This is a genomic window from Rhizobium sp. 01N48, assembly GCF_056399145.1.
In genome coordinates this window covers 56,241-109,352 of record NZ_JBFTQT010000014.1, presented here as the reverse complement: position 1 = coordinate 109,352, position 53,112 = coordinate 56,241, and the positions used below count along the sequence as shown (strand labels likewise).

The following is a 53,112-nucleotide window of genomic DNA, read 5'->3' as shown; positions in this document are numbered from 1 at the left end:
AGATCCGCTATTTGATTATGCGTCTACTGATGCCGCCGCCGATCAGAGTTCGATATATCCTCGCATGGTCCCTATGGCGACGAACCCACCAGGCTTCCGCAATGAACTCACACTACAAAACACGCCATCAAACGCAACTGTAGTACTAGTCGCCGTTACCGGCATCGCCACCGCCGCTGCGGTCGCGCATATGGCGCCCACCTCCACCCTGCCAGCCACCATTCTGGTCGCCGTTGCGGCTATGCCACCCGCCACGATGCCCGCCCGAGCCGGCCCCATCGCCACCCCCGGCACCATCGCCGGCAGCGGACCCTGCCCCGCCGGACTGCGCCTGGCCATCATTCGCCGGTGAAGCACCGCCCTGCGGCCCGTCGTGACGCCCGCCATGCCCGTTGCGCTCGCCATTGCCGGCCTCGGATCGGCCCCCATGATCCCGGCCGCCATTGTCCCGGCGTCCATGATCTCGATCGGCATGATCGCGGCTTCCATCGCGCGCTGCATGATCCCGATTGCCCCGATCCCGCACAGCGTGATTGTCGCCACCACGATCGCGCGACCCCTCGTGCCGGTTGCCCCATTCGTCGCGCCGGCCATGCCCATTTTGACCGTTGTGATGCCCGCTGCGCTGACCCCAGCCGCCACCGTCATTGTGGCCATGATCCCCGTCGCGATCTCCGCCGCGTCCGCCCCAGTGATCGTGATCCCTGTCGCGATCATGATGGTGACGGCCCGGATGATGGTCATCCCTGTCGTGGTGATGCTTGTCCGGGCGATGATGATGCGGCTTATCCGGCTTATCCGGCTTTTGCGGTTTGTCCGGCTTCTGTGGCCGGTCCGGTGTCTTCGGCGGCGCCTCCTCCTGCGGTGGAAACAGCGTCGGCACCGGCGTGCTCTCGGCCGGCCGGTCCTGGCGCTCGGCGCGCATGCTGCGCAAGCCGCAGGTGGTGCGAATATTGCCGAGCGGGCCCGACAGTTGTTGATTTCCCGAAAGAAACGGCAGCGCCTTGTTGTTCCTCAGCGTCCTGAGCGTCGTCTCGTCCACCTTGCGCGGATCCGACACCCCGCCGCCGCGCGAGGCGATCACGCAGTCGCACTGCTCGCGTAGCTGCTTGCACCCGCCGGCGCCGCAAAATTGCGCCGAGCCGTTGAGAAGAACCATCGCCGTGGTGCCATTGGGCGCGACATAAACGTCGAATGCCGTGCCGCGCACGCCGATCGTTCCCGCCGGTGTCACGATCGAATAGGCCGATGAGGAGGAATTGCCGCTGATCCAGCGAAACGTCCCCTTCGCCGCCTTGATCGTCAGCTTCTTGACCGAATTGGCATCGTCATAGACGTAGCTGTCGATCACCACCGACGACCCGGCGCCGACGGCAAGCTTGGTACCATCCCGGAAGACGAATTGACCAAGCCCGCCGATCGAGGTGCGGATGCGTTCGTCGCGATGAACAGGGTCCTTGACCACCAGAGGCCCGTTTTCCCCAGCCACCTCTGTCTTGATGAGAGTCGCCTCGCCGACCGCAACCTCCGCGTACGCCGGAAACGGGAAACACAACGGAAAACACATGGACAGGCCGAGCATGGCGGCCAATGCATTACGCACACGCAACATCGCCCTTACCCTCAACAATACATTAAGTATATCACAATGTGTTGATGTATGTCGCCTTATCCACTTGTAGTAGCCAACCGCCAAAGCCGGGCACTACCGCGACCACGCGACACCGCCTCAGGCTCTTGACTTCGCGCACCGTTCGTCCGACTTCACTCCTGAGCAATCAAGGAGCATGACCATGACGGAAGCGGCGAAGAGCACCATCGACCAGAGCGAAGTGGACCGCTTCTCGGCCATGGCCGCCGAGTGGTGGAGCCCGACCGGCAAGTTCAAGCCGCTGCACAAGTTCAACCCCGTTCGCCTCGCCTATATCAGGGACAAGGCAGCCGAGAATTTCGGCCGCGATCCGCGCTCGGCCCGCCCGCTGGAAGGCCTGCGGGTGCTCGATATCGGCTGCGGCGGCGGCCTGTTGTCGGAGCCGGTCGCCCGCATGGGCGCGACCGTCATCGGTGCCGACCCGTCCGAGAAGAACATCGGCATCGCCTCGACCCATGCGAAGGCCTCGGGCGTGCCGGTCGATTACCGCGCGGTGACGGCCGAACAGCTGGCCGAGGCCGGCGAGACCTTCGATATCGTCCTCAACATGGAAGTGGTGGAACACGTCGCCGACGTCGATTTCTTCATGACCACCTGCGCGAAAATGGTCCGCCCTGGCGGCCTGATGTTCGTGGCAACGATCAACCGCACGATGAAGGCCGCGGCGCTCGCCATCTTCGCCGCCGAAAACGTCCTGCGATGGCTGCCGCGCGGCACCCACCAGTATGAGAAGCTGGTGCGCCCGGAAGAGATCGAAAAGCCGGTCACGGCAGATGGCTTGACGATCATCGACCGCACCGGCGTGTTCTTCAATCCGCTGTCCAACCAGTGGAACCTGTCGCGGGATATGGACGTGAACTACATGCTGCTCGCCAAGCGCGAGGCATAAGCGCACCCGCCAGCATTTCGCCTAGACTTTCAACATCCTGACATGCGCAAGCAGATCGGCTTGCGTCTCGGCGTTGCGCGCCGCCAGTTCCTTGACGCGGCCGCGGTCGATCTCGACCGCCGCCCCATCAGGCCCAAAGGGTATCTTGAAGGTGAAGGCCCGGGCGCTCGGCCCGTGATCAGCCAGATGTTCGAAGCGCTCGACGGCCTCCGCCCAATCAGGCCGATGATGCGGCCCCACCCACCAGAGAACGAGCGGCGGCCATGTTGGCTTGACGTTCCAGTTGCGCGCGTGCTTCAGCGCTTCGGCATGCACGCCGTCATAGCTGAACGCCATCAGCGATTCGATATCGGCCCAGAGCGAAAGGGACGATGGCGCGGTATCGAAGCCGCTACCCTCGATGAAACGCGGAAAGACCTGCGGCCCCCAGCTTCGCGCGCCCGGCTCGCCGGCATAGCCGGAGCGGCCGATGAAGCCGCGGGCGCGCCGCGCCGCCTCGAAATTGGCGGGCTCGCGCAGCCGAAAACCCTCGACGGCGTCGCTCTCGAAGGGCGCCACGTGCAAACCGAAGTTATACATCGCAAGGCGCGCTTCAGAACTCATACTAGTGCACGTCGTCGGGAAGCACGGGAAGGGCGGCGATCTCGATGCCTTCGTCGAGAAGCGCCTGCGCCTCATCCGGCGTCGTCTGGCCGATGATCCCGCGGGCATCGGCCTCGCCGTAATGGATCTTGCGCGCCTCTTCCGGGAAGCGTTCGCCGACATCTTCGGAGTTGGCCTTGATCGCGGTCACCGCCTCTTTTAGCTTCTGGAACGCCTCGCGGCGCACGGCATCCATGGCAACCGTCTGCATCTGATCCTTCTTGCGCGCGGTCGAGACCGACGGCGCCATCAGCACCTTGGAGACGGCGGCAGAATTGCAGGTGGGACAGGTGAGAAAACCGGACGCGACCTGGCGGTCGAAATCGGCGCTTTCAGAAAACCAGCCTTCGAACTCATGGGCATTGTCACAACGCAGCGAATAACGGATCAAGCGGCCACGCCTCCGGACACATCGCCGCCAACCGTCTCGATCGAGAACTCGCGGGCATTCTTCAAATTCGGGATCTTGTCGCGCGCGGCCTTCACGGCGGCCGGATCGATCTCGGCGATCACGATCGCCTCGCCGGTGCCGCCAGCGGATGCCAGGATCTTGCCCCAGGGATCGATGATCATCGAATGCCCAAAGGTCTCGCGCCCATCCTCATGCACGCCGGCCTGCGCGGCGGCGATCACGAACATGCCGTTCTCGATGGCGCGGGCGCGCAGCAGGATTTCCCAATGCGCCTCGCCCGTCTGGCGGGTGAAGGCGGCAGGCACCGTCATAACCTGCGCTCCGGCGACCGCCTGGGCGCGAAACAGCGCCGGGAAGCGAACGTCGTAGCAGATCGCAAAGCCCATCTCGGCAAATGGCAGCGACACGACACGCGCCTCCTGCCCCGGCCGATAGGCTGCACTCTCGCGCCAGCTCTCGCCATTGTCGAGATCGACATCGAACATATGGATCTTGTCGTAGCGGTTGAGGATCTTGCCATCGGGGCCGAAGAGATAGCCGCGATTGGCAAGCTTACCGTCAWCGAGCGCGATTGCGGTGGAGCCGACATGCACGTAAATCTGCAGTTCGCCGGCGAGTTCGCGCGCGGTGCGCACGATGATATCGTTGGCCTCGTCGCGCAGGTGCACCTTGCCGGCGGCACGGTCGCGCTGCAGCATCCCGGTCATCTCGGGCGTCTGCACATAGGTGGCGCCCGAGGCCGCGGCCTCGCGCACCAGCCGCGCCATGGCGGCCGCGTTGCGCTGCGGATCGGTACCCGAACACATCTGAATGGCGGCGGCCTTGAAGGTCATCGTCTTGTCCTAAGCGGCCAGCAGCGGGTCGAGCTTGCCCGCACGCTCCAGCGCATAGAGATCATCGCACCCGCCGACATGCTTGTCGCCAATGAAAATCTGCGGGAAAGTCGAGCCGCCATTGGCGCGCGCGATCATCTCGGCGCGGAAGGCCGGGGTAGACGTCGCATTGTGTTCGACGAAATCGACACCCTTCTCGGAAAGAAGAGACTTGGCGCGAACGCAAAAACCGCAGCCATCGCGCGTATAGATCGTAACCGGTACCATCGTAACTCCAGACAAGGCAGTAATCTCCCTGTCATATAGTTTCTGATAGTGCCCTTGCAAAGGTCAAAACCGTGATATCGGCCGCACCCGCGCGGCGCAGCACCCTGGCAGCTGCCGCCACCGTCGCGCCGGTCGTATAGACGTCGTCGACCAGCACCAGCCTCTTTCCGAACACATCGCCCTCGCGTCCCTTCGCGATCGCAAAGGCGCCGCGCACATTCTCCTGCCGCGCCTTGGCGCCGAGCCCGACCTGCTGGCGCGTGCGACGAACGCGCAGCAGCGTCGCCGACAGCAGCGGGCGTTCGGCCTGCTTCGCCATGTGGCGTGCCAACTCCGCCGCCTGATTGAATCGGCGCGACAGGATGCGGGTGCGATGCAGCGGCACCGGCACGATCGCATCGCAGCGCTCGACGGCGCCATCGGATGCCCTGAGCATCCACGCCGCCATCATCGGCGCCAGATCAGTGCGGTCGCGATATTTCAGCCCGTGTACGAGATTGCGCACCGCCTCGTCGTGAAAGGCCGCCGTGCGCAGCCGGTTGAACGGCGGCGGGTCGGCGATGGCGGCGGCGCTCAAAATGCCCGGGCCGAGATCATGCGAGAAGGGAATGCCGAGAACCTCGCAATAAGGCCGCTCGATGAAGCGCAGCGCCGACCAGCATTTTGGGCAGACGGCCCGATGCTGTCCCGTCGATACGCCGCAGACGGCGCAGGCGGGCGGATAGATGAGGTCAACCACAGCCGAGAGCGGACGCCTAAGCGCCCGGTCGATCCCCGCCAAACCTTGCCATCCGCTCAACCCCATGGCGAAACGATAGCGCATTTCGCGCAACAGGAAAATCGCCTTGCCGCCCCGGCCTCGCAGGATTATTGACGTCGGCATGGACATCATCTTCGATACATCAAGGATCGCGGCGAACCGGCACCGCGCGCTTCGCAACAGCGATCCGAAGGCAAGCTTTCTGCTCGATATCGCTGCCGACGAACTGGGCGAACGCCTCGCTGTCGTCGAGCGCACCTTCGAGCATGCCGTGGAACTGCATGGCGCGACCGGTTCGGCCGCCCGCGCCGCCAAGGCCACTGGCAAGATCGGCAGCCTCACCCGCGTCGAAAGCGAACAAGCCTACGCCACCTCCGACGATGCCTTCATCGAGGCGCCGCTGGAGATGGTTCCGCTGGAGCCGCAATCGGCCAATCTGGTGATCGCGCCCTTTAGCCTGCACCTGACCAACGACACGCCCGGCGTGTTCATCCAGATCCGCCGCGCGCTGCGTCCCGACGGTCTGTTCCTCGCCGCCATTCCAGGCTCCGGCACATTGCAGGAATTGCGCGAGGTCCTGCTCGCCACCGAGATCGAGATGACCGGTGGCGCCAGCCCGCGCGTCATTCCCTTCGCCGATGTCCGCGATGTCGGCGGCCTGATGCAGCGCGCCGGTTTCGCGCTGCCCGTCATCGATGCCGAGACCTATACGGTCCGCTACGATTCCATCTTTCCGCTGATGCGCGACCTGCGCGCCATGGGCATGACCAACCCGCTTGCCGAGCGCAGCAGCAAGCCTCTGACGCGCGCTTTCTTCATGCGCGCCGCCGAATTATACGCGGAGCGCTATTCCGATCCTGATGGCCGCATCCGCGCCACCTTCTCGATCATCTATGTGTCGGGATGGGCGCCGCATGAGAGCCAGCAGAAACCGCTGCGACCGGGATCGGCAAAGGTAAGGCTCGCCGACGCATTGAAGGTCGAGGAGCACAAGCTCAAGCAGTAGGGCTTTTTGCGAGCGCTAGCGCCGCTCAGGTCAGCGACGGTATCTTGCTTGCGATGTAGGTGAAGACGTTGTTCAGCGATCCGCTGAGCGCGCCGACGCCTGTGATGATCGCGGTAGCGATCAGGGCGGCGATCAGGCCGTATTCGATGGCGGTGGCGCCATTGCGGTCAGTGACAAATGCTTTCAGAAGTCTCGTCATTCGTCCCTCGTCGCTCGACATCACAGTCGATTTCTTTGCTTCGCCTCGGGCCCAAGGCCCTCAGCAGCCAACACCGCTTCCATAGCCCTGCACCACGCAGACGGAGCCCGGCGTATCCTGCAGCACGCTGCGACGGATCGTGTAGCGCTTGCCGTTTTCGCTCTTCGCGCCGTTCTCGCTCTTCGGGATCGAACCCGTCGTGATGGAATCGAATTCAGACGGCGCGCTGGCGAAAACGCTCGACTTCGACTTGTCGGCGAGCATCGGTGTCAGGATCAGCGTCAGGGCCACGACGGCCGTGCCGAACAGCAAGGCGATGTTCAGCGCCCCCGTCTTGCGCGAGGAAACCGAAGCCTGCTCTTTCTCCCGAACTGCTTTCCAGAAATCGTCGTCCATGCGTCAAGCCTTCTACACACACGCCAGTTGCTTGATTGAGGCCGATCTTTGCCAGAATCTGTTAAACGATCGATTAATATCCACAGCCAGATTGGCACAGAAAAAGTTATAAAATAGAAATTTCTAAAGTAGGTCCTGCAGGATGGGGATCAGCGGCTCATCGGCCGGGGGCATGGGATAATCGCGCAGCGCCTGCGGCTTCACCCACTTGATCGCCTGCCCTTCGCGGCCGACGGGAATGCCTTCGAAACGACGGCAGACGTAAAGCGGCATCAACAGGTGGAATTTCTCATACGTGTGGCTGGCGAAGGTGAGCGGCGCCAGGCACGCGACCTTGGTGGTGATCCCGAGCTCTTCGTGAAGCTCGCGCACCAGCGTCTCTTCCGGCGTCTCGCCCGGCTCCATCTTGCCGCCGGGAAATTCCCAGAGGCCGGCGAGCGATTTCCCTTCAGGCCGCTGCGCCAACAGGATGCGGCCATCCGCGTCTATCAACGCGCAGGCAACGACGAGAAGGATGCTGTGCCCGGTACCGCTCACGCTTGTCTCGCTCATCGGCAAAGATCCCGCCGCCAGTAGGAATAGCGATAGGCCTCGACGAAGCCGAGCCGTTCGTAGAGCGTGATGGCAGGCACGTTGCCGGTCTTGACCTGCAGCCAGGCCGAGCGGGCGCTGCGCATCCGCGCCCAGCGCAGAGCGGACGTCAGAATCTCGAGCCCGAGCCCCTCGCGCCGACGCGAGGGCGTGACTGAGAGCGACATGATGCCAGCGAGGTCATTGTCCTGCACGCAGAGCACGGTCGCCAGCGGCCCCGTTTCCGGATCTTCCACCATGAACAGGCCGGACGGTGGCTTGATCGCGTTGATGACTTCGGCGAGCGCCGGCTTCAGCTTCGTCGATACCTGGTCGGTCGCCAGATTGGCGTCCACGAAGCGGCTGATGTCATGCGTCGGCAAATGATCGAGCGTATCCGGCAGATCGGCATTGGCGAGATCGCAGGTCATGACGATGGTTTCGTCGAACGGCACCCAGCCCTCGGCCTTCACCAGATCGATCAGCACGGGCGAGGCCAGCGGCGTCTGCCGGAGCACGGCCGGGCGGCCATAGGCCTCGAACTTGCGGCTCGCCTTGGCAAGCCTGATCTCGACATCGCGATGATCGGACGGATCGAGCGGCACGATCGAGTTCAGCCGGTTGGACGGATGCCCCGCCGTCAGCCGCACCTGCCAGCTGCCGTCGTAAACAACCGACGAGGCAGGCCAGGCCCGGAAACCGACGGCTTCCAGCCTGCGCACGAGCGGCAGATTTGCCTTCTTGGGGAATGCTTCAGTCAATGAAAAATCAGCTCCGGTAGTCACCGTTGATGGCGACATACTCCTTTGTGAGGTCGCACGTCCAGACCGTTGCCGTGCCGTTTCCGAGGCCGATTTCGACCTTCACCGGAATGTCCTGCTTTTTCATGACGTTGGAGGCGGCCTCTTCCGAGTAGCCGGCATCACGTTCGCCGTTGACCGCAACGCGCACGTCGCCGAACCAGATGGCGAGGCGGTCGCGGTCGGCCATTTCGCCTGATTTGCCGACGGCCATGACGATGCGGCCCCAGTTGGCGTCTTCGCCGGCGGCCGCGGTCTTGACCAGCGGCGAATTGGCAATCGACAGCGCGATCGTCTTGGCGGCGGCATCGCTTTCGGCGCCCGTCACGGTGATCTCGAGCATCTTGGTGGCGCCTTCGCCGTCACGCACGACCTGCAGCGCCAGATCCTTGAGGACATCGTTGAGCGCGGCGCGGAACGACGAGAGGCGCGGATCGTCAGCCGTCTCGACGCGAACCTGGCCGTCTTCGGCGGCGGCACCCGTTGCAAACAGCATCAGCGTGTCCGAGGTCGAAGTGTCGCTGTCGACGGTCATCGAGTTGAAGGTCGGATCGACGCCGGCGGACAGCATCGCCTGCAGCGCTGCCGGCGCGATGTCGGCGTCGGTGACGACGAAGGAGAGCATCGTCGCCATATCGGGCGCGATCATGCCGGCGCCCTTGGCGATACCGTTGATCGAGACCGCAACGCCGCCGATCTCGGCCGTGCGGGTCGCGACCTTCGGATAGGTGTCGGTAGTCATGATCGCCTTGGCGGCCTCGAACCAGAAATCGCCAGTGGCATCCGAATAGAGCGCGTCGAGCACGCCGGAAAACTTGGTGGCGTCGAGCGGCTCGCCGATGACGCCGGTGGAGGCGAGGAAGATCTCGCTCTCGCTGCAGCCGACGGCGGCGGCAGCGGACTTGGCGGTGAGCGCAGTCGCTTCACGACCCTTCACGCCGGTAAAGGCGTTCGCATTGCCGGAATTGACGACCACGGCGCGCGCGATGCCGCCGGGCAGGTTGGCGCGGCAGAAATCGACAGGCGCCGACGGGCACTTGGAACGGGTGAAGACACCGGCAACGGCCGCCGGCTTGTCGAACACCATCATCAGGACGTCGGTGCGGTTCTTGTACTTGATCCCCGCCGAGGCGGTTGCCATGCGGACACCGCGCAGTGCTGGCATGGACACGAAGGTTTTGGGAGCGAGCGGGGAAACGGAACCGGACATGATCATCGACCTGGCATGAAAGGGGATACGGAAGGGCCCGGAAAAACCGGGCCCTCGATGGATAGTGTTACTGCTGAGCCGGCGCTGCTGCGGGCGCGTCACCCGGCTGCGGCTGCTTGTTGGCGTCGTCATAACCCTTGCGGAGCGCCTCGTCCGTGATGTCGATCTTGGACTTTTCCTTGGCGGTGGCGAGAAGCGCAAGATACTTGTCGCGCATGACGAGCTGACGAACCTGATCCTTGACCTGGTCGTAAGCCGGAGGAGCGGCGTCGCGCTTATCCTCGACGAGGATGACGTGGTAGCCGAAATCGGTCTTCACAGGGGTCTTGGTGTAGGCACCCTTGTCGAGCGCGAAAGCCGCGTCTTCGAATTCCTTGACCATGCGGCCCTTGGTGAAATAGCCGAGATCGCCGCCGTCAGCCTTGTTCGGGTCGGTGGACTTTTCCTTGGCGAGGTCGGCGAAGTTCTTGCCGGCGTCGAGCTGCTTGATGACGTCCTTGGCTTCGTCTTCCGTCTTCACCAGGATGTGGCGGGCGTGAACTTCTTCCTGCTTCGGAAGGGCTGCGACTTCCTTGTCGTAGCGTGCCTTGACTTCAGCGTCGGTCACGGTGTCGACGACGTGCTTCTTGAAGTAGGCATTGTGCAGTTCGCGATCGGCGAGGTACTGCATGCGCTTCTTGAACTCAGCCGACTGGTCGAGCTTTTCAGCGGCCGCGTCCTTGGCGAGCAGCTTCACGTCGATAGCGGCGGAGAGAGCTGCGACCTTCTTCTGGTCGTCAGGCAGCTGCGCCAGCTGCGGATCGAGGTTGGCGATCGCCAGGTCGAGTTCCGACTGGTGGATCTCGACATCGCCGACCTTGGCAACGACGGCGTCAGCGCCGTCCTGTGCCCGCACCGGCGCCTGGAAGGCGACGAACGTGGCGAGTGCCATCACGGCGATTCTGTTGTAGTTCAACATCAAACATTCCTTCACAGTTAACCCACCGGCTTCAACTTCTTGAATCCTGCCCTGAACAGGCATCAACACTGGAATGTGGCCTTTCTATATCAGCCAAATCCGTTGACATCATTCGACCCCCCTCTTATCTGTCACGCAACCTCGCGTCCAGAAAAGTTTCCTGGCGTTTCGATACGTGCGCCCGAAATTCGGCCGGGCCGCCCTTACGAGAAGCCCGGGATGAATATTCAGAAAGGACCAGTCGTATGGTCAGCTTTGGCGGCATCGCCCGCAAACTATTTGGCTCCGCCAATGATCGCCGCGTGCGGTCCTTCCAGCCGAACGTCGCCGCAATCAATGCGATTGAGGAAAAGACCAAGGCGCTGTCCGACGAACAGCTCGCCGCACAGACGGTGGAGTTCCGCAAGCTGCTCGCCGAAGGCAAGACGCTCGACGACATTCTCGTCCCGGCCTTTGCCGTCGTGCGCGAAGCATCGCGCCGCGTGCTCGGCATGCGCCCCTTCGACGTCCAGCTGATCGGCGGCATGATCCTTCATTCCAACGCGATCGCGGAAATGAAGACGGGTGAAGGCAAGACGCTGGTCGGAACGCTTCCCGTCTATCTGAACGCGCTGTCGGGCAAGGGCGTCCACGTCGTTACCGTCAACGACTACCTCGCCCAGCGCGACGCGGCCACCATGTCGCGCCTTTACAGCTTCCTCGGCCTGACCACCGGTGTCATCGTCCACGGCCTGTCGGACGAGGAACGCGCGGCGGCCTATGGCTGCGACATCACCTACGCGACCAACAACGAACTCGGCTTCGATTATCTGCGCGATAACATGAAGTACGAGAAGGGCCAGATGGTTCAGCGCGGCCACAACTACGCCATCGTCGACGAAGTGGACTCGATCCTCGTCGACGAAGCGCGCACGCCGCTGATCATCTCCGGTCCGCTCGACGACCGCTCCGATCTCTACAACACGATCGACACCTTCATTCCGCTGCTCGTCGAAAGCGATTACGAGATCGACGAAAAGCAGCGTTCGGCCAACTTCTCCGAAGAAGGCACTGAGAAGCTCGAAAATCTTCTGCGTGAAGCCGGCCTGCTCAAGGGCGCCGGTCTCTACGACATCGAGAACGTCGCGATCGTCCATCACGTCAACAACGCGCTGAAGGCCCACAAGCTCTTCACCCGTGACAAGGACTACATCGTCCGCAACGACGAGATCGTCATCATCGACGAATTCACCGGCCGCATGATGCCGGGCCGCCGTTATTCGGAAGGCCAGCACCAGGCGCTGGAAGCCAAGGAACATGTGAAGATCCAGCCTGAGAACCAGACGCTGGCGCAGATCACCTTCCAGAACTACTTCCGCATGTACGACAAGCTCGGCGGCATGACCGGTACCGCGCAGACGGAAGCGGAAGAATTCGGCAACATCTACGGTCTCGACGTCGTCGAAGTACCGACCAACCTGCCGATCCAGCGTATCGACGAAGACGACGAAGTCTACCGGACCTTCGAAGAGAAGTACAAGGCGATCATCGCCGAGATCGCGGATGCGCAGAAGCGCGGCCAGCCGGTTCTCGTTGGTACGACCTCGATCGAAAAATCCGAACTGCTCGCCGAACTGATGCGCAAGCAGGGCTTCAACAACTTCCAGGTTCTGAACGCCCGCTACCACGAGCAGGAAGCCTATATCGTCGCCCAGGCCGGCGTGCCCGGCGCGGTCACCATCGCCACCAACATGGCGGGTCGCGGTACCGACATCCAGCTCGGCGGCAACCTCGACATGCGTGTCGAGCGTGAGCTCGGCGAAGTCGAGGAAGGTCCGGAGCGCGACGCCAAGATCGAGGCGATCCGCGAAGAGATCAAGCAGCTCAAGGAAAAGGCGCTGGCCGCCGGCGGTCTCTACGTCATCGCCACCGAACGCCACGAAAGCCGCCGTATCGACAACCAGCTCCGCGGCCGTTCCGGCCGTCAGGGCGACCCCGGCCGCTCGAAGTTCTACCTCTCGCTTCAGGACGACCTGATGCGCATCTTCGGCTCGGACCGCATGGATTCGATGCTGACCAAGCTCGGTCTCAAGGAAGGCGAAGCGATTGTCCATCCCTGGATCAACAAGGCTCTGGAACGCGCGCAGAAGAAGGTCGAAGCCCGCAACTTCGACATTCGTAAGAATCTGCTCAAGTACGACGACGTTCTGAACGACCAGCGCAAGGTGGTCTTCGAACAGCGTCTCGAGCTGATGGAAGCAACCAACATTTCCGAGACCGTTTCCGACATGCGTCGCGAAGTGATCGAGGATCTGGTTCAAAAGCACATTCCCGAGCGCGCCTATGCCGAACAGTGGGATGCCGTCGGCCTCAAGGAGCAGGCCAACGCGCTCCTCAATCTCGACCTGCCGATCGAGGACTGGGTCAAGGAAGAGGGCATCGGCGAAGACGACATCCGCGAACGCCTGACGGAAGCGGCCAACGCCGTCTTCACCGAAAAGGCCGAGCGCTTCGGCGACGACATCATGCATTACGTCGAGCGTTCGATCGTCATGCAGACGCTGGACGCGCTGTGGCGCGAGCACATCGTCAATCTCGACCACCTGCGTTCCGTCGTCGGTTTCCGTGGCTACGCCCAGCGTGACCCGCTGCAGGAATACAAGTCGGAAGCCTTCGAGCTCTTCAACACGCTGCTCAACAGCCTCCGCCAGGCCGTCACCGCCCAGCTGATGCGTGTCGAACTGGTGCAGCAGGAGCAGCCGGAACCGCCGGCCATGCAGGCGCACCACATCGACCCCAATACCGGCGAAGACGAGTTCGGCTCGGTCTACCAGGCATCGGAAGTCATCGTTGCGCCTGAAAACCGCAACCCCGACGACCCCGCCACCTGGGGCAAGGTCGGCCGCAACGAGGTCTGCCCCTGCGGTTCGGGCAAGAAATACAAGCACTGCCACGGTGCCTTCGAGCAGGCCTGAGACCTGATCGAGACCTGAGATCGAAGCCCTCGCGACCTGGACGTCGCGAGGGCTTTTTCATGTGTGCGACCTGCAAATGAGCGGAACCCGCTCACAACTTCCAATTTCATGATCCGCTCGAAATTCAGCCGCAAAACAGTCGCTTTGTTCGCCGAGCTTGCGCCGATATCAGAATTGATTTCAGGGACACGCGATGAACCGCACCGCCAATAAGGCCCCCTATTTCAGCCAATGGGAAACGGCGTCGATGACGCTCTCCGTGCTGGAGCGCGGCGCTTCCGCCTTGCTGGATGATCCGCTCTGGCAGCGATCCGGCGCCGACAGCGTCGAGGAATATGCGCGCTGGGCCGTCAACATCTGCGGCATGGCCTGCCTGAAGATGATCCTTGCCGCCAGGGGTGAAGACCACCGCATCATTGATCTCGCGCGCGGCTGCACCCGCTTCGGCGGTTATGTCGTCAACGAGGAAGACCAGTCGATCAAGGGGCTGATCTACGCGCCCTTCGTCACCTATGTCGGCGAGACCTTCGGCCTCGACGCAAAAACCATCACCAGCCTGCCGACACCTGGTATCGCCGACATCCTGAAGGACAACACCTTCTTCATCGCCTCGGTCAACAGCCAAATCCGCTGGCCGGACCGCCAGCCGCCCACAAAAGGCGGCCACCTCGTGCTGGTGACGGCGGCAAGCGCTGATACCATCCGCTTCCACAACCCATCCGGCCATGACGAAGCCAGCCAGGCCGATGTCGAGCTGCCGATCGAGATCTTCGACCGCTTCTTCGCCAATCGCGGCGTCGCCATCAGGCTCGACCGATAACAACGATCCAAGGGGACCCATCCGCCATGCCGACACAGCCCGCCCACCCGACATCTCCCCGCCCGCGCATCGCCATCCTCTTCGGCGGCCGCTCGCCGGAGCACGACGTCTCCATCCTCTCGGCGACCAATGTCGTCGCAGCACTCGACGCTGAGCGCTACGACGTCCTGCCGATCTTCGTGACGAGGGAAGGACAATGGCGGCTCCTGCCCAAGGGTACCACGCTTTCGTCCGCCACCAAGGTCGAGGAAGCCGGCGAGGTCAGCCTTCTGCCCGGCGGCCAGGGCCGCATGCTCGCCATCCCGCAAGGCGCGCAGCCCTATGAAGTCCCCGCGATCGACGTCCTCTTCCCTGTACTGCATGGAATGCATGGCGAGGACGGCTCGATCCAGGGTCTGGCATCCGTTGCCCGCGTGCCGCTCGCCGGCTGCGGCCTGCTCGGATCGGTGACCGCCATCGACAAGGACATCGCCAAACGCCTGCTCCGGGAAGCTGAGCTGCCCGTGGCGAAAGCGCTCTGCATCGAGGAAGACAGCGTTCCCTCCTTCGACACAGCTGCGCGCGAACTCGGCCTCCCCCTCTTCATCAAGCCCGCCCGCCAGGGCTCCTCGGTCGGCGTCAGCAAGGTCAGGCGCCAAGAGGATTTCGCCGCCGCGCTTGCCGAGGGCTTCAAACACGACAGCAAGCTGCTCGCCGAGGAATTCATCGCCGGCCGCGAGATCGAGTTCAGCGTGCTCGAACATGCGAATGGCGAAATCACCGTCTCTCTGCCGGGCGAAATCGCGCCGGCCGAAAGCCACGGTTTTTACAGCTACGAAGCGAAATATATCGATGAAGCAGGTGCAGCACTCCGCGTGCCCGCGCAACTGCCGAAGGAGACCGAGGACGAGCTGCGCAAGACCGCCCGCCGGGCCTTCAAGGCGCTCGGCTGCGACGGCATGGCCCGCGTCGATTTCTTCCTGATGCAGGACATGTCCTTCGTGGTCAACGAGCTCAACACCATCCCCGGCTTCACCAACATCAGCATGTACGCCAAGGCGATGGCCGCATCGGGCGTCAGCTACGCTGAGGTGCTGGATGTCCTGATAGACAGGGCGTTGACGCGCGGTGGCGGCTGAGGCTTTAAGTTGGGGACAGGTTAAGCCTGAGGGCCCGTTCACAACCGTTTCTTAACCGTGTCATGCCACAACTCTAGGCACGATTTGCCAGAGAGTTTTGCGTGTCCATTATGGCGGTCATCGAGACGGCGGAGAAGATGCTACCGGCGAGCCTGCGTCCTGCGGGCGGTCGCCTTCTTCGCATGCTCGGCGACATCATGACGAAGCGCGGCGAAAAGGCCGCCGCCCAGCGCATGGCGCTGACTGCCTTCGCCATCCGCGTCATCAGCGCCGCCCTCGCCTTTCTTTCCCAGATCATCCTGGCGCGCCTGATGGGCGAGTACGAATACGGCATCTTCGTCTTCGTCTGGGTGCTGATCGTTCTCTTCGGCGATCTCTCCTGCCTCGGCTTCCACACCGCCATCGTCCGCTTCCTGCCGCAGTACAAGGCATCGGGCGCCTTCGAGGAAATTCGCGGCCTGACCGGCACCGCCCGGATCTTCGGCCTGCTGTCCGGCACCGCGGTGCTCGCCATCGGCATGATCGGCCTGCATCTCTTCGGCGATCGCATCCAGAGCTATTATGTCGTGCCGATCTTCCTCGGCCTGCTCGCCATGCCGATGATCGCGCTGGGCGACATATTGGAAGGCACCTCGCGCGCCAACCACTGGCCCGTCATGGCGCTGAGCCCCGTCTATATCATCCGCCCGATCCTGATCATCACCTGCATGCTGGTCGCGATCGGCCTCGGCGCGCCGCACACGGCGGTCACCGCCATGCAGGCGGCGCTGGTCGCAACCTATCTCACCGCGCTCGGCCAGTATGTCGCGACCCTCATCCGCCTGCGCCGGCATTATCACCAAGGTCCGAGCAAGGTCGATTTCTTGAGCTGGCTAAGCGTCGCCTTCCCGATCTTCCTGATCGAGGGCGTCAGCTTCCTGCTCACCAATTCCGATGTCGTCGTCGTCGGCATTTTCCTCGAGCCGCACGAAGTCGCCATCTACTTCGCAGCCGCCAAAACCATGGCGCTGGTCCACTTCATCAACTTCTCGGTCAAGGCCGCCTCCGGCCCGCGCTTTTCCAGCATCATCGCGGAGGGCACCCGCGCCGAGCTCGCCGCCGCCGCCTTCGATGCCGCCAGATGGACCTTCTGGCCGGCGCTGGCGGTCGGCCTCGTCGTGCTCGCGGCCGGGCACCTGCTGCTCTCGCTCTTCGGCGGCGCCTTTACGGCAGGCTATGTGCTGATGGCGATCCTGCTTGCCGGCATTCTCGCCAAGGCGCTGGTGGGCCCCGCCGAGACGCTGCTCATGATGGCAGGAAAGCAAAATATCTGCGTCGCGCTCTATGCCGGCGCGCTGACGGCAAACGTTACCCTCAACATTCTCCTCATCCCCCATTTCGGCATCGAGGGCGCGGCGATCGCCACGGCCTCCGCCATGGGCGTCGAGGCGGTGCTCTTGCATCTCGCAGTCCGCCGCACGCTCGGCATCGCCCTCTTCGCCTTCGCCAGACCGGCCAGCGCCGGCAACGATATGGAAGCCTGACAGTATGGTGCGCAATCCTCCCGGAACCCAGACCACAGACTCGACCGCCAACCGCATGGTCCACGAGCTGGCATCGCTGGAATTCGATGCACCGCAGGCCGAAGCCCGCGTCGAGATCGGCCGCCCCGGCCGCGAGCTCTGCGTCTACTCCGGCAAGCTCGGCTACGACCTGCAGGACGAACTGGACTTTCTCTCCAACCGCGCGCTGGAGCCGAACGTCTTCTTCACCGGCCGTTTCCTGGCGCCCGCCATGCCGCGTCTCGATGACCGCGAGGTCAACTTCGCGCTGCTGCGCGACCAGAACGAGACCCGCAGCCGCCTGCGCGTGCTGATGCCGTTCTCGGTCGAAAAGCCGGGCTTTGCCGTCGGCCCCTCGATCATCCGCGTCTGGGCGAACAGCTTCGCGCCCCTGGGCACGCCGCTGCTCGACGGCGAGGATGCCGCCGAAACGCTCGACAATTTCCTCGAAGGCCTGACCGCCCGCGACCTGCGCATGCCCGGCATCCTGGTGCTGCCGGATCTGCGCCTGAACGGCATCTTCGCCCGCATGATCCGCGCCGTCGCCATCGGCCGCAACCTGCCGATCACGACCACCAACCCCTATCTGCGCCCGATGCTGCAGAGCGACGAGGACGCCGTCGCCTACCTGCGCCAGTCGGTCTCCTCCTCGCACATGCGCGAGATGCGCCGGCAATGGCGCCTGCTGGAAGAGAAGGGAACGGTCGTCTACAACGTCGCCCGTCAGCCGCGCGATATCCACATGCGCTTCGAGGAATTCCTGGCGCTCGAAGCCGGCGGCTGGAAGGGCAAGAAGCGCAGCGCGCTCGTCACCGACCGCCTGCACATGGCCTTTGCCCGCGAGGCGATCTCCAACCTGGCCGCCGTCGACGCCGTTCGTATCCACTCGATCGACTTCAACGGCAAATCGATCGCCTCCACCGTCGTCCTGATGATGGGCGGCGAGGCCTATACGTGGAAGACCGCCTATGACGAGACCTACGCCCGCTACTCGCCGGGCAAGCTGCTCATGGGCGAACTCACCGAATGGCACCTCGACGACGCCAACATCGTCCGCTCGGACAGCTGCGCCGTCCCCGACCATCCGATCATGAGCCGCTTCTGGCAGGAACGCGAAGAGATGGGCACCGTCGTCATCGGCCTCAACCAAAACGCCGACCGCGACGTCCGCCAGGTCGCCACCCAGCTCCACCTCTACAGCAGTACCCGCAACGTCGCGAAGATGCTGCGGCAGAAGATCATGTCGCTTGCTGGGCGGGGGTGAGGTGTGGGGGCCTCGAGAGCGGCCATATCCGGCTGTGGTGCTCGTGATACCCCCCTCTGCCCTGCCGGGCATCTCCCCCACAGGTGGGGAGATCGGCTAGACGCGCCCGCTCGCTCCTGCCGCAACGTTTGGCGACGAGCTCTCCACGAGTCGATCTCCCCACCTGTGGGGGAGATGCCCGGCAGGGCAGAGGGGGGTGCCACACGGCACAACGGAAACCAGACGATGAATGGTGCCGCCCCCTCAGAAATCACAGGACGTCTTGCAACTGCGCCTCGCCGTCATGCAGGAAGCACGCCTTGTTGAACAGGCCGAGATCGACGAAGTTCGGAAGGCGTATGTCGACAATGTCGGGAAGGCGTTTTTCCTTGGCTTCGAATGACCGGTCTACCTGCGAAATGAACCCCAGGATCACACCGGTCTCGCGTGCGAAATCCCCGAGGGACCGCAACTGCTCTGAGAGAGCAGGCTTGCTTCGCTGTTGGTCGAGCAGTTGAAGGTAATCGATAACCGCGATTGTTCCCGGTTTTGATCCCGCCATGTATGTCGTGATGTAGTCGGCGCTGATCTCATCGGACGTGGAGATCTCAATTCGATCGGCAACAACGCCACTCGCCTCATCAAGCGTCCTCAAGCGCCTGCGCGCCTGCTCCTCCGTGAATTCAAGCGTAAACAACACGGCCCGGCGGCCACTGCGAGCCACATCCATCAGAAGTTTGAGGCCAAGCATGGTCTTGCCGTGCCCGGGGCGCCCCGCAAGCAGCAGGAGATCGCCGTGTTCCAATCGGGACAATATCGTTTCGGAAAGCGGTCCCGAAGACATGCTGGCTGAGAGCAGGCTCCACCTCGCAAAGCCCTCGTCTCGGGCGATCTGGTCCAATGCTTCGTTAAGCGCAATGCCATCGTTGCGCGCCATCAATTTGGCCCGCCGTTTAAGCTGAAATATCGGTGCCGAAAGCTTCATTACAAACCTCCATCACGAGCAGAACCGCAACCCCTCCTTATGCGATGCTCGAACAGATGGTTCGATGAATGGCCTCACCCTGCATGTGAGATGCTTTCCCGAAAGGAGGGAGGAGGCTTGGGTCCAGCCTGTGGCCAGAAGCTAGCGAGTTGCGTGATTCGCGGCAAGCGCCACTCAGCGCATTGCCGCCACACTACCCCTCACCCACCGCCGGCTCGCGCAGCATCCTCCGGATCACCTTCCCCGATGTCGTCAGCGGCAGCGCGTCGACAAACGCCACCTCGCGCGGATATTCATGCATCGACAGCCGCATCTTGACCCAGTCGCGGATCTCCGCCGCCAGCGCGTCGCTTGCCGCAAACCCCGGCGCCAGCACTACGTAAGCCTTGACGATCTCGGTGCGCAGCGCGTCGGGCTTGCCCACCGCCGCCGCCATCTGCACGGCCGGATGGCCGGTCAGGCAGTCCTCGATCTCGGCCGGGCCAATGCGGTAGCCGGATGAGGTGATGACGTCGTCGTCGCGGCCGAGGAAGGTGACGTAGCCGTCTTCGTCCTCTCGCCCGAGATCGCCGGTCAGCAGCCAGTCGCCGGCGAATTTGCGCGCGGTCGCCTCCTCGTCGTTCCAATAGCCGAGAAACATCACCGGGTCAGGCCGCGCGATGGCGATCTGGCCGACCGCGCCCGGCGCCAGCACCGCGCCGGCCTCATCGACGATGGCCACCTCATGCCCCGGCACCGCCTTGCCGATCGCCCCCGGCCTGCTGACGCCGAGGGCCGCGTTCGACGACAGCACGAAATTGCACTCCGTCTGCCCGTAGAATTCGTTGACGCCGATGCCGAGCGTGCGGCTTGCCCAATCATGCGTCTCCGCCCCCAGCGCCTCGCCGGCGGCACCGATGGTGCGCAGCTTGAGATCGTATCGCTGGCGCGGATCGGGCACCGATTTCATCAGCCGCAAGGCCGTCGGCGGAATGAAGCCGTTGCGCACCTTCATCTCGGCCATGATCCTGTAGGCCGTATCAGCATCGAATTTCTGCGCCGGCGACGAGACCACGGGCACGCCGAGCATCAGGCTGGGCAGCAGCGCGTTGAGAAGGCCGCCCGCCCATGCCCAATCCGACGGCGTCCACATCCGGTCGCCCGGTTGCGGAAAGTTCTCGTGCGCGAACTGGATGCCCGGAATATGCCCGGCGAGCACCCTGTGCCCATGCAACGCCCCCTTCGGCGCGCCTGTTGTGCCCGAAGTGAAGATCATCAGCGCCGGCTCGTCCGGCCCGGTCGGCGGCACGTCGAAGCTTGGCGCGTGGCCGTCCACCAGACCGCGGAAGGAGACGACGTCGGCGCCGTCATCAGCGGCGTCAACGCTGATCACCGTCTTCAGGTCCGGCAGCCGGTCGCGGATTTCATGGATACGCTCGAGGCCGAAACCATTGGTCACGACCGCGGCCGCACCCGATGTCTTCAGCCGGTATTCCAGCGCCTCGACGCCGAAGAGCAGCGCCAGCGGCACCGCGATCGCGCCCATCTTGTAGATCGCCATATGGGCAATGACAGTCTCGAAGGACTGCGGCAGAAGCAGCGCCACCCGGTCGCCCCTCGTGAGACCGAGCGCAACGAGCCCATTGGCAAGCGAGGCCGAGCGCGCCGCAAGCACGCCATAGCTCAGCGAAAGATGATCGCCATCCGGGCTGAAGTGCTGAAGACAGATCCGCTCCGGCTCGCGCGCCGCCCAATCGTCCGAACACACCCGGCCGATGTTGAAATCCTCGGGGATCGTCCAGGCGAAATCGCGGTAGAGATCGTCATAGCGAGCGCGCGGCGGCAGCTTCATGGGCGCAGGATCATCGATGGGGTCTCGGGGCAAGAGTCCGTTTATGCTGCAGCAGCTAACACCCTGGGCGCGGCTCACGCAAGCGTGAAGCCCGGATCGCCCTTCCCACCCCGGTGAACGCATGGTTGTTTGCCGCAACCGCTGCCAATCTGGCGGGTCGTGCCCTAGATACGGGTAGCGCTAGGGTTTCTTTTCTCATCACGGAGCGATTTCATGGAATACGTCAAATTCGGCGGCACCGGCCTCGAAGTCTCGAAGATCTGCCTGGGCTGCATGACCTTCGGCGAACCCGGCCGCGGCAATCACAGCTGGACACAGGCCGAAGAGCCGAGCCGCGCGCTGATCAGACAGGCGCTCGAAGCCGGCATCAATTTCCTCGACACCGCCAACACCTATTCCGACGGCTCGTCCGAGGAAATCGTCGGCCGCGCGATCAGGGATTTTTCGCGCCGCGAGGAGATCGTGCTCGCCACCAAGGTGTTCAATCGCATGCGTCCGGGCGCCAACGGCGCCGGCCTGTCGCGCAAGGCGATCTTCGACGAGATCGACAACAGCCTGAAACGCCTCGGCACCGATTATGTCGACCTCTACCAGATCCACCGCTTCGACCCGACGACGCCGATCGAGGAGACGCTGGAAGCGCTGCATGACGTCGTGAAGGCGGGCAAGGCGCGCTATATCGGCGCTTCATCCATGCATGCCTGGCAGTTCGCCAAGATGATCTACACCTCAAGGGCCAATGGCTGGACGCCCTTCGTCAGCATGCAGGACCACCTGAACCTGCTCTACCGCGAGGAAGAGCGCGAGATGCTGCCCTTCTGCCAGGACCAGAAGATCGCCGTCATCCCCTGGAGCCCGCTGGCGCGCGGCCGCCTGACCCGCGACTATGACGAAAAGACCGCCCGCAGCGAGACCGACGAATTCGGCAAGACGCTCTACCAGCAGGCCGAGGACGCGGACCGCGCGATCATCGGCGTTGTCGGCGATCTCGCCAGGAAACACGGCGTCTCTCGCGCCCAGGTCGCCACCGCCTGGATCCTGCAGAAAAGCGCCGTCACCGCCCCGATCATCGGCGCCTCGAAATCCGGTCATATCGAAGACGCCGTCGGCGCTCTCTCGGTCAAGCTCTCGGCCGAGGATATCGCGGCGCTGGAAGAGCCCTACGTGCCGCACCGCGTCGAGGGCTTCAAGTAAGGCTGCTGGACACCGGCCTGCCTCGCTCAGGCAGGCCGACCACCCTTCCCAAGATATCGCCCCCGAGGATATCCCCATGACCGTCATCCCCTTCGAGGCCCGCCGCTTCCGCTCGACGGCCGCCTATTACACCCGCTACCGGGTCCCCTACCCGGACAAACTGATCGCCCGCGTCGCCGAGCGCGCCGGCCTGCAGACAGGCGAGCGCCTGCTCGACCTCGGCTGCGGCCCCGGCCAACTCGGCATCGCCTTCGCCCGCATCACAGGTGCAAGCGTCACCGGCATCGATCCCGAACCGGAGATGCTGGAGACCGCACGCGCCGATGCCGACACGGCCGGTATTGCCGTCGATTTCATCCAGGGCTCGTCCTACGATCTCGGCGCGTCGCTCGCGCCGCTGAAGATGACGGTCATGGGCCGCTCCTTCCACTGGATGGACCGTCCGGCGACGCTCGAAGCACTCGATGCCATCACCGTCGAAGACGGTTGCGTCGTGCTCTTCGGCGATCGCCATATCGTCTCGACGCCGGATTGGCGCACAGCCGTCAACGCGCTGGCGGAAACCTTCGCGCCAGACCGCAGCGCCGACCGCGAACGCCGCAAGAGCCCGGATTGGATCGCCCATGAAACGGTCCTGCTGCACTCGCCCTTCAACCATCTCGAGCGGATCGGCATCGTGAGCGAGCGCCAGCTGACCGCGGACGACATCATCGGCCGCGCCTTCTCGACCTCGGTGACGTCACCGGAAACGCTGGGAGACAAGGCGGAAGCCTTCGAAAGCGAGCTCCGCGCCGCCCTCTCAAGGCTTTCGCCGGATGGCCGCTTTGCCGAGACGGTCGAGATCAGTGGCCTTATCGCTCGTCGCGGTTAGCCCTTAGCCGGCGAAAGAGCGTCGCGCGTCGTGAACAGGAATTTGTCGGACAGCTCCCGGCTCTCCACCGCGCGCGCCAGGATCACCGCACCCATCATCGCCGACAGCGTCGTGAACCCCTTGGCGCGGCGCTCTTCGGCACTGTCGCCGGGCACGATCTCGGAGAGTATATCGACCAGCGCCGACAGGCCGTCATTGAAGGTCGAGCGTACGGCACCTTGGCTGCGGCTGACCTCTTGCACCAGCGAGGCGAAGACGCAGCTGCCGCCGGGATCGTCGACGCTGCAGCGCGACAGATAATGATTGAGGAGCGCATCGAGCGGCGCATCCGGGGCGCCTGCTATGATCTCGTTCCAGCGGATCTTCACCCGCTCGATCAGCGCCCGGCTGACCTCGAGCGCCAGATCTTCCTTCGACTGGAAATGCCCGTAGAAGCCGCCATGGGTCAGCCCCGCGGCCTTCATGATCTCGGCCACGCCTGTCGATTCGAACCCCTTCTCGCGAAACAGCACGCCCGCGACACCGAGGATCTTCTCCCGGTTTTCCGCGAATTTCTCCCGGCTGACGCGCATAGCAAGGCTCCTAAAAAACACCGCTTGACAATTTATATGACGCGCATCATCAATAATCAACAATGATGATGACCATCATCTAAATATTTGCATTAGCCTTCCGGCAACCCCCGAACGGAATAGCCCCATGGTCTCCACTGCACTTGCCTCCACGCTGGCGCGGCGCAACATCCACTACGGATGGGTCGTCGTCGCCGCAACCTTTCTCACCATGCTGGTCACCGCAGGCGCCATGGGCGCGCCGGGCGTGCTGATCAAGCCGCTGCAGGACGAGTTCGGCTGGGAGACCTCGCAGATCTCGTCGGCGCTCGCCGTCCGCCTGCTGCTCTTCGGCCTGATGGGCCCCTTCTCGGCCGCCTTCATGAATTATTTCGGCGTCCGCAAGGTCATCGTCTTCGCCATGATCCTGATCTCAAGCGGCTTCGTCGGCTCGCTGTTCATGACCGAGATCTGGCAGTTGCTGCTGCTCTGGGGCATCGTGGTCGGCCTCGGCACCGGGCTGACCGCCATGGTGCTCGCCGCCACCGTCTCCGCCCGCTGGTTCACCAAGCATCGCGGCCTCGTCGTCGGCATGCTGTCGGCGAGTTCCGCCACCGGCCAGCTGGTCTTCCTGCCCCTGATGGCGCAGCTGACGGAAAGCTACGGCTGGCGCGCCACCGTCTTCTTCGTCTGCGGCATGATCCTTTTCGCAGCGCTGGTCGTGCTCGCCTTCATGCGCGACCGCCCCTCCGATCTCAACCTCCCCTCCTTCGGCGAGGACCGCATCACCCCTCCGCCCGTACAGACAGGCGGCCTGCTCACCATGCTCGCAGCCCCAATCGTCGTCCTCAAGGACGTCTCGAAGACCTCGACCTTCTGGATCCTGTTTGCCACCTTCTTCATTTGCGGCTTGAGCACGAATGGCCTGATCCAGACGCATTTCGTCACGCTCTGCGGTGATTTCGGCATCCTGCCGGTGGCCGCCGCCAGCGTGCTTGCCGTCATGGGCATCTTCGATTTCTTCGGCACGATCGGCTCCGGCTGGCTGTCGGATCGTTTCGACAATCGCTGGCTGCTCTTCTGGTATTACGGCCTGCGCGGCCTCTCCCTGCTCTTCCTGCCGTTCAGCGATTTCTCCTTCTACGGCCTGTCGATCTTCGCGGTCTTCTATGGCCTCGACTGGATCGCCACCGTGCCGCCGACGGTCAAGCTTGCCGCCGAGCGCTTCGGCAAGGAGAAGGTCGGCATCGTCTTCGGCTGGGTCTTCACCGGCCACCAGCTGGGTGCCGCCACGGCCGCCTACGGCGCCGGCCTGTCGCGCACCGAGCTGCAGAGCTATCTCCCCGCCTTCTTCATCGCCGGCGCCTTCTGCCTGCTCGCCTCCATACTGGCGATCACGATCAGGAAATCCGGCCTCCCCACCCCGGCCGTCTCCGTCGCTCACTGAAGACATGCTTCCGGCCGAAGCCATTCGGCCGGAAGCCCCACGAAATCAGCCCGATACCCGCATCCCCGTCTTGCGCCATCAGTCAAACGCATGCTAGACACCCGCCTCGTCGGTATCCGTTGCCCCATTGGCGGAATTGGTAGACGCGCTCGACTCAAAATCGAGTTTCGAAAGAAGTGCTGGTTCGACTCCGGCATGGGGCACCACTGGACTTCCCGTTACCGCGCGGCCTTTGCGTTTTAATATGACCTAAAGTTGAGAACGGTTGTCGCCCTGTTACGCGGGCGCTCCCGAAAGCCACGCCGCCGACTCATGCCCCGACTATCGAAAAGCAGGCGCAAAACGGTTCTTTCCGGCTTTCCGCCCGCCCATACATAGCTCAATTTAAATCAGCAGTTTAATTTCCCCCGCACATCGGTCAAAGTGCCGGCTCCCAAAAGGAGAACACATAAGCGTGCATCACGACGTCCCCCTCATTGCCACCATTGCCGTCAGTTTCGGGTTCGCGGCGATCCTTGGCTATCTTGCCGATCGCCTGCAGCTGCCGCCGCTGGTGGGCTATCTGCTGGCCGGGATCTTGATGGGGCCGATCACGCCGGGTTTCGTGGCCGATACCGGGCTTGCGAGCCAGTTGGCCGAGATCGGGGTGATCTTGCTGATGTTCGGCGTGGGGCTGCATTTCTCGGCGCGTGACCTGCTTGCCGTGCGCGGCGTCGCCATTCCGGGCGCGATCGCGCAGATCCTGGTCGCGACGCTGCTCGGCGTCGGGCTGGCGGAATGGTGGGGCTGGAGCCTCGGCGCCGGCATCGTCTTCGGGCTCAGCCTCTCGGTCGCAAGCACCGTGGTGCTCCTGAAGGCGCTGGAGGAGCGAAATCTGGTGAATGCCGCCAGCGGCCGCGTCGCCGTCGGCTGGCTGATCGTCGAGGATTTGGCCATGGTGCTGGCGCTGGTGCTTTTGCCTGCTTTGGCCGAGCTGCTCGGCGGCCACGCGCCATCGGGCGCGCATGGCGCCGCCATGCCGCTGCCGCTGACCATCGCGCTGACGCTTCTGCAGGTCGGCGCCTTCGCCGCGATGGCGATCTTCCTCGGCCCCAAGGTCGTGCCGTGGCTGTTGATCCGCGTCGCTCGCACCGGCTCGCGCGAACTCTTCACGCTCACGGTTCTGGCACTGGCGCTCGGCATCGCCTTCGGCTCGGCGCAGATCTTCGGCGTGTCCTTCGCGCTCGGCGCCTTCTTTGCCGGCGTGGTCATGAGCGAATCCAGCCTCAGCCACCGCGCCGCCGCCGATTCCCTGCCGCTGCAGAACGCGTTTTCGGTGCTGTTCTTTGTGTCCGTCGGCATGCTGTTCGATCCGTCGATCATCGTGCGGCAGCCGCTCGGCGTGCTCTCCGCTCTACTTCTGATCATCGTCGGCAAGGGGGTCATCTCCTTCGTCGTCGTCACGCTGCTGCGCTATCCCATCGGCATGGGCCTGACGGTGGCGGGCGGCCTGGCTCAGATCGGCGAATTCTCGTTCATCCTAGCCGGCCTCGGCGTCACGCTCGGCCTATTGCCGACAGACGGGCAGGACATCATTCTTGCCAGCGCCATCATCTCGATCACGCTCAACCCCATCGTCTGCGCCGGCGCCGAGGCGCTGCATGGCTATATCCAGCGCCGCTGGCCGCAAAGCGCCCGCCATGGCCACGCCAATTTCGACCTGCTGAACGACGAGCTCGACAAGATCCGCGCCATCACCGAAGCGCGCGAACACCAGCACCAGCTGGAAATGCGCGAGCTCAGCGAGACCTTCCCGCTCTTTGCCAATGTCGACGAGAACTCGCAGGAAGAGCTACTCCTGCTGTTCCGCCCGAAATCGGCGCTTCCCGGCGAGCGCGTCATGCGCAAGGGCGATCGCGGCGGCGGCATGTATTTCCTGTCGGCGGGCGCCGTCGAAGTGCAGCTGCCTGATGATGCGATAAGGCTGGAGCCCGGCGCCTTCTTCGGCGAGATGGCGCTGCTCAGCGGTGGACGCCGCAACGCAGATGTGGTCGCCGTCGATTTCTGCCATTTCTTCGTGCTCGAACGGCGTGATTTCAACATGTTCACCGCGAAACATCCGGCGCTGCGCCAGATGGTGAGCGAGATGGCGCGCGAGCGCACCGAGATGAATGTCATGCGCCAGAAGCGCGTCCCTTCATCAGGTATCGCGTCCTGATCCCGCGCCATCACGGCACAATCCCCTCGCACGATCACGAAGAGTTTTTTACCGCACTGCCGCATGACTGACACAGCAGCCATTTACAGGCCGATATCAGGCCCATAAAGCTCATGCACGCAACCTGAAAGGACCGGAATGCTTCGCAGATTGTACGACTGGACCATGTCGCTGGCATCTCGCAAATCGGCCGAAGTCTGGCTTGCCGTTATCGCCTTCGTCGAAAGCTCCGTCTTTCTCGTTCCGGCCGATGTCCTTTATCTCCCGATGGCGCTTGCCAAGCCCGAGCGCGCCTATCGCTACGCGCTGGTGGCAACCGTCGCCTCGGTTCTCGGCGGCATCGCCGGCTGGGCGCTCGGCTATTATGCCTATGACACGATCGCCCGCCCGGTTCTGGAGTTCTACGGCAAGCTCGATGCCTTCGAGCAGATGCGAACCTACATCCACGACGAATGGGAAATCCTGCTGCTGTTGCTGGTGACGTCAGGTCTCGCGCACCTGCCGCCGATCAAGATCGTCACCATTCTCGCCGGCGTCATCCACATGAACCTCGGCTTCTTCATCATCTCGGCGATCATCGCCCGTGGCGCGCGCTTCCTGTTTCTCGCCTGGCTGCTGCGCCGCTATGGCGAACCGATCCGCCACTTCATCGAAAAGCGCCTCGGCCAGATCACCGCGATCGTTGCCGGCGTGCTGATCGTGGCAGGTGTCGGCTACAAGCTGCTTGCCCACTGATTATCCGCTAACACCATAATTCCCATGCGCCATTTGCCCGGAGCCCCCGCATGACTTTCTCTGTCCGCCGTCCCACCTTCATCTATTCCATCGTGCTGGCGATCGGCATGGCCGTGGTCATCGGCTCCGCGCTCGGCTTCCAGTATATCGGCGGCTATATTCCCTGCGAGCTCTGCCTGATGCAGCGCCAGCCCTATTATTACGGCATCCCGCTGGTCATCATCGGCGCCATCACCTCGGCGCTCGGCCTGCCCAACTGGATCGGCCGCACCTTCCTGCTCGCCGGTGGCCTGCTGATGATCGTCGGCGCCGGCATGGGCGTCTATCACGCCGGTGTCGAATGGCACTTCTGGGCCGGCCCCACCGCCTGCTCGACCAGCGCCAGCAGCATGACGCAGAACGCCGGCGATCTCCTGACGGAACTCAACACCATCAAGGGCCCCTCCTGCACGGAAGCGGCACTGCGCGTCGCTGGTCTGTCCATGGCTGGCTGGAACGTGATCGCAAGCCTGATCCTCGCCGCCTTCGCCTTCGTCGGCGTGCGCAAGTCCGCCTGATCAGGATAGCCTGATCAGTTAGGCGTAAAGCAGTCCTGCCCGGAAACGGGCCGGACTGGGATCAGGGCTGCAGTTCGCTATCCCAGTAGAGATAGTCGAGCCAGCTATCGTGCAGATAGTTCGGCGGGAAGAGCCGGCCATTGTTGTGCAGGTCCTGCACGGTCGGCTGGTAGGGCTTCTGGTGCGGGAACATGCCTGCCTGCTTCGGAAGCTTGCTGCCCTTTCTGAGATTGCAGGGAGAGCAGGCCGCCACGACATTCTGCCACGTCGTTTCGCCGCCATGGGCGCGCGGAATGACGTGATCGAAGGTCAGGTCGTTATGATCGCCGCAATACTGGCACTCGAACTTGTCGCGAAGGAACACGTTGAAGCGCGTGAAAGCCGGATTGCGCGAAGGCTGCACATAGGTTTTCAGGCACACGACGCTCGGAAGCCGCATCGAATAGCTCGGCGAGGAGACCGAATGTTCGTATTCCGCGATGATATTCACACGGTCAAGGAAGACCGCCTTGATCGCGTCCTGCCAGGACCAGAGCGACAAGGGGTAATAACTCAGCGGCCGATAGTCAGCGTTCAGAACGAGCGCTGGCAGGGCCTGAGGTGAAACAGCAATCGTCAAGGCACTCTCCTGATCGATTCGGCATCTGCACTCTTATATTAGGCCGGTTGTGACGGCATTGTGAAGTCCAATAAATTCAAGCCACACAATGGCATTTCTATGTGTTGCCGTTCAGCCGACCGGAACCAGGCCGCGGCCCAGTTTCGCTGCATAATACGCCCAGAAAAGCCGCGCCGCCACCGATCTCCACGGCGCCCAGTCCGCCGCCAGTGTGGCCAGCTGTCGCGCGCCGGGCCGCGCATCCAGGCCGAAGGCCGCCGCCACCGCGTTCTGCAGCGCCACGTCGCCGGACGGAAAGACGTCGGCATGCCCACCGCAAAACATCAGATAGACCTCCGCCGTCCATGGCCCGACGCCCTTCAGCGCCGTCAGCGCCGCCAACGCCTCCTCCGGCGGCAGGCCCGAGAGCGCCTGCAGGTCGAGCCCGCCGGAGGCGACAGCCTCGGCGATCCGTGTCAGCGTCTCCGCCTTGGCGCGCGACAGGCCGACCTCGCGCCATGCCTCGGGGTGCAGGCCGGCATAGGCCTCGGCCGTCAGCACGACATCGCCAGGCCGCATCCGCCGCCAGATCGCCTCGGCGCTCGCCCGCGACACCATCTGCGACACGATGATATGCGCCAGCCCTTCGAAGCCGGGCTCCCGCAATCGCAGCGGCAGCGGACCGGCATCGGCGGCGATCGAGACGAGACGCGGGTCGATGATGATGAGTTCGGCCAATCCCTGGGCCACATCCCCGTCGTTGCGAATGATATGCACGCTTCCTCGCGATATTCAAAAATCCGTGGCAGAAGAAAGCATGATCGCGATTCCCCGTCAAAAGCCCGTCTTCCGTTTTGCCCCGAGCCCCAACGGCCCACTGCATCTCGGCCATGCGCTCTCGGCCTTCCTGAACCGCGACATGGCCGACGCCGCCGATGGGCGCTTCCTGTTGCGCATCGAAGACATAGATCTCACCCGCTGCACACCCGAATTCGAAGCGGATATCTACACCGACCTCAGATGGCTCGGTATCGACTGGGAAGAGCCGGCGCGCCGACAGTCGGAGCATTTCGACGCCTATCAGACGTCCTTGGCCGACCTGATCGACCGCGGCCTCGCCTACCCCGCCTTCCTCACCCGCGGCGAGGTCAAGGCCAAGGTCGCTGCATCGGAGGCATCAGACAGCGCTTGGCCGCGCGATCCCGATGGCTCACCGCTCTACCCCACGGATGATTGCGACCGTCCCTTAGCCGAGCGGCAGGCGATGCTGTCCTCCGGCCTGAAACACGCCTGGCGGCTGGATATGGCGAAGGCGCTTGAGCAGATCGGCGAACCGCTCGCATGGCAGGAGACCGGAGACGGCGACCGGGGCGTGATCGCCGCCGACCCTTCATCCTGGGGCGATGTCGTGCTCTCGCGCTCGGATGCGCCGTCGAGCTATCATCTTTCCGTGGTGGTCGACGACGCGCTGCAAGGCGTCACTCATGTCGTGCGCGGTCTCGATCTCTTCCACGCGACCTCGGTGCATCGCGTCCTGCAGACGCTGCTCGATCTTCCGGCACCGACCTATCACCACCATCGCCTCGTCACCGACACGACCGGCCGAAAGCTCTCGAAAAGCAGCGGCGATACCGGCCTCTCGGAGCTACGAACCCGAGGCGTCCCGGCGCACGATATTCGCCACCTCGTCGGGCTTTGACGGCTTCTGGCCCTGGCCGCTCAGGAAATTGTGCGAGAAGATCGCCCGCACCCGGAATTTCAGGAGTGCCGCGTTAAGCTCGGCGCCGATGATGAAGATCACCCCGATCATGTAGAGAAAGATCAGCACGATCATCACCGATGCGAGGCCCGCATAGGTGGCGGCGTAGTTGGCGAAGGTCGCGAGATAATAGGCGAAGATCAGCGCGCCGATGAACCACAGGATCAGCGTCAGAAGCACGCCCGGCACGACATCGAACACCCTGCGTCGTCCGGCCGGAAGCCACAGATGCACGACCAGAAGACCGACCGTCAGCACGAACAGCGTGCCGTAGATACGCCAGTTGAAGACGATGTCGAGCGTGTCGGCGAATAACGGAAACCACTGCCGGGCATAATCGAGCGCCAGCGGCACCGCCACGAGCAGGATGCTGATCGCCGCGAAGATCGTTACCGCGATCATCACGAAGCCGAGGCTGGCGAGACGGGTGAAATACCAGGGCCGCGTCTCCTGCACGCGGTAGGCGCGGTTGAGCGAGATGCGCAGCGCCTCGACGCCGTTGGAGGCGAAGTAGGCGGCCGCCAGCACCGAGATCGTCAACAACCCGCCGCGCGGCACGGTCAAAACCAGCAGCACCTGGTCGGCGAGCGGCTTGGCGATCGCCTCCGGCCATGTGTCGAAAACGAGGTGAACGGCGGTCATCGAGAACTGGTCTGCGCCGAGGAAATTCGCAAGCGCGGTGCCGAAAATCAGGAATGGGAAGACGGCAAGCAGCGTGGAAAGCGCGACATGGCTTGCCATGGCGAAGCCGTCATCTTCAAGGAAATGCCAGATCGCATCGTAAAGCACATCATACAAGATGCGAAAAAGTTTCAGCATTCCGGCTCCCGGCATTCCTCATTGTGTCGCCCGATCGAATATGGGAAACGAGTCCTAGTTTGTACAGGAATCATTCCATGTCGGATCAACGCACTATCATCATTACCGGATGTTCGTCCGGGATCGGTGCCTATTGTGCTCGTGCGTTGAAGGCCGACGGCTGGCGGGTCTTTGCGACCGTCAGAAAGTTCGACGATCTGGCGCCGCTTGAGGCCGACGGCATCGAAGCCTTCCGCATGGATTACACCAGCACCGATTCGATCGCCGACTTCGTCCACGAGATCACGGCGCTCAGCGGCGGCCGCATCGACGCGCTCTTCAACAACGGCGCCTATGGCCAGCCTGGTGCCGTAGAGGATCTGACGACGGACGTGCTGCGCGAGCAGTTCGAGACCAACTTCTTCGGCTGGCACGAGCTGACGCGGCAGATCATTCCGCTGATGCGCAAGCGCGGTGGCGGCCGTATCGTGCAGTGCTCGTCGATTCTAGGTGTTGTGCCCTACCGCTATCGCGGCGCCTACACCGCCTCGAAATTCGCGCTTGAGGGGCTGAGCATCACCTTGCGCATGGAGCTCGAAGGCAGCGGCATCCATGTCAGCCTGATCGAGCCCGGCCCCATCGCCTCGCGCTTCGTCGCCAATTCGCTCGCGAAGATCAACGAGCACATCGATGTCAGGGGCTCCGCGCATGCGGTGGATTACCGCCGCCAGCTGGCAAGGCTCGATGGCTCCGGCCCGGCCAACCGCCACAAGCTCGGCCCCGAGGCCGTCTATGATGTCCTGAAGCACGCATTGAACGCCCCGCGCCCGCGACCACATTACCCAGTGACGCGGCCGGCCAAGCAGGGCATGTTCTTGAAAAAGCTCTTGCCCGCGGACCTCTTCTACCGGCTGCTGCGCAGGTTCGATTGAGGAGGAGGAAACCCAATGTCTACTGTCGTCTACGTTCTCGCCATCATCGTGATGGGCCTTGTCGCCATCGTTCTGATCCGTGGCCTGTTCAACATGATGAAGGGCGGCGACGCCAACCTGTCCAACAAGCTGATGCAGCTGCGCGTGCTCTTGCAGGCCGTCGCCGTGCTCCTGATCATGCTGACGCTCTGGCTGACCGGCGGCGGTCGCCCCAGCTGATCACCCCACAGAGGAGGAGATAAAGCATGGTCAAGCTCAACAAGATCTACACCAAGACGGGCGACGACGGCACGACCGGCTTGGTCGCCGGCCCGCGCCGGCTGAAGGACGATCTGCGCGTCGAGGCCTTCGGCACCATCGACGAGGCCAATTCGGCGATCGGCATCGCGAGATTGCACATGCAGGGCATGCCGGATCTCGATGCGATGCTGATGTCGATCCAGAACGATCTCTTCGATCTCGGCGCCGATCTCGCCACGCCCGACACCGGCACGCCGCCGGAATACGAGCCGCTGCGCATCGTCGAAAGCCAGGTGACGAGCATCGAAAACGACATCGACAAGCTGAACGCCGATCTGCAGCCGCTCAAATCCTTCGTGCTGCCGGGCGGCCACTCCGCCGCAGCCCACCTGCATCTGGCGCGCACCATCACGCGTAGGGCCGAACGGCTGATGGTGACGCTGTCGCGCAGCGAAGGCGAGATCGTCAGCGCAGCGGCGCTCAAATACGTCAATCGCCTCTCCGATTTCCTCTTCGTCGCCGCCCGCCATGCCAACGATCGCGGCCACGCGGATGTGCTTTGGGTTCCCGGAAAAAACCGCTAGGCTTGAGCTGATCGACATCAAGCAACTGGACCGCCGGCCCATATGTTCATACCGCTGCACGATGCCAACACGCTGAAGCATATCAAGCTGCAATGGGTGACGATGGGGCTGATCGCGGTCAACATCGTCGCTTGGCTGTTTACCGGCGTCATCGCCACGGAATCGGTCGCGCAGGCGGCCTTCGTCGGCCTCGGCTATATCCCGGCCGTCGCCTTTCATTACGCCCACCTGGAACCGGCGCTCGCAATCACGCCCGAGCCGCTGACCTATATCAGCTATTCCTTCGTCCATTCCGGCTTCTGGCACCTTGCCTCCAACATGCTGTTCCTCTGGGTCTTCGGCGACAATGTCGAGGATGCGATGGGCCATCTGCGCTTCCTCGTCTTCTATCTTCTTTGCGCCATATCGGGCGCGCTGGTGCATGGCCTGATCGGCATGACCTCGCAGGCGCCGCTGATCGGCGCGTCCGGCGCCATATCGGGTGTGGTCGCGGCCTATCTGATGCTGCACCCGCGCGTGAAGGTCTGGGTGCTGGTCTTCATGCGCGTGCCGCTGCCGCTTCCAGCCTTCGTTCCGCTGATACTCTGGACCGGCCAGCAATTCGTCATGCTGGCGCTCGAGCCGGACGGTAACGTCTCCTGGGGCGCCCATGTCGGCGGCATTATCGCAGGCGCTCTTCTCGTGCTCGTCATGCGCCGTCGCGGGGTGCCGCTCTTCGACAGCGAGGTGGTGACGCCCAAGGCCGTGCGCGACCGCCCGACCCCCAATCCCGCCATGATCACCATCCCCGGCCAGCCACCGCGCCCGCGCTTGCCCTGGGACAAATGAAGCCGAAAATATTGACGTGAACGTAAAGGTAATATAATCCCCATGGAATTTGCCTGTCTGCGTCATGGAAGCGTTGTCTTTGGAGGAAAAACGCGTATCCATGTCGCCATTCGACAATCGGAGCAGCGCGGAAACGCGCATTTTCTTGGCGAAAGAGTTGAAGGAAGGACCACATGAAGATTCTCGTCCCAGTAAAGCGGGTGGTTGATTACAACGTGAAGATCCGCGTGAAGCCGGATGGCACGGGCGTCGAACTGGCCAACATCAAGATGTCGATGAATCCCTTCGACGAAATCTCGGTGGAAGAGGCGCTTCGCCTGAAGGAAGCCGGCAAGGCCGAGGAAGTGATCGTGGTCTCGATCGGTCCAGCCAAGGCCGAAGAAACGCTGCGCACCGCGCTCGCCATGGGCGCCGACCGCGCCATCCTCGTCGAGACCGACGATGCCGTCGAGCCGCTCGCCGTCGCCAAGATCCTGAAGGGCGTTGCAGACGCCGAACAGCCGGGCCTCATCATCGTCGGCAAGCAGGCGATCGATGACGACTCGAACCAGACCGGCCAGATGCTGGCGGCATTGCTCGGCACAGCACAGGCAACCTTCGCCTCGAAGATCGAGATCGGCGACAACAAGGCAACCGTGACCCGCGAAGTCGACGGCGGCCTGCAGACCATCGAGGTCAAGTTGCCGGCCGTGGTCACCACCGACCTGCGTCTCAACGAGCCGCGCTACGCTTCGCTGCCCAACATCATGAAGGCGAAGAAGAAGCCGCTCGACAAGAAGGCGCCCGCCGATTTCGGCGTTTCCACCGCGCCGAAGCTCAAGGTGCTGAAGACCGAAGAACCCTCCGGCCGCAAGGCAGGCGTCAAGGTCGCATCGGTCGCTGAGCTTGTCGAAAAGCTCAAGTCCGCTGGCGTCCTCTAAGGTTCGAGAAAGGAGATATCATCATGGCCATTCTTCTTCTGGCTGATCACGACAACGCAACCCTTTCCGACCAGACCGCCAAGACGCTTGCGGCAGCCGCCAAGATCGGCGGCGACGTGCATGTGCTGGTCGCCGGCAAGGGCGCCAAGCCCGCAGCCGATGCCGCCGCCAAGCTGTCGGGCGTCTCCAAGGTCCTGCTCGCCGAAAGCGACGAGCTTGCCAACAATCTGGCCGAGCCGCTGGCCGACCTGATCGTTTCGCTGGCAGCAAGCTACGACACCATCATCTCGGCCGCCACTTCGGTCGGCAAGAACGTGCTGCCGCGCGTCGCCGCCCTGCTCGACGTCGCCCAGGTCTCCGAGATCATCGAGGTCGTCTCATCAGACACTTTCAAGCGCCCGATCTATGCTGGCAACGCCATCCAGACGGTGCAGTCGACCGACGCCAAGAAGGTCATCACCGTGCGCACGGCGTCCTTCGCCGCTGCCGCTGAAGGCGGTTCGGCTTCCGTCGAGGCGATCCCCGCCGTCTCCGATCCGGGTCTCTCCACCTTCGTCAAGGATGCGCTGTCGACCTCCGACCGTCCGGAACTGACCTCGGCCAAGATCATCATCTCCGGCGGCCGCGCACTGGGTTCCTCGGAGAAGTTCCAGGAAGTGATCCTGCCGGTTGCCGACAAGCTCGGTGCCGCCGTCGGTGCCTCGCGCGCCGCCGTCGATGCCGGCTACGCGCCGAACGACTGGCAGGTTGGCCAGACCGGCAAGGTGGTCGCGCCCGATCTCTACATCGCCTGCGGCATCTCCGGCGCCATCCAGCATCTGGCCGGCATGAAGGACTCGAAGGTCATCGTCGCGATCAACAAGGACGAGGAAGCACCGATCTTCCAGGTCGCCGATTTCGGCCTCGTCGCCGATCTCTTCGACGCCCTGCCCGAGCTGCAGAAGGCTCTGTAAGTCGGTGGATGCCCGGTTTCGCGTGGCGTGCCGGGCTTCCATGATCGCGTGTCATCTTTCGCACATGCGAGCGACTGGAAAATTATCTTTTTAGGGGCTACTACTGCTGCCGGGCGATCATTCGTCCGGCAGTTTTGTTGAATAGGTACGGCAATCGCGGGGGCGAAGGCCGAGCAGGGGTGTGGAGATGACTGCGGTGTTCAAGACAATCGGAATTATCGGCGCGGGCCAGATGGGTTGCGGCATCGCGCAGGTTTCGGCTAGCGCAGGCTACAAGGTCCACATCTACGATCTCACCCAGGATCGCATCGAGCGCGGCCTTGCCACCATCAACGGCAACCTCGCCCGCCACGTCACCAGCGGCAAGATGACCGACGAGGAGCGCTCGAGCACGCTCTCCTTGATATCGGGCTCCGCCGACATCAACGACCTCGCCTCCTCCGATCTGGTCATCGAGGCCGCGACCGAGGACGAAAGCGTCAAGCGCAAGATCTACGCCACGGTCTGTCCGGTCCTGAAGCCGGAAGCGATCATCGCCACCAACACCTCTTCTCTTTCGATCACCCGCCTGGCATCGGCCACCGACCGCCCCGAGCGCTTCATGGGCATCCACTTCATGAACCCGGTGCCCGTCATGAAGCTGGTCGAACTGGTACGCGGAATCGCCACCGAAGAGACCACCTTCAAGAAGGCCCGCGAATTCGTCGCCTCGCTCGAAAAGACCGTCACCGTCGCCGAAGACTTCCCGGCCTTCATCGTCAATCGCATCCTGCTGCCGATGATCAACGAGGCGATCTACACGCTCTACGAAGGCGTCGGCACCGTCGATGCCATCGACACCGCCATGAAACTCGGCGCCAACCACCCCATGGGCCCACTGCAACTCGCCGACTTCATCGGCCTCGACACCTGCCTGTCGATCATGCAGGTGCTGCATGACGGCCTGGCGGACTCGAAATACCGCCCGTGCCCGCTGCTGGTGAAGTATGTCGAAGCCGGCTGGCTGGGGCGCAAGTCCGGCCGTGGGTTCTATGATTATCGCGGTGAGGTTCCGGTTCCGACGCGGTAGGTTTTTTGCGCGGACGTCTGTGGGAAGCAGGGGCCGCAATTGCCGAGCCCGGAGCCCCCTCATCCGCCTGCCGGCACCTTCTCCCCGTTGGGGAGAAGAGACGTGTGGCACTCGCTCGCCACAAAATTCAGCGAAATCCTTCAGCCTCAGCGCTTAAGTAGGGCAGAGCGCCACCCCCAGCCACTTCTCCCCAACGGGGAGAAGTGCCGGAGCGTCAGCGAGGCGATGAGGGGGCCACCGGCGCAAACGTCGCGACAGCCACCCCCAACTCCCCAAAAACTAAATCCCCACAGCCCCCTTGATCAGCGCCTTGGCATCCGCGCTATCCCAGGCCGCTGGTCCGTTCATCGCCGAGATCAGGCACCCCTTGTCGTCGATCAGCAACGTCACCGGTAGACCGAACGCCAAGCCCTGCTTCTTCAGCCCGTTGAACACCGCAATCGTGTCGTCGCGGTAGAGCTTCAGCGCGTCGACACCCGTCTCCGATAAAAACGTCTTCGGCTTCTCGTCGTCGCCGGTGTCGATATTGACGGGCACGACCTGGAACTTGTCGCTGCCGAGTTCCTTCTCCAGTGTGTTCAAGGCCGGCATTTCCTCGCGGCAGGGCACGCACCATGTTGCCCAGAGATTGAAGAGCACCGTCTTGCCGGCGAAATGGTCGAGCGTCATCGGCTTGCCCTCGGCATCCTTGAAGGCGATCGAGGTCATCCGGACCGGCTGCTCGGGCGCGACCATGGCGGCCACCTCGCCCTTCAGGAAGGGCTTGATGCGGGTTGCGATATCTTTTGTGGCCTTGCATTCGCCCGCCGCCATATCGGCGCCGCCATTGCCAGACCCCGTCTCCTTAATGTAAACCGCTGCCGCACCGGCAATAATGCCTGCGACGACCGCGATCCCGATCAGTTTCAGGGATGGCAGGCGCAAGGGCGTTCTTGTTGTCATTTCATTCTCCCGGACACGCGTTCTTCAAGGCAGGCATCTTTCATGGCCGACAGCACGGACACCAAATCCTCCAACCAGATGTGGGGCGGACGTTTCGCTTCCGGCCCAGATGCGATCATGGAGGAGATAAATGCCTCGATCGGTTTCGACAAGAAGCTGTTTGCGCAGGATATTCGCGGATCGATCGCCCACGCCACCATGCTCGCCCACCAGGCTATCATTTCGGCCGATGATAAGGACAAGATCGTCGAAGGGCTAAACACGATCCTGTCAGAGATCGAGAGCGGCAATTTCGAATTCTCCCGCAAGCTGGAAGACATTCACATGAATGTCGAGGCACGCCTTGCGACGCTGATCGGCCCGGCCGCCGGCCGCCTGCACACCGCCCGCTCGCGCAACGACCAGGTAGCGCTCGATTTCCGCCTCTGGGTGAAGGAAGAGCTGCAGAAGACCGAGCAGCTGCTGACCAGCCTGATCGCGGCCTTCCTCGACCGCGCCGAAGAGCATGCCGATACCGTCATGCCCGGCTTCACGCACCTGCAGACCGCCCAGCCGGTCACCTTCGGCCATCACTGCATGGCCTATGTCGAGATGTTCGGCCGTGACCGCTCGCGCGTGCGCCACGCCATCGAGCATCTGGACGAGAGCCCGATCGGCTCGGCGGCCCTTGCCGGCACCGGCTATCCGATCGACCGCCACATGACGGCCAAGGCGCTCGGCTTCCGCGAACCGACCCGCAATTCGATCGACACCGTTTCCGACCGCGACTTCGCCATCGAGTTCCTGGCGCTGGCCGCGATCTGCGCCATGCACCTGTCGCGTCTGGCTGAAGAGATCGTCATCTGGTCGACGCCGCAGTTCGGCTTCGTGCGCCTGTCAGATGCCTTCTCCACCGGCTCCTCGATCATGCCGCAGAAGAAGAACCCGGATGCCGCCGAACTGGTGCGCGCCAAGACCGGCCGCATCAACGGCTCGCTGATCGCGCTTTTGACGATCATGAAGGGCCTGCCGCTCGCCTATTCCAAGGACATGCAGGAAGACAAGGAACAGGTCTTCGATGCCGCGGAAAGCCTGGAGCTCGCCATCGCCGCGATGACCGGCATGGTCCGCGACCTGACCATCAACACCGAGCGCATGAAGGCTGCCGCCGGCACCGGTTATTCGACCGCGACCGACCTCGCCGACTGGCTGGTGCGCGAGGCGGGCCTGCCCTTCCGCGATGCCCACCATGTGACCGGCCGCGCCGTGGCGCTGGCCGAAAGCAAGGGCTGCGATCTCTCCGACCTGTCGCTCGCCGATCTGCAGGCGATCAACGCCGCCATCACGGACAAGGTTTACGACGTCTTGACCGTCGAGGCCTCGGTCGCCAGCCGCAAGAGCTTCGGCGGCACCGCACCGTCGGAAGTCAGGAAGCAGATCGCCTACTGGCGCGCCCGCAACTGATCCCGAAACGGGCGGAGCGCAACCCGCTTCGCCCCTTCGATTTCGCAAAGCGCGAGACCTCAACAATCAGGGTGCACAAGGCGGATAAACTTCGCTATGAAGGTGTCCATCCGTGCCGCTTCCCAAGAGGAATTCCATGCAGACCAGCTTCCCGCAGATCATCCGCCTGACGGTCGTTTTCGCCGTGATCGGCCTTGCCGTCGCCGGATGCGGGCGCAAGGGCGACCTCGATCCGCCGAGCGTGCAGGCAACGAAGGAGGGCGACTCGTCCAAACCGACGCAGCAGCCCGGTGTCAAGGACCGCCACTTCTTCCTCGATCCTCTTCTGTAACAGGCGACTAAAGTGAACCATTTCGAGTATCGCGACGGCATCCTCTACGCCGAGAACGTTCCCGTTCCCGAGATTGCCAAGGCCGTCGGCACGCCCTTCTACGTCTATTCCACGGCAACGCTCGAGCGCCACTACAAGGTCTTCTCGCAGGCTTTCAGCGATGTCGACTCGATGGTCTGCTACGCCATGAAGGCCAATTCGAACCAGGCCGTGCTGAAGACGCTCGGCAATCTCGGCGCCGGCATCGATGTCGTCTCCGAAGGCGAGCTGCGCCGCGCGCTGGCAGCCGGCATCCCGGCCAACCGCATCATGTTCTCCGGCGTCGGCAAGACCGCGCATGAGATGGACTATGCGCTTGAGGCCGGCATCTACTGCTTCAACGTCGAATCCGAGCCTGAGCTCGAGATCCTCAACCAGCGGGCCGTCAAGGCAGGCAAGAAGGCACCCGTTTCCTTCCGCATCAATCCCGATGTCGATGCCCGCACGCATGCCAAGATCTCGACCGGCAAGAAGGAAAACAAGTTCGGCATTTCCTGGGAACGCGCCCGCGCCGTCTACGCCCGCGCTGCCACCCTACCCGGCATCGAAGCCACCGGCATCGACATGCATATCGGCAGCCAGATCACCGAGCTGCAGCCTTTCGATGACGCCTTCAAGCTGCTGCGCGAACTGGTCAGCACGCTGCGCGCTGACGGCCACGATATCCACCATGTCGATATCGGCGGCGGCCTCGGCATTCCCTACAAGGACGACAACAACCCGCCGCCGCTGCCCGACGCCTATGCCGCGATCGTCAAGAACCAGCTGCGCGAGCTCGGCTGCAAGATCGTCATGGAGCCCGGCCGCCTGATCGTCGGCAATGCCGGCATCCTGGTGACCGAAGTGCTCTACGTGAAGGACGGCGGCGAAAAGACCTTCGTCATCGTCGATGGCGCCATGAACGACCTCATCCGCCCGACGCTCTACGAGGCCTATCACGAGATCCGCCCCGTGGTGATCTCGGCCGCCAACGCGCCGCGCATCAAGGCCGATGTCGTTGGCCCCGTTTGCGAGACCGGCGACTACCTGGCGCTCGACCGCGAAATGGCGATGCCGAAATCGGGCGACCTTTTCGCCGTCAGCTCCGCCGGAGCCTATGGCGCGGTACAGGCCGGCACATACAACAGCCGCCTTCTGGTGCCTGAGGTGCTGGTCAAGGGCAGCGATTTCCACGTCATTCGTCCGCGCCGAACCTATGAAGAGCTGATCGCGCTCGACAGCGTCCCCGCCTGGCTCGACTGATCCCAGCCAATCACTTTTTGGCGAAGACGCGGGAAAAACCGGCATTGACCGGCCCCCGCCCTCGTCTTCGCCACAAAGAGTGTTATCCTTTCCGCATACCGTCTTGCCCGGTCGCCGCCGCGCAAGCCCTCTCTGCCCTTTAACGCCAGGCCCCTAACGCCAGATCGCGGAGACCGGATTGAAGAACAGCACAAAGAGCGAAAAGAAAGGTGCCTTTGCCCTAAAGCCGTCGCTCGCACGGCTGGTGGCGGCAAAGCGCCTGACCGCCCAATGCGTGTTGCTGTTCGAGCAGGTGCTGCCTCTCACCCTGCCCATCCTGTCGGTCGTAGCGCTTTATCTGTCCGCCTCCTGGTTTGGCGTCTTCCGCATCGTTCCCGATTGGCTGCGCATCGTGCTGCTGTTCGGTTTCGGCCTCGGACTGCTGGCAACGCTCTATCCCTTCCGCAAGCTGCACTGGCCGGGCTCGGCCGCCGCCGACCGCCTGCTGGAAGAGCGCAACGGCCTGCCGCACCAGCCGGTCGCCGTGCAGGAGGACGAGCCGGCCTTCGACACCCCCTTCGCCCGCGCGCTGTGGCGCGAGCACCAGACCCGCATGGCCGAGAAGATCGCCTCGCTGGACGCCGGTTTCCCGCAGCCCGATATCGCCTCGCACGACCGCTGGGCGCTGCGCGCCATCCCGGCTCTTCTGATCGTCGTCGCCTTCGGCTATTCGCTGTCGACGAACGGCGGCTCGATCAGCGATGCGCTGCAGCCGCGCCCGCAGGCGCAGGCAACCGACCCGGCAGTCCGCATCGACGCCTGGATCACCCCGCCCGCCTATACCGGCCGCGCCCCCGTCTATCTCACCGCGACCGGCAGCGAGCAGGGCGCGATCAAGATCCCGCAATCGTCGAACCTCACCGTGCGCGTCTCCGGCGGCAAGGCCGACGAGAAGGTGGTCTTTGCCCGCGAGGACGGCCAGCGCATCGAGATCGCCGCAGCCGAAAACCCAGCCGCCACGCCGAACGCCCCCGCTTCGGCGACACCCGCGCCGGCAACGGCCGAGGGCCAGCAGCCGGCAACGGCAACGCCCCAGCAGCAGACCGCCTCCACGCATCTGATGAAGCTCGAGGAAAACGGCACGCTCGAAGTCAACGGCCGCAAATGGGCCTTCGACGTCATCCCCGACAAGGCCCCCGAGATCGCCTTCAACGGCCTGCCGAAACCGACGGTCAACGGCGCCCTGGAGATCGGCTACACGATCAAGGACGACTACGGCGTCCAGGAAGCAACCGCCGAAATCGTGCCTGTCGAAACCGACACGAGCGCCACGCCCCTCTATCCGCTGCCAGAATACAAGCTCGACATTCCGCGCCGCAACGCCCGCGACGCCAAGGGTGTCGCCAGCAAGAACCTCACCGAGCATCCGCTCGCGGGCAAACGCGTCCGCATCACGCTGATCGCCAAGGACGCCGCCGGCCAGACGGGCCGCAGCCCGCCGCACGAGATGACGCTGCCCGCCCGCCCCTTCAGCGAGCCGCTTGCAGCCGCCGTCGCCGAGCAGCGCCAGACCTTCGCGCTCGACACCCGCAAGATGCCGGAAGCCATCGCGCTCAACGAGGCGCTGACGCTGCGTCCGGAAGAGACGATCCCCAATCTCACCAATTATCTGCTGATCGAATCCGCCCGCCAGCGCATGAAGCTCGCCAAGGGCGACGAGGCGCTGAAGGACACCGCCGACTATCTGTGGGACATCGCCATCGGCATGGAGGACGGAAACCTCTCTGAGGCCGAGCGCAACCTGCGCAACGCCCAGCAGAACCTCGCCGACGCCCTGCAGCGCAACGCGCCCGACGCAGAGGTCAAGAAGCTCATGGACGAGCTGCGCAAGGCGATGCAGGACTATATGAAGGAGCTGGCGCAGCGCATGCAGAACGCGCCGATGCAGCCCAATCAGAACGCCCAGAACGTTATTCGCCAGCAGGATCTGGAGCGGATGATGGACCAGATCGAAAATCTGGCCCGCTCCGGCAACCGCGACGCCGCCCAGCAGATGCTGTCGGAGCTGCAGCGGATGATGAACAACATGCAGGCCGGTCGCCCGCAGCGCGGTCAGCAGCAGCAGGGCCAGGACAACAGCCAGATGCGCCAGCAGATGGACAAGCTCGGCCAGATCCTGCGCGACCAGCAGAAGCTGATGGAAGAGACCTTCAAGCTCGACCAGCAGCTGAAGGACCGCATGCAGCGCGGCGATCCCAACAACATGAACCCCGACCTCGGGATGAACGACCCGCTCCTGAACGACATGCCAATGGACAATGACGGCATGCCGCAGGATCAGCAGCAGCAACAGGGCCAGCAAGGCCAGAACCAGCAGGGCCAGCAGCAACAGGGTCAGCAAGGCCAGCAGGGCCAGAACCCATCCGACGAGATGACGGCCGAACAGCTGCGCGAGGCGCTGAAGCAGTTGCGCGAGCGCCAGGACCAGCTCGGCAAGCAGCTCGGCGAAATGCAGAAGAGCCTCGGCGACATGGGCATGAAGCCCGGCCAGGGCTTCGGCCAGGCGCAACGCGAGATGGAAGGCGCCGGCCGCGAGCTCGGCCAGGGCCGCGGCGAGCCGGCCATCCAGGGCCAGGGCCGCGCGCTGGAGGCACTGCGCCAGGGCGCCCGCGACATGATGAACCAGATGATGCAGGCGCAGCAGGGTCAGCAAGGCCAGGGTCAGGGACCGCAGGGCCAGGTCGGCCAGGGCAACCAGAACGGTCGCGATCCGCTCGGCCGTCCGCGCCGCGCCGACGGACCCGACTTCGGCGACCAGGTGAAGGTGCCCGACGAGATCGACGTGCAGCGCGCCCGCGAAATCCTCGATGCCATCAGAGAAAAGCTGGGCAACAACCCTTCACAGGAGATGGAACGGCGCTATCTTGAACGCCTGCTCGATATTCAATAAGACGCAGGATATATTCTTGATTTCAAACCTGCCCCGAACAGCGGCTTTTCACCCGTATGGGGCTATTCCAAAACCGCGGAAGCTTCGTAATGTCGCGGCGGCAGGCGACGAACGATAGCGATTCGATGGCAATTCTCTTCAAGACGGTAATCGACGAAAACACGGCATTCGAGATGATCGGCAATGCCCTGTCCGAGCACGGCAACGACTATGACGGCTATCTGAACGTCGTCGCCGACGAAGGTGAGCAGACGCTGACCTGGGGCCCGAACATGCATGCCGAGCAGTTCCAGGCCGAAATGACGGAGATCTTTCGCGCCACCTGGGACATCTGCCCTTTCTGGGTGGTCTATGAGCGTCGCGACGATCGCAAGGATCCCGACGCCAACGATATCCGCAACGCCGCCTTCAGGCTGACCCGCGCCTATGACGGCGTGCTCGTTGTCACGCTTAGTCTGCTCGACAAGCGCGACCATGCCGAAGATATCGAACTGATCTTCGTCTGCTTCAAGGAAGACCCGCAGCGCCGGAATTTTCGTGTGCGCTTCGAGGGCAAGTTCATTCAGCCGCAAAACTGAAAAAGCCGGCGAGAGCGCCGGCTTTGAATGGTATTACCGAGTTATCTCAGGCCGCCAGAGCCCGGGCAACCGCCTTGCGGATATCGGGAAGCGCGAATGGCTTCGACACGACATCGACGATCTTTTCGGCAAGGTCATCGGCGCGTTCGCGCTGTTCGGCATAGCCGGTCATCAACAGGATCTTCAGCGCCGGAAAGGCCGACTTCGCCTGGTGCGCAAGCTCGATGCCGTCCATCACGGGCATGCGGATATCCGACAGCAGCAGGTCGTAACCGCCGATGTTGAGCTTCTCCAGCCCCTCCGCACCGTCAGCCGCTTCTTCGGTCTCATGACCGTCGAGGCGCAAAGCGCGGGCTACGAAAGAACGCAGGGAATCTTCGTCTTCCGTAATCAGAATTCTTGCCATGGTGTGCATTGCTCCGTTTCATGCCCTACCCGCAAATCACACGACTTTCCTTTGCGAGTGGTAAACGGCCGAAGGCAATGATCCGGGCGATGGACGGGATGGTTAACAACCCGTCTTGAAATGACACGTTTAGAGCATGTCGCACAAAAGTGTGCAGCGGTTTTGCGGCAACGACATGCGACAAGAAAAAGAGGTGACTACGCGTCGCCCGTCACCACGCCGACGAAGGGAAGTTCGCGGAAGGCATAGGCCACGTCCATGCCATAGCCGACGACGAAATAGTCGGGGCATTCGAAGCCGACATAATCCGCTTCCAGCTTTTCCTTGCGCTTGACGCTCTTGTCGAGCAGCACCGCGATGGTGACGTTGCGGGCGCCGCGCTCATAGAGTAGTTCCTTGGCGAACTTCAGCGTGCGGCCGGATTCGAGGATATCGTCGATCAGGAGAACGTCGCGGTCCTTCACCTCGCTGTCGATATCCTTGACGATCCTGACACCTTGCGAAACCGTGCCGGTGCCATAGCTCGACAGCGTGATGAACTCGACCTCGGGCGCAAGCCCGCTGTCGTGTAGGGCGCGGATGAGGTCGGCCGCGAAAATGAACGAGCCCTTGAGGACGGCGATGACGAGCAGGTCCTTGGTCGGTCCCTTGGCGATCTCCCGGGCGATGGCATGATTGCGCTCGGCAATCATCTCGGCCGTGAAAAGAGGATCGATATTCTTACCGCGCACCACAGGCATGAAGGCTTGCTCCCTGAAAACAAGCACAAGCCGTTAGCACAAACCGCGCGGCGAAACACCCCATAAAGCATGTCGCGCAAAAGTGTGACGCGGTTTTGCGCTGCTGACATGCGCTAGAACAAAGATCTAAAGCGCGAAGAGCGAATCCGTAGGATCGCGATGCGCTTTAGGGCATGAAAGCGAGCCGAACCTCGGGCGTTTTTCCACCGGGATACTGTATCCTGGAAGAGAACCCGCGGCTCTGGCCGCCATAGATCACGTCGGCAGGCGCATTGATCACCACGCTGGCGACCAGTTTTTCGTCGGCGTAGAGGTTGGCGCGGATCGGTCGCACCATCTGCGTCGTGCCGCTGACATTGTCGATAATGCCATTGATGAGAAGCACCCGCATGCCATTGGCATCGCGCGGCGTCGCCGTCACATGGGTGAAGTGCAGCGGATCGGTATCGACAGCAGCATTGGACGTAGACAGACCGGAGAAGCCGCCGGAGAGACCGAAGACGAGGACGCAGAGCGCCACGACAAGAACGGAGAAATGCTTGAGCGAGGCCTGCTGCAGCCAGGCCTCGGCGGCCTGGACGAAGGATGGCGCCAGAGCCGGCGCTGCTCGCTCTGGACGTGGCGGCGATGGACGAGCGCTGGCACTGCGGCTGTTGTCGTTGAAGCTGCGGCCCTTGAAGCTGCGATCGTTGAAATCAGGCGCGCATTGCTTGCCAATGACCACGAACTCGGCGTCGGCGATATCGGCGGGACGGCTTTGCCGGTGCTCGCGCTTGACCGCGTCCGGCGGCAGGAAATCATAGGCCCGCCCGGGTGCCTGGCGCTTGAACGAGGAGGATGTCATGACGACCGCCTTTCCGGTATCCACTGCTTTCACGCCCGACCTCACAGGCGGGCATTGAAACGAATCCTCTCTACTCGTAAATTTTATTGGTTAATGCTTCGCAAATGCCGCCATCAAACAGGCGTCTTTCCGGCGAAATTTACCCGTTGTTAACGGATCTGGTTAACAAGTCATGCGGTGAAACAACAAGAAACTGAGCGGCCCGTTGATCCACTTCGAGAATGTCGGTTTGCGCTATGGAATGGGACCGGAAATCCTCCGGGACCTGACCTTCGACATCCCGAAGAAATCCTTCCAGTTCCTGACCGGCCCCTCCGGCGCCGGCAAGACCACGCTGCTTCGGCTTCTGTTTCTTTCGCTGCAGCCGACACGCGGACTGATCCGCATGTTCGGTCGCGACATCACCGATATACCCCGCACCGAACTGCCGCTGCTGCGCCGCCGCGTCGGCATCATCTTCCAGGAATTCCGCCTGCTCGATCATCTCACCACCTATGAGAACGTGGCGCTGCCGTTGCGCGTGCGTGGCAAGGATGAGGCCTCCTACAAGACCGACGTGCTGGAACTCCTCAAATGGGTCGGCCTCGGCGAGCGCATCAACGTGCTGCCGCCGGTGCTCTCAGGCGGCGAGAAGCAGCGTGCCGCGATCGCCCGCGCCCTCATCGACCGCCCCGAGATCCTGCTCGCCGACGAGCCAACCGCCAACGTCGATCCGCCGATGGCCCGCCGCCTGCTGAACCTCTTCCTCGAACTCAATCGCCTCGGAACCGCCGTCGTGATCGCCACCCACGATCTGACGCTGATGGACCAGGTGGACGCCCGCCGGATGATCCTCTCGGAAGGGCACCTCGACATCCATGACTGAGCCAACCGCCCGCCCCGCAGCACCCGCAGCCTCCAAGGGTCAGAAACGCCCGGAGATGAAGGTGCGCCCGACCGCGCCGATCCTGCCGTCCGCCAATATCCAGGGCAACGCGCTGATGGTCGTGATCGCGATCATGGCCTTTCTCGCCTGCCTGACGCTCGGCGGCGTCTCCATGGTGCGCTCGACGGCGGCAAGCTGGGAAAGCCAGATCTCCCGCGAGATCACCATCCAGATCAAGCCCGACGATGGGCTGGACATGGACAAGGCGCTGAATGACGCCCGCCGCATCGCGCTCACCTTCGTCGGCACCAAGGATGGCCAGATCGTCGACGAGGCCGCCACCGCGCGCCTGCTAGAACCCTGGCTCGGCACCGGCCTCGACATCAAGGAACTGCCCGTTCCCCGCCTCGTCATCATCACCATTGACGAGAGCAACCCGCCCGATTTCGACGCGATGCGCGCCATGCTGAAAGAGAGCATTCCGCAATCCTCGCTCGACGATCACCGCACCTGGGTCGATCGTCTGGTCTCGATGGCGCATACGACGGTCATGATCGGCACCGGCGTGCTGCTGCTGGTCTTCTCCGCCATGGTCCTGACCGTCGTCTTCGCCACCCGTGGCGCGCTGTCCGGCAACAGGCACATCGTCGAAGTCCTGCACTTCGTCGGCGCCGAGAGCTCCTTCGTCGCCAACGAGTTCCAGAAGCATTTCCTGAAGATCAGCCTCAAGGGCTCGGCCGTCGGCTCAGCACTTGCCGCCTTCTTCTTCATGAGCGCCGGCTTCCTGCAAAGCCGCACGCTCGCCACCCCGCAGACCGACCAGGCGACTGCGCTGTTCGGCACCTTCTCGGTCGGCGCGCTCGGCTATGCCGGCATCTTCGCGACGATGATCGTCATCGCCCTCCTGACCACCTTCACTGCCCGGCTAACGGTCATGCGCACCATCTACGAAATCGACACGCTGCGCTCCGATCCCACCCGTGCCGACGGCCTTCCGAATTAAGATTACGGGCTGCATTTTGCCATGAAAGCGTCTGTTCGCCGCCCTAATCTGCGTATATTTTTCGATTCATGAGCATGAGCCGCATGTCGCACGACCCGATTCGCCCGAAAACGGAGCTTTCCCGCTCCGAGAGCGAGCCCGCGCGCCGTGGCCCCGTGCGCCGCATGCTGCGCTGGGGCGGCGTCACCGTCGTGCTCGCGATCGCCCTGGTTTTCGGCGGCTTTCTGTTCTTCGCGGATTCGGTCACGACGCTCAAGCCGCCGCTCGATCCGCATGCGGACGCTATCGTCGTGCTCACCGGCGGCTACCAGCGCATCGACCAGGCCGTGGAACTCCTGCAGAAGGGCGCCGGCAAGCGCCTGCTGATCTCCGGCGTCCACCCGACCACCACCCGCAACCAGATCCGCAAGATGACCCAGGCAGCGCCCGATCTCTTCGATTGCTGCGTCGACATCGGCTACGACGCGCTCGACACGATCGGCAATGCCGAGGAAGCGACCAACTGGATCCACGCCAAGGGCTACAAGAGCGTGTTGATCGTCACCAACAATTACCACATGCCGCGCAGCCTCGCCGAACTCGCCTATGTCGATCCCGAAACCCAGTTCGTGCCTTATCCCGTGGTCAACACCGACCTGAAGAACAGCAACTGGTTCACCGATCCCAACGCCATGCGCGTCATGCTGGCCGAGTACGGCAAGCTGCTCTTCGCCGGCGCCCGCAACCTGACCGGCCTCTTCCGCCACCCGGGCCTGCGCTCCGCCGAAGGCGATACCTGAGCCGATCAGCGCTTTTTATGGCGCGCAATATCGTGTAGGACGGCTGAGCCGCCCGTCAGGCGGATCTAGGCCTCGGGAAACTTCATGATCGCCCTGCGTTCCGTTCTCTTCAACACGATCTTCTACGCCAATCTCATCCTCAGGATGATCGTGTTCTCGCCCTATTACTTCCTGGCGCCGCGCCGGAGCGCCTATCGCATCCCGAAGAACTGGGCGCTCTCCAACCACTGGCTGATGGAAAAGATCGTCGGCACCACCTTCGATATCGAGGGCCTGGAGAACCTGCCCGAGGGCGGCTACATCCTTGCTCCCAAGCACCAGTCCTTCTGGGACACCTATGCGCTGCTCCCGTGGCTGAAGGACCCGGTCTATATCCTGAAGCGCGAACTCATGTGGATCCCGCTATTCGGCTGGTACGCCAAGAAGCAGCGGATGATCCCGATCAATCGCGGCGCGCGCGGCAAGGTCATGGTCGAGGCGCTGCGCCGCACCAAGGAAGAACTCGCCACCGGCCGCCAGCTGATCATCTATCCCGAGGGCACCCGCCGTCCGCCGGGCGCCGAGCCGGTCTACAAATACGGCATCGCCCGCATGTATCGCGACCTGCAGCTGCCGGTCGTTCCTGTCGCCATGCAGCCTGGCCTCTTCTGGCCGCGCCGCTCGACCATGCGCTATCCCGGCCACTACAAGGTGCGCATCCTGAAGCCGATCGAGCCCGGCATGGACCCGGACGCCTTCTTCGCGCATCTGATCGAGGTGACCGAACGCGCCAGCGACGAAATCCTGATGGGCGACGCCGCGCGCAACCCAAACCTGCCGCTGCCGCCCACGGCACTGCAGCGCCTGGAAGAACTGCGCAAAGAGAACGCGGCGACGGCCGGCTAAGGCGCTATACGCCTTGGCCTGGGCCAATCAAGCCGCCCGCAGCCGCTCCACCTCGTCGACCACATCTTCCAGCCAGTGGTCGCGAATGCCCATCTCTTTGAGATGCGCCAGCGTATTGAAGACATAGGCGTCGTTCGGCCCGGATTTCCCCTGCGCCTGATGCACGATGCGGGCCGCCGCCATCGTATCCAGCGAGCCGGCATATTGGGTGTGGTCGCGGTCGACGACATAGGCGACGCCCCTGACCCCGCGCCCGCCTGCAAGCTGCAGCGGAACCTGACGCTCCAGATAAACGTTGGTCACCAGTTCGCGTTCTCTGAGATAAGTAATGACCTCGTCCCAATCCTCGCCCGCAACGCGAAACGCCATGCCGCGGCAAGATCCCCCGCGATCGAGCCCCAGCACCAGCCCCGGATTTTGCTCGGTGCCCCGATGCACCCACGAGCGAACGCAGAGAGATCGCCGATAACCATGAATAAGCGCTTGTGACCGTTCAACAAACGCAAAGCCCGGATTCCACATCAGCGATCCGTAGCCAAACACCCAAAATTCGTCCATATCCCAAGCCAGACCGAGATTCTAATTTGCGGACAACCATTGGAGAACATCATGGCAGCGTCAAGCCAATCTCGTAGCGGCAGGAAATTCTGGTTGCTGGGGGCAGGCATCGTTCTCGTGGTCGCACTCTATACCGGCGGCTGGTTCTATGCCGCCTCGACGCTGAAGAGCACGGTTCTGGCGGCGATCGGCCCCGGCAACAAGGCCGGCGTATCAGGCGAATGCGCCGATATCGACTTCCGCGGCTTCCCCTTCCGCATCGGCCTCTTCTGCTCGAAGGTAGATGTCGACGACAACGTCAACGGCGTATCGGCAAGCTTCGGCGCCCTGCGCTCGGCAGCCCAGGTCTACGCCCCCGGCCATATCGTCTGGGAACTTGATTCGCCCGCCGAGATCCGCACCGCGCACGGCCTGTCCGTCAACGCCGAGTGGACGAACCTGCAGTCGAGCCTCGTCACCAAGCTCAAGGGCATCGACCACTCGTCGACCATCATCGACGGCCTGAAGGCCACAGCCGTCTCGTCGGCCACCGGCCAGACGATCAACTTCGACGCCGCCCATACAGAGCTGCACCTGCGCCAGAACGGCGCCGACCTCGATGGCGCGATCTCGCTGACCGACGCGCAGACGGTAATCAAGGATTGGCCGCAGGTCTTCCCGAAGCTCTCGACGAGCGCCGACGTGACGCTTCAGGGCAAGGCCGGCATGATCGACGGCAGCGACGAGAAGGGCCTCTACGGCGCCAGCGGTGAGCTCCGCAAGGCGGTGGCCGATATGGGCAATGGCAAGGTGATGACGTTGTCAGGCCCCTTCTCCTTCGACGAGGAAGGCTATCTCACCGCCCAGTTCAAGCTGCAGATCGAGGATGTGAACGCCTGGCGCGACAGCATCAAGCAGGGCTTCCCCGATATTGCCAAAACCGTCGACACCGCCGCCAAGCTCCTGAAGGCAATGGCCGGCGGCGGCGGCACTGTTTCCGTCGACCTCGTCGTCCAGCGCGGCAACGCCACCGTCAGCGGCTTCATCCCGCTGGGGCAGATCCCGCCTATTTGAGGTTTATGCTGGGGCTAGGAACACGCCACGCGTCGTAATGTGACGCCGGCGCCTCCCCACACTCCCTCATCCCGGCCTTGTGCCGGGATCCAGCGCGATCAAGCCCTTGATCGCAAGAGACTCCCTTCGCCGCGCGGACGCGCGGCGGCTGGATCCCTGTGACGAGCACAGGGATGAGGGTGGAAATGGTGGCGCTTGGCGCCTTACCGGAGAGCGCGAAGCAGATGCGACGCAAGGGGCCACTGGTGGTCCGCCTCGCCCCCACTCACCCCTTCTTATCAAGCGTATGCGGCCGCCCGAAGTCCGGTGCGTCGACATCCTGGCCAGCCTCGATGATCGAGCGGCGGATGGCGCGGGTGCGGGTGAAGAGATCGAAGATCTTGTCGCCCTCGCCCCAGCGGATCGCCCGCTGCAGATAAGCGAGGTCTTCGGAAAACCGCGCCAGCATCTCAAGGATCGCATCCTTGTTGTGCAGGCAAACATCCCGCCACATGGTGGGATCGGAGGCCGCCAGACGCGTAAAATCGCGGAAACCGGAGGCGGAATACTTGATCACTTCCGATTCCGTCACCGTGCCCAGATCATCGGCCGTACCAACGATGTTGAAGGCGATCAGGTGCGGCAGGTGCGAGACGATGGCGAGCACCTTGTCGTGATGTTCAGGGTCCATCACGTCGATCTTCGAGCCCAGCGTCTCCCAGAAGCGGCTGAGCGCCTTGAGCGCCGTCTCGTCCGTCCCCTCGAGCGGCGTGAAGATGCACCAGCGGCCGGCAAACAACCCGGGGAAGCCGGCATCCGGCCCCGACTTTTCCGTGCCCGCCAGCGGGTGGCCGGGAATGAAGTGAACGTTATCAGGCATATGCGGCTGCATCTGCGCGATGACGGACGCCTTGGTCGAGCCGACATCGGTGACGATGGCGCCCGGCTTCAGGCTATCAGCGATCTCCTTGGCGACCGCCTCCGACGCGCCCACGGGCACCGAGACGATGACGAGGTCCGCATCCTTGACCGCTTCAGCCGAAGACGTCGTGTAGCGATCGCCGAGCTCAAGCTCTTCCGCCCGCTTCAGCGTCTCGGCGCTGCGGGTGGCGATGACCACCTCTTTCGCCAGACCCAGCCGCTTGATGTCATGCGCCAGCGACGAGCCGATCAGGCCG

54 protein-coding genes, 1 tRNA gene and 1 pseudogene (1 of these 56 cut by a window edge) are annotated in these 53,112 nt (G+C 63.2%); 32 read left to right on the top strand and 24 right to left on the bottom strand.

The genetic code is table 11. The features are described from left to right. Positions 1-619 precede the first annotated feature (619 nt). Positions 620-1,612: pseudogene (locus tag AC1DOG_RS22290) on the bottom strand (FecR family protein); the annotation flags it as partial. Positions 1,613-1,793: 181 nt separating this feature from the next. Here AC1DOG_RS22290 and ubiG point away from each other — a divergent pair. Then, positions 1,794-2,540, top strand: a complete 747-nt coding sequence (ubiG, locus tag AC1DOG_RS22285) for a bifunctional 2-polyprenyl-6-hydroxyphenol methylase/3-demethylubiquinol 3-O-methyltransferase UbiG (RefSeq protein ID WP_289730214.1) — start codon at positions 1,794-1,796, stop codon at positions 2,538-2,540. A gap of 21 nt (positions 2,541-2,561) precedes the next feature. Here the strand turns inward: ubiG and AC1DOG_RS22280 are convergent, their stop codons facing one another. Genes AC1DOG_RS22280 through AC1DOG_RS22260 form a run of 5 tightly spaced genes read right to left on the bottom strand, consistent with a single transcriptional unit; the run spans position 2,562 to position 5,499 of the window. Then, entirely contained in the window at positions 2,562-3,143 is a 582-nt protein-coding gene (locus AC1DOG_RS22280; RefSeq protein ID WP_477931106.1) for a DUF3291 domain-containing protein, read from the bottom strand. Between the two features lies 1 nt (position 3,144). Continuing rightward, on the bottom strand, positions 3,145-3,573 hold the full coding sequence (locus AC1DOG_RS22275) for a DUF1178 family protein (protein WP_018901536.1): 429 nt from the start codon (positions 3,571-3,573) through the stop codon (positions 3,145-3,147). Then, entirely contained in the window at positions 3,570-4,427 is an 858-nt protein-coding gene (locus tag AC1DOG_RS22270; RefSeq protein WP_477931104.1) for a carbon-nitrogen hydrolase family protein, read from the bottom strand. Before AC1DOG_RS22270 ends, AC1DOG_RS22275 begins: the two co-directional genes overlap by 4 nt. A gap of 9 nt (positions 4,428-4,436) precedes the next feature. After that, on the bottom strand, positions 4,437-4,694 hold the full coding sequence (gene grxC, locus AC1DOG_RS22265; protein ID WP_047508583.1) for a glutaredoxin 3: 258 nt from the start codon (positions 4,692-4,694) through the stop codon (positions 4,437-4,439). Positions 4,695-4,725: 31 nt separating this feature from the next. After that, on the bottom strand, positions 4,726-5,499 hold the full coding sequence (locus AC1DOG_RS22260; RefSeq protein ID WP_477931115.1) for a ComF family protein: 774 nt from the start codon (positions 5,497-5,499) through the stop codon (positions 4,726-4,728). 76 nt (positions 5,500-5,575) lie between these two features. Here AC1DOG_RS22260 and AC1DOG_RS22255 point away from each other — a divergent pair, with 76 nt between their 5' ends. After that, positions 5,576-6,460: a class I SAM-dependent methyltransferase gene (locus AC1DOG_RS22255; protein ID WP_477931102.1), complete on the top strand. Its 885-nt coding sequence runs from the start codon at positions 5,576-5,578 to the stop codon at positions 6,458-6,460. 25 nt (positions 6,461-6,485) lie between these two features. Here the strand turns inward: AC1DOG_RS22255 and AC1DOG_RS22250 are convergent, their stop codons facing one another. From AC1DOG_RS22250 to AC1DOG_RS22225, 6 genes are all read right to left on the bottom strand, one after another. After that, on the bottom strand, positions 6,486-6,659 hold the full coding sequence (locus AC1DOG_RS22250; protein WP_018901531.1) for a Flp family type IVb pilin: 174 nt from the start codon (positions 6,657-6,659) through the stop codon (positions 6,486-6,488). A gap of 60 nt (positions 6,660-6,719) precedes the next feature. After that, positions 6,720-7,055, bottom strand: coding sequence for a hypothetical protein (locus AC1DOG_RS22245; RefSeq protein WP_112982393.1), 336 nt, complete (start codon positions 7,053-7,055; stop codon positions 6,720-6,722). Between the two features lie 123 nt (positions 7,056-7,178). Next, the gene (mutT, locus tag AC1DOG_RS22240) at positions 7,179-7,607 is read right to left on the bottom strand and encodes an 8-oxo-dGTP diphosphatase MutT (RefSeq protein ID WP_112434089.1); all 429 of its coding nucleotides are present in this window, start codon (positions 7,605-7,607) and stop codon (positions 7,179-7,181) included. Then, the gene (locus tag AC1DOG_RS22235; RefSeq protein ID WP_047508598.1) at positions 7,604-8,425 is read right to left on the bottom strand and encodes a GNAT family N-acetyltransferase; all 822 of its coding nucleotides are present in this window, start codon (positions 8,423-8,425) and stop codon (positions 7,604-7,606) included. Before AC1DOG_RS22235 ends, mutT begins: the two co-directional genes overlap by 4 nt. Continuing rightward, positions 8,394-9,635, bottom strand: a complete 1,242-nt coding sequence (gene argJ / locus AC1DOG_RS22230) for a bifunctional glutamate N-acetyltransferase/amino-acid acetyltransferase ArgJ (RefSeq protein WP_477931099.1) — start codon at positions 9,633-9,635, stop codon at positions 8,394-8,396. The genes AC1DOG_RS22235 and argJ overlap by 32 nt, the downstream gene beginning before the upstream one ends. A gap of 67 nt (positions 9,636-9,702) precedes the next feature. Next, positions 9,703-10,593, bottom strand: a complete 891-nt coding sequence (locus AC1DOG_RS22225; RefSeq protein WP_477931097.1) for a peptidylprolyl isomerase — start codon at positions 10,591-10,593, stop codon at positions 9,703-9,705. A 245-nt stretch (positions 10,594-10,838) separates the two neighbouring features. Here AC1DOG_RS22225 and secA point away from each other — a divergent pair, with 245 nt between their 5' ends. From secA to AC1DOG_RS22200, 5 genes are all read left to right on the top strand, one after another. Continuing rightward, positions 10,839-13,547, top strand: coding sequence for a preprotein translocase subunit SecA (secA, locus tag AC1DOG_RS22220; RefSeq protein ID WP_477931095.1), 2,709 nt, complete (start codon positions 10,839-10,841; stop codon positions 13,545-13,547). A gap of 193 nt (positions 13,548-13,740) precedes the next feature. After that, positions 13,741-14,367, top strand: a complete 627-nt coding sequence (locus tag AC1DOG_RS22215) for a C39 family peptidase (RefSeq protein WP_477931093.1) — start codon at positions 13,741-13,743, stop codon at positions 14,365-14,367. A gap of 26 nt (positions 14,368-14,393) precedes the next feature. Then, on the top strand, positions 14,394-15,485 hold the full coding sequence (locus AC1DOG_RS22210; RefSeq protein ID WP_477931091.1) for a D-alanine--D-alanine ligase family protein: 1,092 nt from the start codon (positions 14,394-14,396) through the stop codon (positions 15,483-15,485). 110 nt (positions 15,486-15,595) lie between these two features. Beyond that, positions 15,596-17,008, top strand: coding sequence for a lipopolysaccharide biosynthesis protein (locus tag AC1DOG_RS22205; protein WP_477931113.1), 1,413 nt, complete (start codon positions 15,596-15,598; stop codon positions 17,006-17,008). Between the two features lie 4 nt (positions 17,009-17,012). Beyond that, positions 17,013-18,290, top strand: coding sequence for a GNAT family N-acetyltransferase (locus AC1DOG_RS22200; protein ID WP_018901521.1), 1,278 nt, complete (start codon positions 17,013-17,015; stop codon positions 18,288-18,290). A 250-nt stretch (positions 18,291-18,540) separates the two neighbouring features. Here the strand turns inward: AC1DOG_RS22200 and AC1DOG_RS22195 are convergent, their stop codons facing one another. Then, positions 18,541-19,254, bottom strand: coding sequence for a DNA helicase (locus AC1DOG_RS22195; protein WP_477931089.1), 714 nt, complete (start codon positions 19,252-19,254; stop codon positions 18,541-18,543). A 193-nt stretch (positions 19,255-19,447) separates the two neighbouring features. Next, entirely contained in the window at positions 19,448-21,085 is a 1,638-nt protein-coding gene (locus tag AC1DOG_RS22190) for an AMP-binding protein (RefSeq protein ID WP_477931087.1), read from the bottom strand. Between the two features lie 213 nt (positions 21,086-21,298). Here AC1DOG_RS22190 and AC1DOG_RS22185 point away from each other — a divergent pair, with 213 nt between their 5' ends. After that, the gene (locus AC1DOG_RS22185; RefSeq protein ID WP_477931085.1) at positions 21,299-22,279 is read left to right on the top strand and encodes an aldo/keto reductase; all 981 of its coding nucleotides are present in this window, start codon (positions 21,299-21,301) and stop codon (positions 22,277-22,279) included. Positions 22,280-22,355: 76 nt separating this feature from the next. Beyond that, positions 22,356-23,150 (top strand): class I SAM-dependent methyltransferase, encoded by a 795-nt coding sequence (locus AC1DOG_RS22180; RefSeq protein ID WP_477931083.1) that lies wholly within the window; start codon positions 22,356-22,358, stop codon positions 23,148-23,150. Here the strand turns inward: AC1DOG_RS22180 and AC1DOG_RS22175 are convergent. Next, positions 23,147-23,722, bottom strand: a complete 576-nt coding sequence (locus tag AC1DOG_RS22175; RefSeq protein WP_477931081.1) for a TetR/AcrR family transcriptional regulator — start codon at positions 23,720-23,722, stop codon at positions 23,147-23,149. The two genes, AC1DOG_RS22180 and AC1DOG_RS22175, sit on opposite strands and share 4 nt — an antisense overlap. Before the next feature lie 127 nt (positions 23,723-23,849). Between AC1DOG_RS22175 and AC1DOG_RS22170 the strand changes: the two genes are divergently transcribed. From AC1DOG_RS22170 to AC1DOG_RS22150, 5 genes are all read left to right on the top strand, one after another. Next, a complete protein-coding gene (locus AC1DOG_RS22170) occupies positions 23,850-25,148 on the top strand; it encodes an MFS transporter (RefSeq protein WP_477931080.1) in 1,299 nt (432 codons plus the stop codon). Positions 25,149-25,269: 121 nt separating this feature from the next. After that, positions 25,270-25,354 (top strand) — tRNA-Leu (locus AC1DOG_RS22165). A gap of 248 nt (positions 25,355-25,602) precedes the next feature. Continuing rightward, positions 25,603-27,345: a cation:proton antiporter domain-containing protein gene (locus AC1DOG_RS22160; protein ID WP_477931079.1), complete on the top strand. Its 1,743-nt coding sequence runs from the start codon at positions 25,603-25,605 to the stop codon at positions 27,343-27,345. Positions 27,346-27,483: 138 nt separating this feature from the next. After that, positions 27,484-28,080, top strand: coding sequence for a YqaA family protein (locus tag AC1DOG_RS22155; protein WP_018901513.1), 597 nt, complete (start codon positions 27,484-27,486; stop codon positions 28,078-28,080). Positions 28,081-28,130: 50 nt separating this feature from the next. Further along, complete coding sequence (locus tag AC1DOG_RS22150; protein ID WP_477931076.1) at positions 28,131-28,637, top strand: disulfide bond formation protein B; 507 nt, start codon at positions 28,131-28,133, stop codon at positions 28,635-28,637. Positions 28,638-28,698: 61 nt separating this feature from the next. Here AC1DOG_RS22150 and AC1DOG_RS22145 read toward each other — a convergent pair whose 3' ends face one another. Next, positions 28,699-29,256 carry an HNH endonuclease gene (locus tag AC1DOG_RS22145; RefSeq protein ID WP_018901511.1) on the bottom strand — a complete coding sequence of 186 codons (558 nt, stop codon included), beginning with the start codon at positions 29,254-29,256 and terminating at the stop codon, positions 28,699-28,701. 111 nt (positions 29,257-29,367) lie between these two features. After that, positions 29,368-30,012, bottom strand: coding sequence for a DNA-3-methyladenine glycosylase family protein (locus AC1DOG_RS22140; RefSeq protein ID WP_477931074.1), 645 nt, complete (start codon positions 30,010-30,012; stop codon positions 29,368-29,370). A 40-nt stretch (positions 30,013-30,052) separates the two neighbouring features. On the opposite strand from AC1DOG_RS22140, the gene gluQRS reads away from it, so the two are divergent. Further along, a complete protein-coding gene (gene gluQRS, locus AC1DOG_RS22135) occupies positions 30,053-30,934 on the top strand; it encodes a tRNA glutamyl-Q(34) synthetase GluQRS (RefSeq protein ID WP_477931072.1) in 882 nt (293 codons plus the stop codon). On the opposite strand, the gene AC1DOG_RS22130 is transcribed toward gluQRS, so the two are convergent. After that, positions 30,881-31,813: a YihY/virulence factor BrkB family protein gene (locus tag AC1DOG_RS22130; protein WP_018901508.1), complete on the bottom strand. Its 933-nt coding sequence runs from the start codon at positions 31,811-31,813 to the stop codon at positions 30,881-30,883. The genes gluQRS and AC1DOG_RS22130 overlap by 54 nt on opposite strands. A gap of 77 nt (positions 31,814-31,890) precedes the next feature. Here AC1DOG_RS22130 and AC1DOG_RS22125 point away from each other — a divergent pair, with 77 nt between their 5' ends. From AC1DOG_RS22125 to AC1DOG_RS22095, 7 genes are all read left to right on the top strand, one after another. Next, the gene (locus tag AC1DOG_RS22125) at positions 31,891-32,724 is read left to right on the top strand and encodes an SDR family oxidoreductase (RefSeq protein WP_477931070.1); all 834 of its coding nucleotides are present in this window, start codon (positions 31,891-31,893) and stop codon (positions 32,722-32,724) included. A 15-nt stretch (positions 32,725-32,739) separates the two neighbouring features. Continuing rightward, the gene (locus tag AC1DOG_RS22120; protein ID WP_018901506.1) at positions 32,740-32,943 is read left to right on the top strand and encodes a twin transmembrane helix small protein; all 204 of its coding nucleotides are present in this window, start codon (positions 32,740-32,742) and stop codon (positions 32,941-32,943) included. Positions 32,944-32,969: 26 nt separating this feature from the next. After that, positions 32,970-33,548: a cob(I)yrinic acid a,c-diamide adenosyltransferase gene (locus tag AC1DOG_RS22115; protein ID WP_477931068.1), complete on the top strand. Its 579-nt coding sequence runs from the start codon at positions 32,970-32,972 to the stop codon at positions 33,546-33,548. A gap of 42 nt (positions 33,549-33,590) precedes the next feature. Continuing rightward, complete coding sequence (locus AC1DOG_RS22110) at positions 33,591-34,376, top strand: rhomboid family intramembrane serine protease (RefSeq protein WP_477931066.1); 786 nt, start codon at positions 33,591-33,593, stop codon at positions 34,374-34,376. Positions 34,377-34,549: 173 nt separating this feature from the next. Further along, a complete protein-coding gene (locus AC1DOG_RS22105; protein WP_477931064.1) occupies positions 34,550-35,296 on the top strand; it encodes an electron transfer flavoprotein subunit beta/FixA family protein in 747 nt (248 codons plus the stop codon). Positions 35,297-35,319: 23 nt separating this feature from the next. Beyond that, complete coding sequence (locus tag AC1DOG_RS22100) at positions 35,320-36,249, top strand: electron transfer flavoprotein subunit alpha/FixB family protein (protein WP_477931062.1); 930 nt, start codon at positions 35,320-35,322, stop codon at positions 36,247-36,249. A gap of 187 nt (positions 36,250-36,436) precedes the next feature. Further along, on the top strand, positions 36,437-37,318 hold the full coding sequence (locus tag AC1DOG_RS22095) for a 3-hydroxybutyryl-CoA dehydrogenase (RefSeq protein ID WP_026283550.1): 882 nt from the start codon (positions 36,437-36,439) through the stop codon (positions 37,316-37,318). A gap of 279 nt (positions 37,319-37,597) precedes the next feature. Here AC1DOG_RS22095 and tlpA read toward each other — a convergent pair whose 3' ends face one another. Next, on the bottom strand, positions 37,598-38,260 hold the full coding sequence (gene tlpA / locus AC1DOG_RS22090) for a thiol:disulfide interchange protein TlpA (protein WP_477931060.1): 663 nt from the start codon (positions 38,258-38,260) through the stop codon (positions 37,598-37,600). A 42-nt stretch (positions 38,261-38,302) separates the two neighbouring features. Here tlpA and argH point away from each other — a divergent pair, with 42 nt between their 5' ends. The 5 genes from argH to AC1DOG_RS22065 all read left to right on the top strand — a co-directional run bounded on the left by argH (position 38,303) and on the right by AC1DOG_RS22065 (position 44,822). Further along, positions 38,303-39,703 carry an argininosuccinate lyase gene (gene argH, locus AC1DOG_RS22085; RefSeq protein ID WP_113011858.1) on the top strand — a complete coding sequence of 467 codons (1,401 nt, stop codon included), beginning with the start codon at positions 38,303-38,305 and terminating at the stop codon, positions 39,701-39,703. Positions 39,704-39,839: 136 nt separating this feature from the next. Continuing rightward, positions 39,840-40,034, top strand: coding sequence for an LPS translocon maturation chaperone LptM (gene lptM, locus AC1DOG_RS22080; protein WP_018901498.1), 195 nt, complete (start codon positions 39,840-39,842; stop codon positions 40,032-40,034). Between the two features lie 12 nt (positions 40,035-40,046). Further along, the gene (gene lysA / locus AC1DOG_RS22075; protein ID WP_018901497.1) at positions 40,047-41,315 is read left to right on the top strand and encodes a diaminopimelate decarboxylase; all 1,269 of its coding nucleotides are present in this window, start codon (positions 40,047-40,049) and stop codon (positions 41,313-41,315) included. Between the two features lie 178 nt (positions 41,316-41,493). Further along, positions 41,494-44,244: a TIGR02302 family protein gene (locus AC1DOG_RS22070; protein ID WP_477931058.1), complete on the top strand. Its 2,751-nt coding sequence runs from the start codon at positions 41,494-41,496 to the stop codon at positions 44,242-44,244. Positions 44,245-44,369: 125 nt separating this feature from the next. Next, on the top strand, positions 44,370-44,822 hold the full coding sequence (locus tag AC1DOG_RS22065) for a hypothetical protein (RefSeq protein ID WP_111565151.1): 453 nt from the start codon (positions 44,370-44,372) through the stop codon (positions 44,820-44,822). A gap of 46 nt (positions 44,823-44,868) precedes the next feature. On the opposite strand, the gene AC1DOG_RS22060 is transcribed toward AC1DOG_RS22065, so the two are convergent. The 3 genes from AC1DOG_RS22060 to AC1DOG_RS22050 all read right to left on the bottom strand — a co-directional run bounded on the left by AC1DOG_RS22060 (position 44,869) and on the right by AC1DOG_RS22050 (position 46,812). Then, positions 44,869-45,228, bottom strand: coding sequence for a response regulator (locus tag AC1DOG_RS22060; protein WP_026283548.1), 360 nt, complete (start codon positions 45,226-45,228; stop codon positions 44,869-44,871). A gap of 197 nt (positions 45,229-45,425) precedes the next feature. Beyond that, the gene (hpt, locus tag AC1DOG_RS22055) at positions 45,426-45,968 is read right to left on the bottom strand and encodes a hypoxanthine phosphoribosyltransferase (RefSeq protein WP_018901493.1); all 543 of its coding nucleotides are present in this window, start codon (positions 45,966-45,968) and stop codon (positions 45,426-45,428) included. Between the two features lie 166 nt (positions 45,969-46,134). Then, complete coding sequence (locus AC1DOG_RS22050; protein WP_477931055.1) at positions 46,135-46,812, bottom strand: hypothetical protein; 678 nt, start codon at positions 46,810-46,812, stop codon at positions 46,135-46,137. A 205-nt stretch (positions 46,813-47,017) separates the two neighbouring features. On the opposite strand from AC1DOG_RS22050, the gene ftsE reads away from it, so the two are divergent. The 4 genes from ftsE to AC1DOG_RS22030 all read left to right on the top strand — a co-directional run bounded on the left by ftsE (position 47,018) and on the right by AC1DOG_RS22030 (position 50,344). Next, complete coding sequence (gene ftsE, locus AC1DOG_RS22045) at positions 47,018-47,677, top strand: cell division ATP-binding protein FtsE (protein WP_047508673.1); 660 nt, start codon at positions 47,018-47,020, stop codon at positions 47,675-47,677. After that, positions 47,670-48,680 carry a cell division protein FtsX gene (locus tag AC1DOG_RS22040; RefSeq protein WP_477931053.1) on the top strand — a complete coding sequence of 337 codons (1,011 nt, stop codon included), beginning with the start codon at positions 47,670-47,672 and terminating at the stop codon, positions 48,678-48,680. Before ftsE ends, AC1DOG_RS22040 begins: the two co-directional genes overlap by 8 nt. Positions 48,681-48,748: 68 nt before the next feature. Further along, a complete protein-coding gene (locus AC1DOG_RS22035; RefSeq protein WP_477931051.1) occupies positions 48,749-49,459 on the top strand; it encodes a YdcF family protein in 711 nt (236 codons plus the stop codon). A gap of 84 nt (positions 49,460-49,543) precedes the next feature. Continuing rightward, entirely contained in the window at positions 49,544-50,344 is an 801-nt protein-coding gene (locus AC1DOG_RS22030) for a lysophospholipid acyltransferase family protein (protein WP_477931049.1), read from the top strand. Between the two features lie 27 nt (positions 50,345-50,371). On the opposite strand, the gene AC1DOG_RS22025 is transcribed toward AC1DOG_RS22030, so the two are convergent. Beyond that, entirely contained in the window at positions 50,372-50,902 is a 531-nt protein-coding gene (locus AC1DOG_RS22025; RefSeq protein WP_477931047.1) for a gamma-glutamylcyclotransferase, read from the bottom strand. A 51-nt stretch (positions 50,903-50,953) separates the two neighbouring features. On the opposite strand from AC1DOG_RS22025, the gene AC1DOG_RS22020 reads away from it, so the two are divergent. After that, positions 50,954-51,955 carry a DUF2125 domain-containing protein gene (locus AC1DOG_RS22020; RefSeq protein ID WP_477931045.1) on the top strand — a complete coding sequence of 334 codons (1,002 nt, stop codon included), beginning with the start codon at positions 50,954-50,956 and terminating at the stop codon, positions 51,953-51,955. Positions 51,956-52,220: 265 nt separating this feature from the next. Here the strand turns inward: AC1DOG_RS22020 and AC1DOG_RS22015 are convergent, their stop codons facing one another. Next, positions 52,221-53,112, bottom strand: the 3' portion of a protein-coding gene (locus AC1DOG_RS22015) for a prephenate/arogenate dehydrogenase family protein (RefSeq protein WP_477931043.1). Its footprint extends 38 nt past the window's final position; 892 of the gene's 930 nt are visible here — the last part of the coding sequence; its start codon lies off the right edge, out of view; it ends in the stop codon at positions 52,221-52,223.

What these genes read in the sequence shown, in the direction of transcription:
- AC1DOG_RS22185 (WP_477931085.1), top strand. Translation starts at nt 21,299, where the DNA reads ATGGAATACGTCAAATTCGGCGGCACCGGCCTCGAAGTCTCGAAGATC.
- argJ (WP_477931099.1), bottom strand. Translation starts at nt 9,635, where the DNA reads ATGTCCGGTTCCGTTTCCCCGCTCGCTCCCAAAACCTTCGTGTCCATG.
- AC1DOG_RS22210 (WP_477931091.1), top strand. Translation starts at nt 14,394, where the DNA reads ATGCCGACACAGCCCGCCCACCCGACATCTCCCCGCCCGCGCATCGCC.
- tlpA (WP_477931060.1), bottom strand. Translation starts at nt 38,260, where the DNA reads ATGACAACAAGAACGCCCTTGCGCCTGCCATCCCTGAAACTGATCGGG.
- AC1DOG_RS22060 (WP_026283548.1), bottom strand. Translation starts at nt 45,228, where the DNA reads ATGGCAAGAATTCTGATTACGGAAGACGAAGATTCCCTGCGTTCTTTC.
- AC1DOG_RS22280 (WP_477931106.1), bottom strand. Translation starts at nt 3,143, where the DNA reads ATGAGTTCTGAAGCGCGCCTTGCGATGTATAACTTCGGTTTGCACGTG.
- AC1DOG_RS22245 (WP_112982393.1), bottom strand. Translation starts at nt 7,055, where the DNA reads ATGGACGACGATTTCTGGAAAGCAGTTCGGGAGAAAGAGCAGGCTTCG.
- AC1DOG_RS22100 (WP_477931062.1), top strand. Translation starts at nt 35,320, where the DNA reads ATGGCCATTCTTCTTCTGGCTGATCACGACAACGCAACCCTTTCCGAC.
- secA (WP_477931095.1), top strand. Translation starts at nt 10,839, where the DNA reads ATGGTCAGCTTTGGCGGCATCGCCCGCAAACTATTTGGCTCCGCCAAT.
- AC1DOG_RS22115 (WP_477931068.1), top strand. Translation starts at nt 32,970, where the DNA reads ATGGTCAAGCTCAACAAGATCTACACCAAGACGGGCGACGACGGCACG.
- AC1DOG_RS22105 (WP_477931064.1), top strand. Translation starts at nt 34,550, where the DNA reads ATGAAGATTCTCGTCCCAGTAAAGCGGGTGGTTGATTACAACGTGAAG.
- grxC (WP_047508583.1), bottom strand. Translation starts at nt 4,694, where the DNA reads ATGGTACCGGTTACGATCTATACGCGCGATGGCTGCGGTTTTTGCGTT.
- AC1DOG_RS22040 (WP_477931053.1), top strand. Translation starts at nt 47,670, where the DNA reads ATGACTGAGCCAACCGCCCGCCCCGCAGCACCCGCAGCCTCCAAGGGT.
- AC1DOG_RS22205 (WP_477931113.1), top strand. Translation starts at nt 15,596, where the DNA reads ATGGCGGTCATCGAGACGGCGGAGAAGATGCTACCGGCGAGCCTGCGT.
- AC1DOG_RS22130 (WP_018901508.1), bottom strand. Translation starts at nt 31,813, where the DNA reads ATGCTGAAACTTTTTCGCATCTTGTATGATGTGCTTTACGATGCGATC.
- AC1DOG_RS22095 (WP_026283550.1), top strand. Translation starts at nt 36,437, where the DNA reads ATGACTGCGGTGTTCAAGACAATCGGAATTATCGGCGCGGGCCAGATG.
- AC1DOG_RS22235 (WP_047508598.1), bottom strand. Translation starts at nt 8,425, where the DNA reads ATGTCGCCATCAACGGTGACTACCGGAGCTGATTTTTCATTGACTGAA.
- AC1DOG_RS22200 (WP_018901521.1), top strand. Translation starts at nt 17,013, where the DNA reads ATGGTGCGCAATCCTCCCGGAACCCAGACCACAGACTCGACCGCCAAC.
- AC1DOG_RS22150 (WP_477931076.1), top strand. Translation starts at nt 28,131, where the DNA reads ATGACTTTCTCTGTCCGCCGTCCCACCTTCATCTATTCCATCGTGCTG.
- AC1DOG_RS22110 (WP_477931066.1), top strand. Translation starts at nt 33,591, where the DNA reads ATGTTCATACCGCTGCACGATGCCAACACGCTGAAGCATATCAAGCTG.
- AC1DOG_RS22170 (WP_477931080.1), top strand. Translation starts at nt 23,850, where the DNA reads ATGGTCTCCACTGCACTTGCCTCCACGCTGGCGCGGCGCAACATCCAC.
- mutT (WP_112434089.1), bottom strand. Translation starts at nt 7,607, where the DNA reads ATGAGCGAGACAAGCGTGAGCGGTACCGGGCACAGCATCCTTCTCGTC.
- lptM (WP_018901498.1), top strand. Translation starts at nt 39,840, where the DNA reads ATGCAGACCAGCTTCCCGCAGATCATCCGCCTGACGGTCGTTTTCGCC.
- AC1DOG_RS22255 (WP_477931102.1), top strand. Translation starts at nt 5,576, where the DNA reads ATGGACATCATCTTCGATACATCAAGGATCGCGGCGAACCGGCACCGC.
- AC1DOG_RS22260 (WP_477931115.1), bottom strand. Translation starts at nt 5,499, where the DNA reads ATGGGGTTGAGCGGATGGCAAGGTTTGGCGGGGATCGACCGGGCGCTT.
- AC1DOG_RS22050 (WP_477931055.1), bottom strand. Translation starts at nt 46,812, where the DNA reads ATGACATCCTCCTCGTTCAAGCGCCAGGCACCCGGGCGGGCCTATGAT.
- AC1DOG_RS22195 (WP_477931089.1), bottom strand. Translation starts at nt 19,254, where the DNA reads ATGAAGCTTTCGGCACCGATATTTCAGCTTAAACGGCGGGCCAAATTG.
- argH (WP_113011858.1), top strand. Translation starts at nt 38,303, where the DNA reads ATGGCCGACAGCACGGACACCAAATCCTCCAACCAGATGTGGGGCGGA.
- AC1DOG_RS22035 (WP_477931051.1), top strand. Translation starts at nt 48,749, where the DNA reads ATGAGCATGAGCCGCATGTCGCACGACCCGATTCGCCCGAAAACGGAG.
- gluQRS (WP_477931072.1), top strand. Translation starts at nt 30,053, where the DNA reads ATGATCGCGATTCCCCGTCAAAAGCCCGTCTTCCGTTTTGCCCCGAGC.
- AC1DOG_RS22175 (WP_477931081.1), bottom strand. Translation starts at nt 23,722, where the DNA reads ATGCGCGTCAGCCGGGAGAAATTCGCGGAAAACCGGGAGAAGATCCTC.
- AC1DOG_RS22190 (WP_477931087.1), bottom strand. Translation starts at nt 21,085, where the DNA reads ATGAAGCTGCCGCCGCGCGCTCGCTATGACGATCTCTACCGCGATTTC.
- AC1DOG_RS22250 (WP_018901531.1), bottom strand. Translation starts at nt 6,659, where the DNA reads ATGACGAGACTTCTGAAAGCATTTGTCACTGACCGCAATGGCGCCACC.
- ubiG (WP_289730214.1), top strand. Translation starts at nt 1,794, where the DNA reads ATGACGGAAGCGGCGAAGAGCACCATCGACCAGAGCGAAGTGGACCGC.
- hpt (WP_018901493.1), bottom strand. Translation starts at nt 45,968, where the DNA reads ATGCCTGTGGTGCGCGGTAAGAATATCGATCCTCTTTTCACGGCCGAG.
- AC1DOG_RS22225 (WP_477931097.1), bottom strand. Translation starts at nt 10,593, where the DNA reads ATGTTGAACTACAACAGAATCGCCGTGATGGCACTCGCCACGTTCGTC.
- AC1DOG_RS22025 (WP_477931047.1), bottom strand. Translation starts at nt 50,902, where the DNA reads ATGGACGAATTTTGGGTGTTTGGCTACGGATCGCTGATGTGGAATCCG.
- AC1DOG_RS22065 (WP_111565151.1), top strand. Translation starts at nt 44,370, where the DNA reads ATGGCAATTCTCTTCAAGACGGTAATCGACGAAAACACGGCATTCGAG.
- AC1DOG_RS22020 (WP_477931045.1), top strand. Translation starts at nt 50,954, where the DNA reads ATGGCAGCGTCAAGCCAATCTCGTAGCGGCAGGAAATTCTGGTTGCTG.
- AC1DOG_RS22125 (WP_477931070.1), top strand. Translation starts at nt 31,891, where the DNA reads ATGTCGGATCAACGCACTATCATCATTACCGGATGTTCGTCCGGGATC.
- AC1DOG_RS22215 (WP_477931093.1), top strand. Translation starts at nt 13,741, where the DNA reads ATGAACCGCACCGCCAATAAGGCCCCCTATTTCAGCCAATGGGAAACG.
- AC1DOG_RS22180 (WP_477931083.1), top strand. Translation starts at nt 22,356, where the DNA reads ATGACCGTCATCCCCTTCGAGGCCCGCCGCTTCCGCTCGACGGCCGCC.
- AC1DOG_RS22030 (WP_477931049.1), top strand. Translation starts at nt 49,544, where the DNA reads ATGATCGCCCTGCGTTCCGTTCTCTTCAACACGATCTTCTACGCCAAT.
- AC1DOG_RS22120 (WP_018901506.1), top strand. Translation starts at nt 32,740, where the DNA reads ATGTCTACTGTCGTCTACGTTCTCGCCATCATCGTGATGGGCCTTGTC.
- AC1DOG_RS22155 (WP_018901513.1), top strand. Translation starts at nt 27,484, where the DNA reads ATGCTTCGCAGATTGTACGACTGGACCATGTCGCTGGCATCTCGCAAA.